The sequence below is a fragment of the uncultured Sphingomonas sp. genome (assembly GCF_964021865.1).
Taxonomy (GTDB): Bacteria; Pseudomonadota; Alphaproteobacteria; order Sphingomonadales; family Sphingomonadaceae; genus Sphingomonas.
In genome coordinates this window covers 57,672-105,805 of record NZ_CAXIAM010000002.1, presented here as the reverse complement: position 1 = coordinate 105,805, position 48,134 = coordinate 57,672, and the positions used below count along the sequence as shown (strand labels likewise).

Below are 48,134 nucleotides of genomic sequence, written 5' to 3'. Positions count from 1 at the left end.
AGGGGGTCCCTTTTGCACGCCGATAGGGGGTTCCTTTTGGACGCCGATTGACAGTATCGAGCGCCTTGCCGGCTATGCGCCCTCCACGCTTCCCGGATCGTTTTTGAGCCAATTGCTTCCCGGGGTCGACTTCGCCAGCATGCCCGAGCGGGAAGAGCGTGAGGCGCAACTCACCAGCGCGAACGGCGACACGATTCCAGTCCGCATTCTGCGTGCGCAAGTCGCGCTCGGGCACAAGCTTCACACGGTCATCGCCGTACGTGACCAGCGCGAGCGGCTGCGAACCGAGGCTCGCATGCGCACCTTGGCATTCAGCGATTCGCTGACCGGCGTTGCCAATCGCGGTCGCTTCTTCGACCTTCTCTCGATGCACGCCGCCTCGCGACGCGAACGCGATCAGTCCTTTGCGGTGCTCATGCTCGATCTCGACCGCTTCAAGCCGGTGAACGATACCCTTGGTCATGCCGCAGGTGACGCGATCCTTCAGATGGTGGCGGAGCGGCTTCAGGCAACCTTGCGGGACGGCGATGTGCTTGCCCGGCTCGGCGGCGACGAGTTTGCTGTTCTGCAGATCGCCGCAGACCATCTAGACTCGGTGGCCATCTTGGCGGAGCGTATCGTACAGACGATCGGCGGCCGCCCGTTCACCTATCAGGGACAGGCGCTTCACCTCGGTGCGAGCGTCGGCTTCGCGTGGGCGCCGCAAGACGGCGACGACCCGGCCGAACTGCTGCGGAACGCCGATCTTGCGCTCTACGCCGCGAAATCGGACGGGCGCGCGATCTGGCGCCGTTACGACCCGCGCTTCGATGAAGAGACACAGAAGCGGCGGCGCCTCGAGATCGGTCTTCGGCACGCGATCAGCCACGGAGAGCTGCAGTTGCATTACCAGCCGCTGGTAGATGCGAAAAGCGGCGCGATCACCTCCGCCGAAGCCCTGGTACGCTGGAACCATCCCGAGCGGGGGCTTGTCCCGCCAATGGACTTCATCGGATTGGCAGAGGAAACCGGACTGATCCTGCCGCTCGGCGACTGGGTGTTGCGGACAGCCTGCTCCGAAGCGGCAAGCTGGCCACCGCACATCGGCGTTGCTGTGAATCTTTCACCGGCGCAATTCCGAGATCCGACCCTGGGCGATGTTGTGCTGTCCGCGCTCCACGCGTCAGGACTGGAGCCAAGCCGACTCGAGTTGGAGATCACGGAGGGCGTGCTGCTCAATGACGAGAGAGGCACACTTGCCACACTGGCCGAACTTCAGGCGGCTGGAGTGCGCATCTCCATGGACGATTTCGGTACCGGCTATTCGTCGCTGAGCTACCTGCGGAAATTCCCTTTCGACAAGATAAAGATCGATCAGTCCTTCGTACGTCAAATCCCCGATGATCCGGAAAGCGCGGCGATCATTCGAGCAATCATCACGATGAGTGCTTGTCTCGGCATCAAGACGACCGTTGAAGGGGTCGAAACGAGCGAGCAACTCGCCTTCTCGGTCGCGGAAGGCTGCGACACCATCCAGGGCTATCACGTCAGCCGACCGCTCACTGCGGCCGCGTTCCACGACGTTCTCGATCTCACGCAGACGTGGCGAGCTGACCCCATTGTCGAGCGATCGCGGACGTCCGTGTCGGCCTCTCTGAAATGATCGTAGGCACTATCGGTCAGTAGGTGAGGTGTCGGGGTCGTCGTAGGGCCCCACAGGCGCGAACTCGTCTCCCCCGCCGCGCACTAAGTTCTCCAGCGGCCGTCGCGCCCGGCCGAGTGGCTACGGGGGCGAGCAATTGCTCGCCACCCTGTGCCCTAAGTTTCGTTGATTAGGATGGATCGTGAAAGTCCGGGCAACTAGGGCGACCTTGTAAAGTCGTTACGTCCTGTTGCGGAGCAGAACCAACAGCGCAGCACAGCATCCGAGCAGCGGCAGCAAGGTCGCGCTCAGCGGCAGCAGCGACCACGAGGCATTCCCGCTCGCGCTGCCCGATCCCAGCGCGACGACGCCGGCCCATAGCAGATTTCCGAGCGCCGCCGCGCTCTTCAGCACTCCGAGGAACAACCCCACCGGTGTGGCCTGCCCGTCGGCCCCATCGGTCAGCTCGCGATGTACTGTCTCGGTCAACAATGCCCAGATCGCGAGGTTCATCCCTGCCAGTCCGGCACCGAAGAGAATCATCATGATCGTGCCTGCCGTCCCGATCGATGCGATCGTCAGGCCGGCCATGCCGATGATCGCCAGCGCGTACGCCATGATGGCGATCGCGCGGGACGACCAGCGTCGCGCGACCGCCATCCAGCAAGGCAGCGCAAGCGATTGAGCGAGGGTGAGCGTCAACAGCGCAGGCCCCGCCCAGCCGGCATCGGCGCGTACCGCCTGCCCATAGAACGGCAAGGCGCGCTGGAAAATCGGCACGAAACTCGCCTGGATCGCGATCAGCAGCAGCAGGTAGCGGAACGGCGGGTTGCGCCAGAAGACCGAAAAGGGGCGGGGCGATCCACGCCGCGGCGGGGCGTCCACGCTCACCGAAAGGCGGCGCGTGGCGAACAGCGCCAGCAACAGCGTCGCGACGTAGAGAAGCCCTCCCGCCAGCGCACCCGCCGCCAACGACCGACGTTGCATCTCCAGCGCAGCGAGCGACAGGCTCGACCCCGACACCAACGCCAGTAGCGCCACGCCCGATGCGCTGAACAACAGGCGAAGCCCCGACACCCGCGCCGCGTCCCCAGGCGCACGCGCGACACGGAGCAACAGGGTGTTGTGACCCACGTCGCACAACGAATAGCCGATCCGGCAGACGATGATCGCTGCTGCGATCGCCCAAGGAGCATGTAGGATGAAGATCAGCCAAAAGCCGATGCCGCAGAGCGGTGCGCCGACGATGATGAGCCTTGCCAATTCTTGCGCGTTGCCACGCCGGTCGCTCCAGCGTGCGACGATCATGTCGAAGGCGGCATCCCACAACAATGTGGCGGCGAGGATCAGACCGGCTGTTACAGCGTCGAACCCGGCCATCGATACCAGGAAGAACAGCATGATGCTTTCGAAGCTGTTCCATACCACGCTCTTGCCGAGATTACCGGCGCTATAGGCGCATTGCACCGCCAGCGACGCGGAGCGAGGGACAGAGCCTGACGAGTGAAGGGAGATCATGGTCGGACGAGCTTAGCCAGGGTCACTTTCATTTATTTGACGCAGCGGAAATATATTGCGCCTTCATGTCGCGCACGCACCGGCCCCAAATCCTGTTGAACGAACCACAGCGGCGCCTGCTGATGCAGTTACGGATCGAAGGTGCGGCGTCGCGCACCCGGCTGGCCGAATTGCTGGGCATGAACGGGGCGACGATGACCCGACTGACCCAGTCGTTGCTTGCGCTCGACCTGATCGAAGAGCGAGATGCGAACGAGGCAGTGGCGCGCGGTCGGCCGACGGTGCCGCTGAGCGTATCAGGGCGCGGCGGTTGGGCGATCGGCGCGACGCCGCATCCCGGCTGGCTCGAACTGGTGATCGTCGATTTTGGCGGAACGCCGCTCGTCCATGATGCGACACCGTTCGACAGCGCCGATCCGCGCATTTTCGCGCAGGCTGTCGAACAGCGATTGCAGGTGCTGGCGGCGGCGCAGGGCTTCATGCAGGGCAAGTTCCTAGGCATGGGGGTCGCGGTGCCCGGTTATGCGCTGCCGGGCGACCGCAGCCGCCGCATCGTCGTCGACCGGATCGCAGGCTGGAACAGCGTGCCCTTGGCCGAGGTGATCGGCGACGTGCTCGGCATGCCGGTCTGGACCGAAAACGACGCCAGCGCCGCGGCGCTCGCAGAATATTATCAGGATGGGGTAATCGGTCGCTACCGCTCGGTGCTGACGTTGTTTCTGGGGCATGGCATCGGCGGCGGACTGATCGCGGAGCGCGACCTATTCTTGGGCGAGCACGGCAATTCGGGCGAGGTCGGGCGGCTTTTCCCCGCCCAGCGCGAGCGACCGTCTGGCATCGATCTGATCCGTGTTTTGAGGGAGGCTGGCGTCGCGATCGACTCGCTTGCCGAGATCGAGGCGCTGCTCGGCACGCAGCGGCCGCTGATCGCCACCTGGATCGCGCGGGTGGTCGAACAACTGCACCTAGCGGTGATGAGCGGCATCGCGTGGCTCGATCCGGGCGCGGTGATCATCTCGGGCGCGCTGCCGCTGCCGGTTATCCGGCAAATCGCCGGCGGGCTCAGCGATATACTGCAAGAGCGCAACGACGGGTATCGCTCGACGCTACCTGCAATTCGTGCCTCCGCCATCGGCAGTCGCGCAGTGGTGCTTGGCGCGGCCATGATTCCGATCCACGCGGTCACTTCACACGCATCAGCCATTTAATTTCATGTAAGAAAATAAAGCTGTCATCAATCGAGATCATGGGCCCCGTCATCGGATGACCAGGGGGCACATATGAACACCAAATTGTTGATGAGCGCGGCGATATGCAGCGTGCCGATGATCGCAGCGCCGGCGATGGCACAGACGCAGGCTGCACCGGCCGCAACGACGGCGGCACCCGACACCGTAGCAGAAGACGCCGTGCCCACCGACATTATCGTCACCGGATCGGCACGCCAGCAGCGTCGCTTCGACGTGTCCTATGCCGTCAATTCACTGTCGCAGGCCGACATTCAGAAGCTCGCACCCAAGAGCACGACCGACTTGATCGGCACGTTGCCGGGTATTCACGCCGAGGCGACCGGCGGCGAGGTGCAGAACATCACCCGGGTGCGCGGCATCCCAACCGACCGCGGCTTCCTCTATTATCAGCAGGACGGGCTGCCGCTGTTCCAGGAACTGGACGGCTGGTTCTTCAACCAGGGCGACGGCATGAACCGGCTCGACCTGATGACCGACCGGATCGAGGTGGTGCGTGGCGGCCCAGCGCCGATCTACGCCAGCACTGCCGCCGCGATCGCCAACGTAATCACCGTCACCGGCACCGCCACCACGCGCGGCAAGGTGCAGGCGACGATCGGCGATACCGGCTATTACCGGCTCGACGCCTATCAGGCGGGGCCGCTGAGCAAGGATACCTATTATGCGGTCGGCGGATTTCTTCGCTATCACGATGGTTATCGTGATAGCGGCTTTCCCAGCGACAAGGGCGGGCAAATCCGCGCCAATATCAAGCATGATTTCGACAACGGATGGGTTAAGCTGTCGGGGCAATATACCGACGACCACAACCTGTTCTATCTGTCGATCCCGACCAACGATCCGCGCGATCCATCGGTGAGCCTCAACCGCTACATCGACTATTTCACCGGGACGCTGAACACGCCGGCACTGCGATCGGTGAATATCAAATATCGTGATGGCGCGGGGGTGATCCAGAACCGGCAAGGCGATCTGGCCAACGGACGCCATATGCGCTTTGGCAACGTCGCACTCGATTACGAGGGCGATTTCGGCGAGTGGCACGTCGCGGCGAAGGGCGGCGTGACCGCCGGCAAGGTGGATTTCGACGCCTTCTATTCTACCTCCAACCCGGTCGACGCGACGACCTTTGCCAACAATTATCGTGCCGCCGCGGCCACCGCCTTCGGCAGCGGGGTGACGCGGCTCGGCTACAGCATCGCGGGCACCGGCGGGCAGACCGCCTATGATCCGGCCGCCGCTTCCGGGCTGGTGATGCAGGCGCAATATCGCTCGATCTCGACCGACTTCCACGCGGTTCAAGGCGACCTGTCGGTGACGCGCAAGTTCGAGGGCGCACTCGGTACACATGACGTGCGGGTCGGCGTCTATGGCTCGCTGTGGGGCCAGACGATGTTCACCGCCTATCAGAACTATCTGATCCAGGTGCGTTCGCGCCCGGCAGTGCTGGACCTTGCGGCTTATTCGTCGAGCGGTGCGGTGCTGGGGTACGTGACCGACAATGGCTCGCTCAACGATGCCGCCTCGCTCAATGCGGGCAGTGTCGACGGACAGGTGCTGTCGCTGTACGGCACCGATAGCTGGGACATTACCGATCGGCTGCGGCTCGACGGCGGATTTCGCCACGAATGGTACAGCTATAGCGGATATGGTCGGCCGACCGCGGCCTACAACCTTGGCGACCAGACGACATTGGCGGACAATGCGACGCGCGGCTTTACCGGCGCGACCAGCACGCTGAAGCTGAAGCAGACCGCGACCAACTGGACGATCGGCGCCAATTATGACGTCACCGGGCAAGCCGGCGTGTACCTGCGCGCGTCGCAGCTCGAGGTGCCCGCCAACACCACCATTGCCTTCTCCTATCCCACGCCTGCGGTGGTAGCGACCAAGGCCAAATTGTATGAGGCCGGCGCCAAGTTCGCCGCGGGCGGCTCGTACCTCTATATCACTGGTTTCTACACCAAGTTCGACCCGCTCAATGCCAGCTTCGCCGGCTTCAACCCGGTGACCGGCCGTGCCGACGTGACCACCAACTTCATCGGCACTGCCGAGACGAAGGGCATGGAGGCCGATGGCCGTCTGCGCCTGCCTGGGCCGTTCTCGGTGGCCGGCTCCGCGACGTTCCAGAAGCCGCGTTACCTGAACTTTAGCAGCAATACCGGGCTGGACGGCAGCCGTGCCAACGGCAAGCAGATCATCCGCGAGCCCAAGCTATTCCTCAATATCCGCCCCACCGCCGACTTCAACGTCGGAGCAGCGCAGGTCAGCATCTACGGCCGTTATGATTATGTCGGGCGGCGCTACACCGACTTCTTCAATTCCACCGCGCTGCCGGCATACGGGTCCTTCGGCCTAGGCGGGACGGTGACGACCGGCGCGTGGCAGTTCCAGGTGGTCGGCGACAACATCACCAACGCGCACGGCTTTACGGAAGGAAACACCGCCGGCGACCGGTTCGGGCAGGGGGTGCCGACCGCAATCTTCGGCCGCCCGCTGTTCGGACGCAACGTCCGCCTGATCGTCAGCCGCAAATGGTGAGCCGTCGCTGATCGCAGCGACGCATCGATGGCGGGACGGTTCGACGCGACTGTCCCGCCCCTTTTCCACGACAGTCGGACCTTGCCCATGAACCCCCGTATTCTTCTTGCCGCCACGGCATGCCTTGTTTGTAGCGCTGCGCAGGCCGCACCCGCCGACACGCTTCGCCGCATTCGGGACCCGCACGGCGGGCTGATCGTCATCGCGCATCGCGGCTGTCATGAGCGCGCGCCAGTGCGCGGGCTTGGCCCCACGCCCGAAAACTCCGCTGCCGCGCTGGCTCAGTGCGCGGTATTGGGCGCAGACGTCATGGAAACCGATGTGCGCCGCAGCCGCGACGGCCACCTCGTCATCATGCACGACGACAGCGTCGATCGGACCACCAACGGCACCGGTAAGGTCGCCGACCTGACGCTCGCGCAGCTAAAAGCGTTGCGGCTGCGTCAGGATGAGGGTGGGGCGGACGCGGTCCTGACCGATCAAGCCGTCCTGACGCTCGATGAACTTCTCGCGCTGGCAAAGGACCGGATCGTTCTCAATCTCGACGTTAAGGATGCGATCTATGGCGAGGTGGTCGACGCGGTCCGCCGTGCAGGTGCGCAGAATCGGGTGATCGTCAAGACCTTCGCCGGACGCGCATCGGTGCCGCTGGCCGCGATCGCCCCCTATGATCAGGTGCCGTTCGTCGCGATCCCGCTCGCCGCCATGCCGGAGGCGTCGGACGTGCCGATCATCATCGATCGGCAGTCCGTGGGCGCGATCAAGCCGCTGGCCATCGAACTTCCGGTCTTGCCGCTCTCGGAACTGCCGGCGGTGTTGGCGCGGGCGCAGGCGCAAGGCGTGCCGGTCTGGATCAACACGTTGTTCACGGGTTTCGTGACCGGCATGGGCGGTGATCCGGAGGCGCGCCGCGATCCCAAGGCGGTATGGGGGCGTCTGGCCGACATGGGGACGCGATTGTTCCAGACCGACGCCGTGGAAGCACTAGTACTTTACCGTAGCGAGCGAGGGCGGAGCGGCAAATAGGTAAGTAGGGCCTAGCAGCTTAGGCGCCTAGAGCGGGCAACCGCTCTGGCAGTGCTCCAGCTCGACCGGATCGTGCGTGCAGGTGACGGTAATCTCGTCGCGCCGTTCGACCGACAATTGCCGCAATCGTGCCTGATTGTTCAACCGACTGGTGGCATCGACCTCCATCAGACGTTGATAGGCGCGCAAACCCGGCGTGCAGCGACGACGCGCACCGCGCATTTCGCCGCGATAGAAATACGCGTCGCCCGCGTGGAGCAGCCAGCCACCTCCGCGCCGCACCGCTACGCCGGCGTGGCCCCATGTGTGTCCCGGTAACGGCAAAAGCAGGATGTCGGGCGGCAGCCCGTCGAGATCGCGCACCGCATCGAAGCCGAACCACGGTTCACCTAACGCGCCATAATGGCGCCATCGCATAACATCGTTTAGTTGGCGCGTGCGCCAGCGGTTGCGCGCAACGAACCCTTCGCGCGGCCCGGTTGCGTCATCATACTCGCGCTGCATGACGTGCACCGTGGCCTGCGGAAAATCCTCGAGCCCGCCCGCATGGTCGAAGTCGAGATGGGTCGCGACAATGTGCCGTACGTCGCTCGCCCTATAACCGAGGGCCTCTACCTGGCGGATCGCGGTATCGCGCTCATGCAGCCTGATGTTAAGCATCATCCGCCACGGCCGCGTTATGCGTGGCTGCGGATGCTCGTGCGGATGCGCGACATCGCGCAGCCCGTATCCGGTATCGACCAGTACCAGTCCGTGCGCGGGCGTCTCGATCAACAGGCAATGGCAAACGATGCGGCCGAGCGGCCCCAGGCTACGGCCATCGAACAAGGCTCCGCCGATCGGGCAGTCGGTGCCGCAATTCAAATGGTGGATCTTCACGATCCTTCCTCCTCTTTGAACGCCGAACGGCGGGATCGTCGCATGTACGGTCCCGCCGATTGCGCGTTCAGCCCATCTGCTTATCCTGCGCTGCACTATCCGGACGTGCCGGTCCGAGGATCGGCTCCTCGCCGAGCGGACGATTTGGGAAGATCGTAAATTCGCCACGACCGTCGATCGACGGACCGCTCGTCCACCGACCTTCCGGCACCGTGCCGTCCGCGGCGGTGGCGTAGAAATTGTAGTTGTTCTCCTGATCCTCCAAATGCTGCGGAAAGGAATTGGGGATCGGAAGGTTGGCCGAAGGCCCGCCGAGTTCTTCGAGCACGGCCAGCCACTGCTGCTGATGCATCGTGTCGCGTGCGATCATGTAGTGCAGCATCTTCTTCATGCCGTCGTCGTCGGTTGCATTGAACAATCGTACCGCCAACACACGGCCGGTGCTCTCCGCGGCGACATTGCAATACATATCCGCGGCCACATTGCCGCTGGCGTAAATGTGGCTCATGTTGAACGGCACGCCATCAGAATCCATCGGCATCGCCGCAAGGCCGCCCGACAGCAGGTTCTTGTGGATTAGTCCTTCGATTGAGGCTTTGGCGCTGCCGCCACCCATCACAGCGCCGACGATCGAGTCGGCTGCGCCCTCTTCTTGCGCCGATGACGGCGCGGTTTCGAGGTTTAGTGCAACGGCGGTTGCCAGCATTTCGATATGTCCGAGCTCCTCAGTCGCCGTATGCAGCAGCATGTCGCGGTATTTCGGCGTCGGCGCACGGTTGCCCCACGCCTGGAAGAAATATTGCATGCATACGCGAATTTCACCTTCCACGCCGCCGATCGCCTGCTGCAGCATCCGCGCGAACTTTGGATTGGGGGTGTCGACCACAACCGGATATTGCAGTCGCTTGTCATGATAATACATAGATCAACCTTCTGTTGGAGAGATGGATTGACCAACCTCGAACAGATGACGCGGCACGAAGTGTTCTTACTGATGGCTGAAAAATGTATGATCTGGCTCAATTCTGCCATGTTCGCGTGCTACATTCACTGCGTAATCTTATACTATATGGAGAGTTGTTGATGGATGTCGTTGATGTCTGATAGATACATCGATTGTTGGCTAGTCTGGTGATCCATCGATGTTGACGCGAGGCGGGTCGTTCATGCCGTCTCGCTCGTTGGCCAGCCATGTCGACCCAAGCGCACAAACCTATGGCTGATCGTTCTATCTGGCTGCCGCGGCGCCTTCTGGTGACGAGATCGGCGCTGACGTTCCCGCACGGGCGCGCGATCGTCGCACGGGCCGAAGCACTTGGCGTCGACACTGTTCAGCTCGCCGGTGACCGCCTGTCGCTCGATTTGCCCAGCGATCCGCGCCGGGCTTATGCCGATGCCAAGTCGACGCTTGCAGTCGTCGTCGCGCCGCCCTCAAAGCGCCGGCTTCAGCCCATCGCCCCCAGTGCCGACTGGCGCATCGATCTTGCGCAAGGCTGCCCGGCGCATTGCAGCTACTGTTATTTAGCCGGTTCGCTGAAGGGCCCGCCGATCACGCGCACCTACGCCAACCTTGACGAAATCCTCTCCGGCGTTCCAGCCTACGAAGGGCAGGGCACGGTCACCTCCCATAGCCGGCATCGCGCGCATGAAGGGACGACGTTCGAGGCGTCTTGTTACACCGATCCGCTTGCACTGGAGCCGATCACCGGTTCGCTGTCTGCGACGATCGAATGGTTTGGTCGCTGGGATGCGTCGGTGCAGCTTCGTTTCACTAGCAAGTTCGCGAATATCGCTCCGTTGCTCGACATCGATCATCAGCGGCGCACCCGAATGCGCGCGTCGATCAACCCGGCGATGTTCGCGCGCTTCGAGGGCGGTACCGCGCCAGTCGAAAAGCGGCTACTGGCGCTCCGTGAGATGGCACTTGCGGGCTATCCGGTGGGCCTGACGATTGCCCCCATTATCGCTGTCGAGGGATGGCAGGCCGCTTACGGGAGCCTGCTGGCACAGGCGGCGACTACGCTCGGCGATGTGAGCGACGATTTGACGGTCGAACTCATCACGCACCGCTTCAATCCGGGATCGAAGGCGGTTCTGCAGAGCTGGTATCCTGGCTCATCGCTGGACATGAGCCCCGTCAACCGCGTCACCAAGCGAACGAAGTTCGGCACCGAGAAGGAGGTCTATGACGTCGCAACGATGCGCGCGTTGCGCAACTTCTTCGAGGAGCGGATCGCCGCGCTGCTGCCAACCGCGCGCATCCTGTACTTCACCTGAGCGCCGGTGGCGTCATCGGTTGAGCGGGGAGTGTTCGAAATCGTGCAACAACGCGGCGACATCGTCGTAGATTGCGAGCGCCCCGGCGCCGCTCAGAGCGTCGTCGCCGAACTTGCCGGATCGGACCGCGACCGCGCCGATCCCGCATTTGACCGCCGCCTCGACGTCATACGGCGTGTCGCCGACCACAAGTACGTCGTTGGCGGTCAGCGGGGCCAGCCTGCGCAATGCGACCGAGAAGATGTCGGGCGCGGGCTTGGTCTTCTCGACGTCGTCGGAGGTCGTCGATAGCGCTACGAACGCGCGGATATTCAGCAAGTCGAGATAATGGTCGCGCTCGCTTGCCGATGCCGATGACGCGAGCACGACTTGCCGTCCGCTTTCAGCAACCTTCTCGATCAGTGCGCGCGCCTCTCGGAATGGCGTAATCCCTTCGAGATAGCGCGTCTTGAAAATTTCGCCGTGCAGCGTGCCCATTTTCTCGACCTGAGCGGGATCGGCATCGGGAAGAAGCGTCGGCACGAGCATGTCGGTGCCCTTGCCGATCTGATCGTGAAGCTGCTGGTCGGTAAAGTGTGCGCCGGCGTCCCGGAACACCGTTTGCCAAGCGGCGACATGTTCGTCGTTGCTGTCGACCAGCGTTCCGTCGATGTCGAACAAAACTGCCTTGATCTTCATTCACTATCGCTCCCGTTAAAACCGTCAACGCACCGGGTCGTGTAACGGGAGCGTGAGGATCGACGATCGTCGTGCGAGCTATCGCTCCAGGGGGCAAGGCAGGAAAGGTGGCGCGCGTGTCTGTGCCATGGGGCACCGATCATGCTATCAAATCAGGCATGTCGAAATCTCTTAGCACTGGCGGTACCGTCGACGTCGATGGCGCCACGTACGATTGGCGTCTCCAGCGTGAACCGCATCTGTCGGATGACGAGGGCTGGAAAGGCATGACGATTGCCCTGCTGCAACGCAATGCCAAGCGCGAGGTGATGCTCGAGTTTCCGCCGCCAAAGCGCCTGCTGAAGGGCTTACCGCGCGGGCGACTGCAGCTCGACGACGCTACGATCACGCGCTGCGTCCGCGCCGCGCTGTCGGCGGGGTGGGAGCCGACCTCGCGCGGGCGACCGGTGGTGATGACGGTGGACGCGGAAGGCAATTAGTCCGCGTCGCCGGACCGGCGTTGCAAGCGGATCGCGTGTTTTCATTCTGTTCCTGCGGTCGTATAGAGGCACCGATGACCCTGTCGACGCACGCGAGATATGGCCGATCTTCTGCAAGGCGGCGGGATGGTTGACCTGTTCGACGCACCCGTGCTGCCGGGGCTTGTCACCCGCGACGACCTGATCGATGCCGACGAAGAACGAATGCTGATCGACCGCATCGACGCGACCGGCCTGACGCCCTTTCGTTTTCAAGGTTGGACCGGCAAGCGTCTGACCACGTCCTTCGGCTGGGACTATGATTTCACCGTCGGGCGACCGGCCGAGGCGCCACCGCTGCCGGATTGGCTCCGCCCGTTTCGCGACCGGGCCGCGATCTTTGCGGGTCTCGATCCCGATGCTCTGATCCAGGTGCTGCTGATCCGCTACGACCCGGGGGCGGGTATCGGCTGGCACCGCGACCGACCCATCTACGGGCACGTCCTCGGCCTCTCGCTGGGCGAGCCAGCTGTGATGCGATTTCGCCGGCGGCGCACGGGCGGGTTCGATCGGGCATCGATCCCGCTCACGCCGCGCAGTGCCTATCACATGAGCGGGCCTGCGCGTCATGACTGGGAACATAGCATCGTCGAGATGGTGCGGCCGCGCTGGTCGATCACCTTTCGCAGCCTCGCGAACCAGGCGTGACGGTCGAGACCGCTGGCGTGCCGCTGCGTCCCGATTTCGTCGTCATCGACGTCGAAACCGCTTGTTCGCGCGTCAGCAGCATCTGTCAGGTCGGTATCGTCGGCTTCAAGGAAGGAGTCGAGATTTTCGAGTATGAGACGTTGGTCGATCCGCTCGACGACTTCTCGCCGTTCAACACCCGCGTTCACGGCCTGACGTGCGACCATGTGTTCGGCGCGCCTACGTTCGGCGATGTGCATGCCGCAGTCGACGGGCATTTGTCCGGCCGGATCACCGTCGCGCACTCCTTCTTCGACAAGGGTGCGTTGAGCGCGGCCTGCGCCACCCACGGGCGCGCGCCGATCGAGACGACTTGGCTCGATAGTGTCAGGGTCGCCAAGCGCGCGTGGCCCGAATTGCCCAGCCACCGGTTGAACGTGCTAACGAAGTTTCTGGGCGTCCGGCACAAGCATCATGACGCGCTCAGCGACGCGCGCGCCGCCGGGATGGTGATCGTCCGCGCGATCGAGCACACCGGGATCGGGCTCGGAGGATGGCTGGCATTTGCAAAGGGGCGTCAGGCGACCGGGCCGAAGCCTGCGGCAAGCGGGCCGCTGAAGGGCGAGCGCGTGGTGATCCTCGGCGCAGCGCGCGATGGCGAACTCGCACGGACCTTGGCGGCGGCCGGTGCGCGGATCATGGCGGCGGTCGGCACCACCACCACCAAGCTGGTCCTCAGCGATGCGCAGCCGTTCGGCCGCTTCGTCACGGCGCACGCTGAGTATCGCCGTGCCGAGGAATTGCGCAAAGGCGGTACTTCAATCGAGATCGTGACCGAGCACGAGCTTCGTCGCCGGCTCGATCTGACCGTTCGATGAAAGCAATGACGAAAAATCGAGGAATCACAAAGATCTGTGTTGCGATCGTCAGGGCCGGCTGCGACGATGCGCTTCTTTCAGTCAGGCAGGTTCACGATGCGGATGATCAACGTGAGAGAAGCGCTCGCAACGGCAGTCATGTTCGTCGCAGCGGCGGCGGTAACCCACGCCGCGGCACAAACCGCGCCGTCATTTGATCATCGCGACTTCGCCAGTGCGAAGGAGGTGCAGGCGCAGGTCGCCGCGATGCTTGCGGAGATGAAGCCGGGGCAGGGCTTCGCATGGCGCCCACTGGTCGAGGATCCGTCGCATACGGTCGCAGTCGAGATCTGGAAGAAGCCCGGTCGACCAGCGGTTCACCCCGCGGAGGCCGAGTATGCGGTGGTGCTCGAAGGTACCGGCACACTGGTGTCGGGTGGCACACTGATCGCGCCGGCGACGCGTCGCGGAGGATTGGTGGAAGGCGAGCGCATCGAGGGCGGAGCGACGCGGGCGCTGCGAAAGGGCGACGTGCTCCTCATTCCGGCCGGGGTGCCGCATTGGTTCGGCATTACCGGCGAACGGCTCGTCCTGCTCGGCACGAAGCTGCCTGTCCGCTGACCGGCTAGGCGGCCTTCTCCAATCGTCCGAGCAACCGCGCCAGCCCGGCGACCGGCACCGCTTCCGAAAACAGGAAGCCTTGCAGCTCGTTGCAGCCTGCATTTTCGAGGAAGGTGCGCTGCATGCCCGTCTCGACCCCCTCGGCGGTGACCAGCAACCCCATTGCATGACCCAACCGGACGACCGCGTGGATGATCGCCGCCGCATCCTCGGCTTCGCCCAGTCGTTGGATGAAGCTGCGATCGATCTTGATCTTGTCGACTTCGAACTTGCTCAGGTAGCTCAGGCTCGAATAGCCGGTGCCGAAGTCGTCGAGCGCGATCCGGAAGCCGGCGCGGCGCAGCGCCGTCAAGGTCGCGCGCACCACCTCGTCGTTGTCGAGCAGGACGCTTTCGGTCACTTCCAGCTCGATCTGCTGCGCGCGTGCGCCGGTTTCGCGAATGATGGCGATCAGCTCGGCCGCCAGTGTGCGCGAGCGGAACTGTACCGGTGAGATGTTCACCGCCACCGACAGCCCGGGCCATGTCATCGCTACACCGCACGCATCACGCAGCACACGGCGGGTCAGCGCGCCGATCAACCCGCTTTCCTCCGCCACGCTGACGAAGGCGGCGGGGGCAAGCCAGCCGCGGCGCGGATGCTGCCAGCGCAGCAACGCCTCCACCCCGATCACGTGCGTGCCGGTGCCGTCCATTTGTGGTTGATAATGGACGCACAACTCGCCCTCGCGGGTGATCGCCATCCGCAGGTCTTCCTCGATCTCGCGCCGCAGCTTGACGCTCTCGTCCATCGCGGCGGCAAAGAAGCGATAGCGATTCCGCCCCTCGGCCTTCGCGCGATACATGGCGATGTCGGCGGTGCGCAGCAACTCGGTACGATCGCCGTGCGCGTCGCGGAAACAGGTGATGCCGATGCTCGCACCGATATGGACGTTCGCGCCCAGCACCACGAACGGCTCGCGCAGCGCGCAAACCATCGCGTTCGCGACGGCTTCGATCGCGGCTTCGTCGGCGCGGTCCGTCAGCAGCACCGCGAACTCGTCGCCACCCAGCCGCGCGACCAGGTCGCCGGGCACGACCAGTGCGTCCAGCCGAACGGCCACCTGGCGGATCAGATGGTCGCCACCGAGATGGCCGAGTGTATCGTTGACCTGTTTGAAGCGATCAAGGTCGATGAGCAGCATCGCGTTCACACCGGCCGCACCCCCGCTGCCGAGCAGGTCATCCAGCGCGGTGATCAGCCGCGCGCGGTTGGCCAATCCGGTCAGCGTGTCGTGATAGGCTAGACGGTGCGCCTGCGCCTCCTTGGCCTGCAATTCGAGATGCGCGAGCTTAAGCTGGTCGAGCGAGACGGCATCCCGGCGCATCAGGCGCCCGACCCCGACGAGAAGCGCCGCGACCGTCGCCAGCAGACCGGCGAGAACCGCACCGGCTGTCGGCACCATCGCCTTCCACACCGCTTCGCCCGGCCGATCCGGTTGCCAGGCCAGCGTGCCGATCCGCTGGCCGTTACGGCTGGTCAGCGGCACGCTCGCTTCGCCTTCCCGCGGTACGCCGGTGGTGGCGCGTGCTCCGGCCAGCAGATGGACCGAAACGAGCCGTTGCACGAACGAACGATCGAGATAGCGGACGCTCAGCAGCAGCGGCGCTGGCCCCGGCGGAGCGGGCCCGTCACTGCCGTCCGAGACGATCCGCATGACGCTTAGAGCTGCGGGGCGGTTGCCGATCCGCATGACACTGGTCGCATGAACTGCCGCCGGCGAGGTGCGCACGCTCGCATCGTCGGCAAGCGGCTGACCTGGTAGACGATCGTGGCGGCCGGGTGCCGGACGCTTCCGCTCGCGAACCGCGTCGATCAATGGCGCAGCAACGCGTGTGTAGACGATCGCGTCCTGCGCGGGCGCAGCCACACGCACCCCGTCTCGCATCATGTAGACGGGTGCATCGCGAGGGGACAGAATGACGTCGGCATCATGCGCGAACACGAAGTTCAGCCATGTACCTGCATTGACGTCGACCCAGTCCCAGTTCGGTTGCGGCTTGTAGAGTTCGCGAAGCAAGGGGCTCCATACCGCAACGCCGTTCTGGCTTTGCGCAAGCTCGTCGACGACGTCATCCACCGCCAGCCGCGCTGCCTGGCCTTGCCGCACGAGCGACACCCGATCGGCCTGGTTCGCCGCGGCGTTCAGTGCGTAAAAGACAGTCGCCGTCAGGCCGAGCGCCAGCATGACCACAGGTGCGGCGACGGCGGCAACGAACCGCCTGCGCGCCTGCGCGCCCGTATGTTCCCCAACGCTGCGCACGACCTTGTATCCCCCCGCTTTTCTCATGGGGGAAAGTCGTCAACAAAGTGTTAACGACGTACGGGGCCAGAAAGGGCACGCGGGCAATCGAAGGCTAGACGGTGCAGGTCTTCACAGCCTGCGCCAACGCGGTCAGCGGATCGCCGACGGGGACGAATTCGTGCGCGAAGTAACCCTGGAAGTTGAGGTCGGCGACACTGCGCGCGACTGCTTGCCAGTTCACCTCTTGCGTATCGTCGAGGTTGTGCCGCCCCGGCACCCCGCCGGTATGGAGGTGACCGATCCACTGGATGTTCTTTCTGATCGTCGCGATCAGGTCGCCCTCCATGATCTGCATATGATAGATATCGTAGAGCAACTTGACATGCGGGGAGGCGACTTCCTGCGCGACCCGCACTCCCCAGGCGGTGTGGTCGGCCATATAGTCGGCGTGGTCGACCTTGCTGTTCAGCAGCTCGATGCAGATCGTGACATTGTTGTCCTCGGCGATCCGCTTGATGCGGTTCAGCCCGGCGACGGCGTTCGCGGCGCCTTCCTCGTCCGACATGCCACGGCGATTGCCGGAGAAAGCGATGACGTTCGGCACCCCGGCCTTCGCGGCCTGCGGAATGCCGACGCGAAACGCTTTTTCGATCGCGTCATGATTCTCGCGACGGTTGAGCCCGTTAGGAATCGTCATGATGTCCGCGGCATAGCCCATCGTGCAGCGCAGGCCATGCCGGCGCGGCGTCTCATATTCGCCGGGTTGCAACAGGTCGATGCCCTGCAACCCCATGCGTGCCGCCGCGGCGCACAGGTCGTCGAGGGGAATGTTCTGGTAGCACCAGCGGCTGACCGACTGCTTGAGGCGACCGGCCCGTGTGGGAGCAGCGCCCAGGCCCGCGGTAGCGGAAAGGGCGAGAGAAGAAGCGAGCACGTTGCGCCGGGTCATCATTCGCAACTGATACGTCAGAAGTCGGTCGCGGCAAAGTGGCGTCCGGTGCGCCAATCGCGAGAATGCTACAGCGCAGACCGATCGAGCGTCACCTGACCCGATTTCGCGGTCCCCAACGTCTTACCGGAGCCGAGCAGGTCCCAGACCTGCCTGGGCGTCGGCATCGCGGAGAAGGAGGGGAGCGCCGACACCGTGCCATCCACGTCAACCAACGTCACCGAATAGACGCCGGTCTTCTCGACCTGGCCCATCAGCGAGGGGGCGACGTTCATGACCCGTCCGGCATCGTGCAGCGCGAGCGAATAGCTCGATCGCTCATCGTCGGCGCGATACACGCCGTAGCCGGGCGTCCCAGCGCCGTCGCGGCACCACGCCACGCGCGGGCGCGGCGGCGAGTCCTTGTCGCTCTCCTTTGATCGCGCGACCGCACCGCCACGTCATGCTCGCTCTGCGTCGCGTCGGTAAGTTCGGTGCGCGGTAGCCCGGCGAGTTGCGGGGAGAGGATGATGCCGGTTTCGGCGTGCTTCCAGCCTTTATCTGCCGGTACTACAAGGTTTCTGGCGGACAGCGACGCCCCGCTGGTCAGTGCCAGCGCGCACAGCAACCACTTCATTCTTGCGTCCCCTTTCGGAGAAGCATGAGCGATCGCGGCGCCGAGGACAAGCTCGGCGCCAGATTGGTCAGTGCGGCACCACGCGGTTCACCATTCGACGCCGATTTTCCCGAAGTGCGAGGCTCCCATCTCATAGCGGAAGGCGTCGGGAAGAGCGTCAAGCGCGAACCGGCGATCGATGACGGGGCGCAGGCCGCCCTGTTCGATCGCGCGAACGAAATCCTGCTGCTCGGCGCGGCTGCCGACGATCAAACCCTGCAGCCGCGCCTGCTTGCTCATCAGCGCCGCGGTCGGCACCTCGCCGCTGGCGCCGGTCAGCACGCCGATCAGCGAGATGTGACCGCCGATCCGCACCGCCTCGATCGATTGCGCCAGCGTCCCCGGTCCGCCGACCTCGACGACATGATCGACGCCGCGATCATCGCTCCATGCGCGGATCGCTTTTCCCCATTCGGTTTGGCTGCGGTAGTTGAGGACGTGATCCGCACCCAGCGCGCGAGCCCGCTCCAGCTTCTCGTCCGACGAGGAGGTGATCGCGACGCGCGCACCCATCAGCTTGGCGATCTGCAACGCCCAGACCGAGACGCCGCCGGTGCCGAGCAGCAACACCGTATCGCCCGCCTTCAGCTTGCCATCGACTACCAGCGCGCGCCACGCGGTCAGCCCGGCGGTGGTGATCGTCGCCGCCTCGACATGGTCGAGCCCCTTGGGCGCGCGGGTGAAGGCGGTGGCGGGGCGCACGGCATATTCCTGCGCGAAGCCGTCGATGCCGTCGCCGGGCGTGCGCCGGAAATCGCCGATCGTGGGCGCGCCGTTCTGCCAGTCGGGGAAGAAGCACGATACGACGTGATCGCCCTCCGCGAACTCACTGACCTCCGCACCGACCGCCTCGACGATGCCGGCCCCGTCCGCCAGCGGCACCCGGCCATCGGCAGCACCCATCCGACCGGTAACGACGCCCAGATCGTGAAAGTTGAGCGAACTGCCATGCAGCTTCACGCGGATCTCGCCCGGACCCGGTGCACCCGGATCGGGCCGATCCTCCAGCCGCAGGGTCTCGAGCGCTGCCGGTGCGTGAACGACCATTGCCTTCATCAGAATGTCTCCGTCTTTGATCCGTCAACGCTGCGCCGTCGAAGACTATCCCGCCGCGCCTCGCATCGGCGGCGACGCTGCCTCCGCCGGGGTGAGCGGTCGGTGCGCGCGGAAAGACGAACCTACGCTAAACGGGTTATTGACAGTAACCGGTCGCGAGCGCCTAAATTCGGCAAACACAAGGTCGCTGTGCTGCATTCATCGAGGGGGGAATTCGATGATCACCAGTGATAAGATCGCATCATTGTATCCGCGCGCGCCTAAGGATCGCCTCGACAGCTTCGTCAACGACGGACCGAGCGTGCTCAAGCAGGCCGGCATTCTCGACACGCCCAATCGACTGTTTTTCTTTCTTGCGCAGCTTGGTCACGAGTCGAGCGGCCTGACGATCGTCGAGGAGAATCTGAACTATTCGGCGAAACGGCTGATGGAGGTGTTTCCAAGGCGTTTTCCGACCCCGAACGCAGCCGCCAGCTGTGCGGGCGATCCCGAGGCGTTCGGTTGTCAGGTCTATGGCGGGCGGCTGGGTAATGCGAAGCCGCCCAGCAAGGACGGCTATCTGTTTAGAGGGCGCGGTTACATCCAGCTGACCGGACGTGCCAATTACGCGACCGTCGGCGCCGAGGCCGGCATGGCAGACTTGCCCGAACATCCCGAACGCGCGGCGACGCCGCGTAACGCACTCGCGTTGGCCGCAGCATTCTGGAGCCTGAAGAAACTCAACGAAAACGCCGACGCCGACGACTTCGCCGGTTGCACGCGCCGGGTGAACGGCGGGCTGATCGGCATGGCGGAGCGACGGGCGTGGCTCGACAAGGTACGGCGGGTGTTCGCCGACCCGCCTGCGAAACAGCCCGACGCTGCCCTCGTGCTCGCGGTGCAAAAACGGTTGGTAAAGCTCGGCTATACCGAAGTGGGCGCGCCCGATGGTGACATCGGCCGCCACACGACCTCGGCGATCGCGCGCTTCCGGCAGAAGAACGGGCTTCCCCCGGGCATGATCGACAAGCCGCTGCTGACCGCACTGGGGCTCTCGTGATGCTGACCTTCGGCAGTGCGACGTCGGACCAGACCGAACGCGCGATGGCCGGGCAATTGCTGTTCGGCTTTCTGTGCCTTGTCCTTCTGGTGCTCTTCGCGGCCGGCGCGGCGACCTGGGGCCACTTCATCGGCTGGGTGGTGATGACGGTGTGCTGTTCAGCGCTGGTCGGAGCACTGCTCGGGTTGCTGTTCGGCTTGCCGATCCATCGTGTCGACGTCACCAACGCGATCAGCCGTGTGAAGGTGATCAGTGACACGGCCGCGGCGCCGGCGTCGTCCGTAGGAGAAACCACCGGCGACGAGTCCACGGCAAAGGGCGAAACTACCGCACCGAGCGAGCCGGTCGTCATTCCGTATGCCGAGAGCAGCAGCCTGGAGCAGGTGGCCGACTGGCTGACCAAGATCATCATCGGCGTAACGCTGACGCAATACGCAAGCTGGGAGCAGCGCTTCTTCGAGCTTGCGGTCGACGTTACCGCAAACCTGAACGGGTCGCAGGCGCAGCTTGGGGAATGTCTGACGAACCGGTATCGGTCCGGTTTGACGGCCGAGCAGGCCGAGGCCTTGCTCCCGGTATGCGCGCGTACCAGCGGGGGCGCGATACCCGGCGGGTTGCTGATGGTGACCTTCGCTACACTGGGCTTCCTGATCGCCTATCTTTGGATGCGACGGTATTTCATCATCGAGATGGTGGTTGCCCGCAACGGTGCGATCGAAACCATGCGTCGCGCGCAACGCGCCAAGGAGCAGCTCGAAATGACGCGGGTGATCTCCGCTGTGGAGCAGGTGCGCGCGGAGGCCGCCGCTGCGAAGTTGAAATCCGATGCGGAGCTGGAGCGTGCCCTGCAAGCCATCAAAGCGGAATTCGAACGCGAGCGCGCATCTTTACGAGACGACGACAAGCGCGAGCGCGCAAAGAGCCTCGGTACGCTACAGATAGGCGAAAGCGAGCATCCCGCCGACGATGTGCTCGCCTACGCAAAAGGTGTCCTGACGCGCGCGCAGCAACTTCTGCCCAATAGTGAGCGCGCTCAGGGAGATATCGGCGCGATGCTCACCCAATTGCCGACGCTGATCCGCTACCCGGACGATCCGTGGCGCGGCCTGTTTGGGGGCAGCATGGAATCTCTGGCGGACTCCGTGATGCTGCGCGCGTCGGTAAAGCCGTTGGCGCTCAATCCGAACGAGTTCGAGGTGACGCTGACGGTGGAACCGCTCGACCCCGATCGCGTGACGCTGTCGGGCCAGAAGGCATTGTTCTTCCTGCACCCGACCTTCGGTCGCGATCCGCGCGCGGTGTCGTTCGGGCCGGACGGGCGCGCGGTGCTGCCGTTGATCGCGTATGGCGCGTTCACGGTCGGCGTGCTGCTGGAAAGCGGCGAGAAGCTGGAGCTGAACCTCGCCGAAGTGGCGGACGCGCCGGCGATGTTCCGGGTGACCTGATCGATCGGCGTGCATCGAGGCCTGGCCCGATGCACGCCGCCGACACATCAGGTCAGAAGTTGAAGCTCGCGCCCGCGCTGAAGTTGCGGCCGACGAGCCCGGCGTAATGCCAGCTGCTCAGATAGTTCGGGTTGCTGGTATAGGCCGCCGATGCGAGCGGTGCGCGCGCATTGGTAAGGTTCTGGACGTTGAGGAAGAACCGGAAGTCATCGTTCACGCGCAGCGCGACGTTCAAATCGGTGTAGATGAACGGCCGGATGTAGCAGTGATTGCTGGGATCGCTCCCGGCGAAGATCGGCGCCAGCGTGTTCTTGCACGACAGATCAATCTCGCCGTTCACCGGCGTGATCCGGTCCGCGGCGACCTGCTTGATGCGACCGACGTAATAGGTGGTCGCGGTGAGCGAGAAGTTGCCCGCTTCCAGCGCGTTCTGCCAGTTGCCGCGGATGCGCGGCGTACCACCGCCCGACGACAGCTCGTACGGTCCTAGCGTCCCGGCATATTTCTGCACCACGCCCTCCGGCGTGACCAGATCGAGGCGCAATACGCGAGTCACGTCGATGCGGCTGATGAACCGGACGTCGTCGCGCAGCCGGACGTTGGCGGTCGCCTGCATGTCGATGCCCGAGCTGACCTGATAGTTGGCGTTGACGTAGGGTACGTCGAACACCAGCAGGCGCGGCAGCGCATTCGGGTTCGACGGATCGGGCGCGTCGACAACGTTGCACTTGTAGCCCGGGCCGACCGCCGCCAGTGCCGCGCAGCCATCGGTCGCGTTGCTCTTGCTGTAATAGGCGTCGATGGCCGCCGCGCGCAGAGGGCCGCTGACGATCAGCGCCGACTTCTTGATGTTGTAATAGTCGGCGGTGAGATGGAACCAGCGTGTCGGCTTCAGGATCGCGCCGGCGGTGAAGCTGCGCGACACTTCCGGCTTGATATCCGGATTGCCGGTCGCGCCGCTGCCGATGTTGTACGTGCTCGTATAGGCAGCATTGCCCGGGTGCGCGGCGATGAAGGCCGCGTTCGGGGTGAAGGACGAGAAGCCCGAGTAGCTGCTCACCGGGTTGTACTCGGCGAACGTCGGCGCGCGGAAACCCTGCGAATAGGTCGTGCGCAGCGACAGCGCCGGCGTCGGCGTGAACTTCACCCCGACCTTCGGTGAGAAGTGGCTGTAACCCTGCGAGTAATGATCGTACCGGCCCGACACGTTGAGGTCGAGCTGCTCCAGCACCGGCGCATCGATCTCAAAGAAGCCCGCGGTAACGGTCTGACGACCCTGCGCCGACGAGGTGTTCAGCGCGTAATAGCTGAGGTCCGCATTCTGGTTGCGGTTCATCAGCGTCTCGCGACGGATCTGGAAACCCGCCCCGACGTTCAGGTCGCCGCCGCGCAGCTCCATCAGCGACTTGATCAGCGAACCGCCGATCGTCGCGACGGTCGAGTAGGACGGGGTGGTCCGCTCGGGCGAGATCTGGTTGCGCACCGCCGCGCTGTTCTGGCTGGGATCGACGAAATTGTACGCGCCGGTGTTGATCGCGTTCAGCAGGCCCTGGATGTTGATGAAGCCGCGCTGCGTGACGCTGAAATTGTCGCGCGCATAGACGCCGTTCAGGCGGAACTTGAACCCGTTGCCGAGGTCGCCCGAAATCCCGGCGGTGGTGCGGAACACGTCGACGTAGCGGTCGCTGCCCGCCGGGATGTCACCGAACAGGTAGTAGATGCGTGCCGCGCCGTTCGCCGGCGTGTTCGCGTTGGCGGCGGCATACGGGTTGTTCGGGTTGAGGCGGCGATCCGCCGCGGTGGCGCAATTGACGCCCGCCGCGCAGATGTAGACCGGCAGCACAATGCCAGGGCTGCTCGATGCGAGCGCGGCCGATCCGCCGAACGGCTGCGTCTGGCGGATGCCCTGAGGCGCGCCGACGATGCTGACCTCGGAATGCGAATAGCTGCCGCTGGCGAACGCCTCCAGATTGTCGCTGAGCCGCACGGTCAGGCGACCGGTCGTCGAATACCGCTGCTGGCGCGGCTGGATGATGAAATATTCGGCGGGCAGGTTGTGCGAACAGCCCGTGCCCTGCGCCGCACCCGAGCTGACGGTGAACGTACCGTACGGGCACGAATTCGGATCCAGCAGCTGATAGCGGTTCGTTAGCGGCGCGCCGACCTGCCCGGCGAGCGGGTTGTTCAGGTCGGTCTGGCGCACCTGCGTCACCACCGCCTGCGGGTTCGGCGTCGTCAGCGAATCGTCGTTGCGGTTGCGGTCGGTCAGCCCGCTGGCGCGCAGGTCGAGGGTGTTGAACGGATAGCCGCGCGCATTGTTGGTGATATACCCGTCGTAGGTATACTCGCCGTTCAGGTAGAAGTTGAAGCCCTGCGACGGATAATCGCCGAAACCGGCGGTCAGGGTCGCGCGATAGTGCGCGCCATCGGCCTTCTCGGTGGTGCCGCCCTGGACCGAGCCCTGCACGCCCTGCACGTTCTTCTTGCTGATGAGGTTGACCACGCCGCCGATCGCGTCGGCGCCGTAGGTGGAGGAGGCACCGTCCTTCAGCACCTCGATCCGGTCGACCGTGCTGAACGGGATCGAATTCAGGTCGACATACGCATTGTGGCCGTCGTCGTTCAGCGGGAAATTGGCCGAACGCAGGCCATCGATCAGCACCACGGTCGACGACACGCCCAGACCGCGCAGCGATACCGCCGCGCCGCCGGCCGAGAAGCCGTTGCGAAATCCGGTCGAGATCGACCCGGCGCTGTCGGCTGAGACCGAGCGGATCGCGTCCTGCGCGGTGGTGATGTTGGCGCGCTCGAGCGTCGCCGAACTGAGCACCGTCACCGGTGAGATCGAGGTTGCGTTCGAATCGCGGAACAGCGTGCCGGTGACGACGACGGTCGCGCCCTGTGCGGGCTCGGCCGGCGCGGCGGCAGGTGCCTGCGCATCGGCAGCGGTGGCGGCAACCGGCGTCCCGGCCTGGGTAGCGGCATCGCTCACCGCCGCCGGCGTAGTTTCCTGCGCGTAAGCGGGCACGACGATCGCGCTGACCAGAGCCGCTGCCGAAATCCCGTCACGCAGCGTACAAAAAGCGGCATTCATCAGCTTCACCAAGATTTCCCCTTCTGAACGCAGCGGCGACCTGGGCCATCGATTCCGGGGCACCAGGGCCCGGCACTGCGGTGAGGGGCGCTTATCGTCGACGGCGTTACCGAGCCGTTAAGCGTGCAGATTTGCCATGTGAGAAATTGGCATCAGGCCAGCGCGTTAACGCAGCGCGCTAAGGCGTTCTGCACGGGAGAGGTGCTGATGTAAGGCGATGGCTGGTTCAGGCTGCGGAGCGCGGGGACGAACCTTGGCTATGATCCGTTGCGCGTTTCGAACCTTATTGCCAGATGCTCACCCGCTTTTCGGGTGGCAGATACATGGCGTCGCCCGGCTTCACGCCGAAAGCTTTGTACCAGGGCGCGAAATTGCGGACGATGCCGTTGACGCGATACTTGTCGGGCGAATGCGGATCGCTGAGCAATTGCTGCCGCTCCGCCTCCTCTCTACGCTTGCCCTGCCACGCCTGCGCATAGGCAAGGAAGAAGCGCTGGTCGCCCGTCATGCCGTCGAGCACCGGCGGCTCGCCATGCCGGGCGACATAGCGGCGATACGCGGCATAGGCGGTTTCCAATCCGCCAAGGTCGGCGAGGTTCTCGCCCAAAGTGAGGCGTCCCTTGATCCTGACGCCGGAGATCGGCTCATATTGATCGAACTGGTTCGCCAGTCGATCGGCCTGCACGTTGTACTTGGCGGCGGTGTCCTTACTCCACCAGTCGCGCAGACGGCCCTTCTCGTCGAATTGCCGCCCCTGATCGTCGAAGCCATGCCCCATTTCATGCCCGATCGTCGAAGCGCCGGTCTCGGCGTAATTGACCGCAGGATCGGCATTCGCATCGAAGAACGGCGGTTGAAGGATCGCCGCCGGCAGCGTGATCTGATTCATCGTTGGATCGTAATAGGCATTCACTGTCTGCGGCGTCATGTACCACAGCCCGCGATCAACTGGTTTCGGAAAACGCTGGAGTTGCAGCCGCCATTGAAAGTCTTGTGCGGCAAGGCTGTTCGCCAGCGGATCGGTGCGGCTGACCTTGAGCGACGTGTAATCGATCCACTTCTTGGGATGACCGACGCGCGGGTCGAACGTGGCGAGCTTGGCCAGCGCCGCGGTGCGGGTGGCCGCGTCCATCCATGTCGCCGCATCGATCTTTTCCTTGTAGGCGGCCTGCATGTCGGCGACGAGCTCGTCGGCCTTGGCCTGCGTCGCCGGGGACCAGTAACGCTGGACGTAGATCGCGCCGACCGCCTCGCCCAGCGCATCGTCGATCAGCCCCATGCCCCGCTTCCAGCGCGCGCGCTGTTCGGGCACGCCGCGCAGGGTTTTCGAATAGAAGTCGAAATTCGCCTGGTCGAAAGCACGGGGTAAGAAGGGCGCAGCGCTGGAGACGAATTGGGCGGTCATCCATTCCTTCCATGTCGAAAGCGGCACGTCGCCCAGCCGCTTCGACGCCGCCGCCACCGCGCTCGGCTCGGAAACGTTGACCTTGGTGGCCGCGGCAAGCCCCATAGAGGTCAGCGTCGGAGTCCAGTCCAGTTCCGGCGCGAGCCGCGTCAGTTCGGCGCGCGTCATCGGATTGTGGGTCTTCACGGGATCGCGGCGCTGTTCGGGAGTCCATTGATCCTGGCTCAGTCGCGTCTCCAGCGCGATGATCCGGTCGGCCTTGGCCGGCGCATCGGCGATGCCCGCCAAATCCTGGATCTTGATGAGATAGGCGCGATAGGCACGGCGGATCGCGTCGTATTTCTCGCCAGACAGCAGGTAATAATCGCGGGTCGGCAAGCCCAGGCGCGCCTGGCCGGCGTCGACCATGTAGCGGGTCGGATCGTCGGCATCGGTCGAGATGCCGATGTTCACCGGCGAGGCGAAACCCGGCCGCATCATCAGCCGGATCAGTTGCGGCCGCGATTGCACCGCGTCGATCTGCGTCAGCCACGGTGTAAGCGGTGCCAGCCCGCGTGCCTCTATCGCCTGCTCGTCCATCCACGCCGCATAGAAGTCGCCGACCTTGCGCGCGGTCGGAGTCGTCGGCGAGGCTGCGGCTTCCTCGACGATCCGGCGGACTTGCCCCTCGATCTCATCGGGCAGGTCGTAATTGTAGCCGGCACCGACCTTGTCCGCAGGGATCGGGTGATCGCGCAGCCACGTCCCCAGCGCATAGGCGTAGAAGTCGTCGCCCGGCTTCACCTGTTTGTCCATGTTCTGAAGCTCCAGCCCCCACGGCTGGTAGCGCGGCTTGCCGTCCTGCGCGGCGAGCAGCGTGGGGATGGAGACAAGCGCAACGGCGAGCAGGGCGGAACGGCGCATCGATAACTCCAGAGCAAGGCAGCGGCCAATAGCTTAGGCGCGTGCGCGAACCCTCGCCAGCCTAAGCTGCGCCGCATCGAATGGCAGTGTCGGCGCATGTCGTGCTGCATGTCGGCCGGGCAAGGAACAACTTCTTCCAACTGGTAGTGTTTTGAACACGGTTCTATCGACTCTGGGACGCCATTGTGTCAGCTTGACGCAAGGTGGAGAGAGATGTCGCGAACGACCGGTAGTCGTGCGACATCGGCATGCTGGGGGGCTGCACATGGATCGTCGTGATTTCGTCTTGTCGTTGACTGCGACCACCTTCCTGTCCTTTTCGTACAAAGCGCAGGCGCAAACAACCAAGCCGCCGGTCGCCAAGCAGGTCGAGGCGGTCGATACCCGGCTCGGCTATACGCTGCGCGATCCGTATCGCTGGATGGAAAACCCCAAGGATCCCGATTGGGAACCGTGGATGCGCGCACAGGGGGACTATGGCCGGCGCGCGCTCGATGCCCTGCCCGACCATGACGCGCTGCTGCGGCGGATCGGGGAGTTGACCGGCGATCTGCCGCTGGCCTCGCGGTTGCAGCGGACCGGCGATGCGATCTTCCTTGAGTTCCGCCCGAGCGGGGCGAGCGTCGCCAAGCTCTACGTCATCGATCGCCCCGGGGCCGAGAAGAAGCTGCTCGTCGATCCCGAAGCGGAGAAGGACGCCAGTGGCGCTCATATGAGCCTGGACTGGTGGCGCGCGTCGGATGACGGAAAGCTCGTCGCCTATGGCATGTCGCCGGCCGGTTCCGAAGAATCAGTCGCGCGCATTATGCGGGTCGCCGACGGCACGCACTTTCCCGAGACGATCGACCGCGCGCGCTTCGCGAGCCCGCAATGGCTGCCCGACGGGTCGGGCTTCTTCTACACGCGCGGCCGTGAAGGTGCGGTGCGCGGCGCCCCGGATTATCTGCTCAACACGGTGGCGTGGCTGCACCGGGTTGGCACCGATCCGAAGCAGGACGTGCGGATCGTGAGCGGTGGCGACACGGTCGATGGCTATACGTTGCTGCCGATCGACTTCCCGTTCGTGCTCATCACACCGGGATCGGACATCGCGCTGCTGCTGCCGTTCGGCGGTGTCCGGCGCGAAAACCCGCTGTTCGCCGCCCCGATGGCGGAGGTCATGACGGGCAGGCCGCGTTGGCGGACCGTGGCGCGGATGGAGGATCGCGCGACCAGCTTCGCGCTGCGCGGGCGCGACGTCTACGTCGTCTCGGAAAAGGATGCGCCGCTGGGACGCATATTGCGTACCCCCGCGACGGCACCCGATCTCGCCCGCGCGACGGTGGTCGTGCCCGAGGCGAAGACGCCGATCGAGACCTCCGACGCGGGGCTGGTCGCGACGCGTGACGGCGTCTATTTCGCGCGCCAGAACGGCGGCCCCATGACGCTGCATCGCATCGCACCGGGCGGGCAGGTGACCAATATCCCGATGCCGTTCGACGCCGGCATCTACGCCCTGTTCGGATCGACCGATCAGGACGGCGTCGATGTCCGCATGTCCGGCTGGGTGGCGCCGGCCGGAATCTATCATTACCGGCCTGGCGGGCGGCTGGTCGATACCGGGCTGAGCCCGCGCCCGACCTTCTCGACTGCCCCCTATGAGTCGGTACGCCTGATCGCGACTGCGCGCGACGGGACCAAGGTGCCGGTGTCGATCATCGCGAAGAAGGGGCTGAAGCGCGACGGCTCCGCGCCGGCCCTCGGGCAATGCTATTCGAGCTACGGCATTTCGGCCGCCCCGTATTTCTCACCGCGCTCGATCGCCTTCCTCGAGCGCGGTGGCGTGTTGTTCGAGGTCCATGCGCGCGGCGGCGGCGAGTTCGGCTCGCCGTGGTGGCGCGCCGGGCAGAAGGCGAACAAGCCCAATACGTGGCGCGACTTCATCGACGGCTGCGAGGCGGTGGTGAAGGCGGGCTGGACCTCGCCGAAGCGGCTGACGATCATGGGCACCTCGGCGGGCGGGATCGCGGTCGGCAATGCATTGGTCGAGCGGCCGGACCTGTTCGCAGGGGCGATCGATAATGTCGGCTGGACCAACACCTCGCGCGCCGGGGTGGAGCAGAACAGCGCGCCGAACTTTCCCGAATTCGGCGATCCGTCGAACGAAACGGAATATCGCGGGCTGGTGGCGATGGACGCCTATCAGAAGGTCAAGGACGGCACGCGCTATCCGGCGGTGCTGGCGATGACCGGGATGACCGACCCACGCGTCGCGCCTTGGCATCCCGCGAAGATGGCCGCCCGGTTGCAGCATGCGTCGACCGGCTGGCCGGTGCTGCTGCGGGTCGACTTCGACGCCGGACACGGCCTGGGTTCGACGCGGCAGCAAACCGATGCGCAATGGGCCGACGTCTTCGCCTTCGTGATGGCGCAGGGGCGGGCCTGAGCGTCACGCGGGTGGAGGCGCAGCCTGTTCCTTGCGCTTCCACTCGGCGGTCCGCAGCGTGACGTAATCGCGCAGCAACTGCACCCGGCGCGGGCGAAAACTGGTACCGCCCCGCGACAGGGTGATGATCCGCGGCACCTCGAACGTGCGATAGCTGTCTCGCAACTGGCACCAGGCGACCAACATCAGCGTCCGCGGGCTGTACGACATGCCGAGCGGCAGGATCTCGCGCTCGGTCGTCCGATCGCGCGCGTCGCGATAGGTGATGCCGACGCTGACCTCATCCCAACACGCCTCACGGAGAAGGTCCAGATCAATGGAGATCGCGGCGCGCGGTTCGGGCGGCCGCCACGACCGGATCGTCGCATGTGCCGCCTGGCGCGCCTGCCGATCGGGGAGCGTGGCGACGATCCGCGCCAGCGCGTTGCGACCCGCCACCGCCAGCGCTGCGTCACCAAAATCGCCGAGGCTCGCAACGCCAAGCATCAGCGCCTCGATCTCAAGCCGCGAAAAGCTCTGCGGCGGCAGGGTCGGATCCTCGGTCAGCGTATAGCCGTAACCTGCGGCACCATCGATCAGCGCGCCGCCGGCCCGCAGCGTCGCGATGTCGCGGTAGAGCTGGCGTAGGGAGATCTCGGTCTCGGCCGCTAGCCGCGCGGCGGTTACCGGTTTGGGTAGGCGGCGCAATGCCTCCAGCAAACGCATCAACCGGTCCGACCGCGCCATCGCTGCTGCCCGAAATTGTCAGGAGGTGCTGCGTAGATCGGCTGCGTCATTCAACGCAAGGAGCACAAGGATGCGCACCCTTTATTACTCGCCCAACTCCCGGTCCGACACGGTCGTCGCGCTGGTGCGGATGCTGTCCGCCGACATCGCGCTGCGCGAGGTGACGATCGCGCGACAGGACGGATCGGGTGTCCGCGATTCGGCAAACCCACATCCCGAAGGCAAGGTGCCGTACCTGACCGACGGCGACGATGCGGTGCGCGAACGTGGTGCGATCATCCTGTACCTGACCGATGCGTATCCCGAGGCCGGGTTGGGACCGGTCGTCGGGGAAGCGGGGCGGGGCGCCTATCTGTCGTGGCTGTTCTACTATCAGGGCATCATCGAACCGCTGCTGATCCTGAAGTGGGCGAACATCAGCCATCCCGCGATCACCGCAGGCTTGCGCGACTTCGACACGATGATCGAGCGACTGGCAGAACCGCTGCGTCGCGGTCCGTGGCTGCTCGGCGAGCGCTTCTCGGCGGCGGATATGCTGTGCAGCTCGCCCTTCCTGTGGTTCCCGGCGATGATGCCCGACGAGCCGGCGATCCGTGACTGGGTGGAACGCTGCAAGGAGCGAGTGATGACCGCTGCGGGATAATTTGATCGGATGCCCACGGCTATGTCGCCATCGGGAATTGTCTCGACCTTCGCGGCGGTCGCGCTCCGCCGCCTTTGTGATCGTGCCATTTGGCTCAGGCGCGCGCCGGTGATGGCATTTGCTTCTTACCGCGAAAGGCATTGAAGTTGCGGTCTTTCCTCCCCGAAAGCTCCGTCTCCTAGAACTTCGCGCCGGCGCGGATGCCGATCATTCGCGGCGAAATGGGGACGATGTACGGGCGCTGGTCGCACGCGCCGCATTGCTGGAAGCGTGAGATCTGGCCGCGTTCGTCCCACAGGTTTCGTACGAAGATCTCGAACGTATAGTTCGACAGCTCACCACCGATCGACAGGTTCGCGCTCGTATAGGGTTGCAGCCGGCCCAGCGCGTCGGCCTTTTCCACGCGCAGGTCCGAGGAGGCGGAACTCTGATGTGCGACAAGGCCTTGAATATAGGCGCGCACCGTGCCGATCGGCACCGAATAGCGCGCGGTGCCGCTGAGTTTAAAGCGCGGGGTGATCGGCAGGCGGGTGCCCGCCGGGGCCAGAATTGTCGCGCCTGCGGTACTGCAATCCACGGAATCGCACAGATCGGTGCGGGTCTTGGCATTGGTATAGGAGCCCGCCGCGGTCAGCGAGAGGCCGCCCAGGGACACGTTGGTGTCCATTTCGATGCCGCGGATGCGCGCGTCGGGGCCGTTCTGGATCACGGTGAAGCTGTTTTCACCAAGGAACGAGAACTGAAATTGATCCCAATTCTGCTGATATACCGCGCCATTGAAGCGGACGGTGCCGCCCGGTAGCGTTGTTTTCCAGCCGACCTCGTAATTGGTCAGGAAGTCGGCAGCGTAGTCGCCGACGTCACCGCGACGGTTGATCCCGCCGGGACGGAAGCCGCGCGAGGCGGTAGCGTAGAGCAGGACCTCGTCGGTCGGCTTCCACGTCGCGTTGAAGCGGTAGGTGACGCCCTGACCGTCGGCGCGCTTGGGCACCACGCGGTTGCCATCGGGTACGCCGAGATTGACGCACGGGATCGCACCGACATCCGGCGTGGTGAGGAAGCTGGTCGTGTCGCCGCCGTTCAGATAGGCGTCGCGCAACGTGCCACCGCCGGCCAGATAGCAACTCGCCACGCCGGTGCGCGAGCTGCCCGCGGCATTGAACGGACTGGCGCTGTAGGGGCGGCCATCGTCCGGATCAACACCCGGATTGCGGCCGAAGCCGAAGAAGCCGACCAGCGAATTGTCGTAGATGAACACGCGACCGCCCGCCGTCAGCGTCAGCTTCGGCGTCAGGTCGTAGCTCGCCTCGCCGAAGATCGCATAATCCTTGTCGACGCGGTGCTGGCGGGTCAGCCAAAGCGTGCCCGGATAGCCGTTGACGGAGACCTGCGATCCGAGATTAGGGATTTGGTAATCCTGAAAGATCAGGTTGCTTTGCCGCTGGTAGAAGGCGCCCGCAACCAGCCGGAACGGCTGGTCGACCGGCGAGGCGACACGAACCTCTTGGCTCAGCTTCTTGAAATGATCGCGACCGATCACGCGCTGGCGCGGGTCGATCGTGTCGCCATTGTTATCCTGATAGTAGAAATATCCGGCCAGCCCGCCGACCGCCGAGTACAGCGAGTCATAGGCTTCGGAATAATCGGTATAGTCGCTCGACTGCACCGCGCGGCGATCGAGCAGCGCACCGGCGTAGGTGACGTCCCAATTGCCGAGCTTGCCCTCGATCGTCAGTGCGGCCTGCGCGAAGCGGTCGCGGCGATATTCGGGGTAGAAGCGCTGCACCTGAAGGTCGCCGACCTTGGGATCATAGCCGTAGCTGCCGTGGCTGTTCTGTTCCTGATAGAGCAGCGTCGGCGTCGCGGTCCAAGTGTCGTCGAGGTCGATCTTCAGCGCGGCGCGTCCGCCATAGGTCTCGGTGTCGTTATAATCCTTCTCGACGAAGGCAGCATTGTCGACGCTGATCCCGCCGGGCTGCGGCAGGAAGCTGCGCGTGCCGGGCACGTTGTCGATGAAGCCGGCGTCCTTCTGGTAGAAACCGACCACGCGCAGGGCGACCCGTTCGCCGAAGGGGATGTTGAGCATCCCTTCGCTGACATAGCCGATGCCGCCCGAGTGCAGCATGTTCACCTCGCCATCGACGCGGCCGTAAAAGCCGGCGGTGTCAGGCTTGTTGGTGATGATGCGGATCGTGCCCGCCTCGCTCGACGCGCCGTACAGCGTACCCTGCGGCCCGGCGAGGCTTTCGATCCGCGCGATGTCGTAGATGTGGATGTCGAGCGTGCCGCCGATCGTGGTGACCGGTTGTTCGTCGAGGTACACGCCGACCGAGGGCAGGGAGCCCGAGTGATTGCCGTCGCCGCCCGATGCGACGCCGCGCATATAGACGGTGGTGACGCCGGGTTGCGACGACTGGAACGCGACCGAGGGCAGAAGCTGCGTATAATCGACGAAGTTCGAGACGTTCAGCTGGTCGAGCCGGCGGGTGCCGATCGCTTGGATGCTGATCGGTACGTTCTGGATGCTCTCATCGCGCTTCTGCGCGGTGACGATGATGTCGCCGTCCGTGGTGGTCGCGGTCGGCTGCTGCGAGGGTGTGTCGGCGGTCGTGGTCTGGCCGGAGCCGGTCTGCGCCCCGGCAGGAACGGCGAACGCCGCAGAAGCCAGCAACGGAACGAGCACGCGACGACGGAAACTGACGACCACAACAATCCCCTTTGTTGCGACTATGTGACGTCATGCTGCAGCGCGGCAGCGGCACGGTCAATCCGGTCAAGAAACAATTTAACGTAAAAGGGTTGGCGTGACGGAATTGTCACGCTGTCTGGACGAAGCTGGGCGCAAGAGGATAACGTTCGATCACGTCGCCGAGCGCTTGTTCCAGCGGCGCCAGATGCGCGGCGAACGGGCGCCAGGCGCGATCGCCACCGCGGAAGATCGGCTGGCGCACCTGCTCGGACGAGGCGGTACGCACTGCGCGCTCGGTGCGGTGTGAGGACAGGCAGGCCGCATCGAAGGGCAGGCCGCATGCGTCCAGCAGTGCGCGGATATGCGGTTCGGGCGCGTCGACCAGTTCCTCGTGGATCACGCGGTGCACGCGCCCGGACTGCACCGCGTCGATATGCGCCATCATCCGCACATAGTCGCGGTAGTAGCGCCCCATGTCGTCAAGCGCGTAGCTGAAGCCCTGGCCGCGCGCGAAATGTTGCTTGAAGTTCGAAAAGCAGCAGGCGCGCGGATCGCGTCGCGCATCGATGATCGTCGCGTTGGGCAGAATCAGCCGGATCAGCGCGACATGCGCCCAATTGTTCGGCAGCTTGTCGACGAAGAACGGACGGTCGGTGCGGCGCTGGACCGCGGCGCGGCGGAGATAATCTTCGCCCAGTTCGCGAGCGCGCTCGGCGGTGAGGGTGGCGAGGCCGGCGGGATAATCCGTGATGCGGCGGGCGAGCGCGGGCATGTCGGGCAATTCGGTGGTGCCCTCGACCAGCGGGTGGCTGGCGAGGATCTGTTCGATCAGCGTCGATCCCGCGCGCGGCATGCCGAGCACGAAGATCGGATCGGGGCCGGGGCAGCCCCAGCCGGCCCGGGCTGCGAAGAAGTTGCTGGTGGCGGTCGCGACGATCGTGTCGACGAAGCGTGTCGTCTCTCCGGCGTCATAGTCGATTTGCGTCCGGCGCAGCGCGTTGCCGGCGGCGTAATGCGCGAAGGCGCGATCGGCGTCGCCGCGTTCCTCCCACGCCTTGCCGAGCGCGAAATCAAGGTGGTAGCGATCCTCGATCACGACCGCCGGATCGGCAAGCGCGGCGGTCATCGCCGCGACATCGGCATCGTCGAAGCGCACCGTCTTGAGGTTCGCGAGGCTCCACCACGCCTCGCCGAGCCCCGGGCGCAACGCGATGGCGCGGCGATAGGCTGCGACGCCGTCCGCCTGTCGCCCGACCGTCTTGAGCATATGGCCGTAGCTCATCCACACCTTGGGCTGCGCGGGCGCGGCGGCAAGCACGCGTTCGTAGAGCGCGATCGCTTCCTCGAACCCGCCGAGCCGTCCGAGCGCCGCGGCCTTGAGATTGGCGTGCCCGATATGCTCGGGCTCGGCGGCGAGCAACGTATCGAGTTCGGCGAGGGCGTCGACCGCACGGTTCTGGCGGTAGAGCACGATCGCGAGATTGGCGCGTGCGGCGGTGAAGCCGGGCGCGAGTTCGAGCGCACGGCGCAACAGCGTCTCGGCATCGCGATTGCGGCCGATCCGCCCGGCCAGTTCGGCGAGCATCCGGATCGCGCGCGCGTCGAACGGGTCGCGTTTCAGATAGGTGCGCAGCAACGGCTCGGCGATGTCGAGCCGATTGTCGTGGAGCGCCAGCGCAGCGTCGACTAGCAGGGGAGGGAAACGGGCAGGGTTGGGCATGGACGAACGAGCAGACCACGGCGGGGCGACCGGATCAAGCGCCAGACCCTTGAAAGACAAAGGTGCGCTCGGCTTCTGGGGCGCGCTGGCGCTGGTGATGGGCAATCTGATCGGGTCGGGGATCTACCTGCTGCCTGCGACGCTGGCGCCGTTCGGGGCGAATGCGACGTTCGGCTGGGCGGTCACGATCGCTGGCGCGATGGCGCTGGCGTTCGTCTTCGCGCGGCTCGCGGCGGCGGTGCCGCAGGCGGGCGGGCCATATGCCTATGCCGATGCGGCGTTCGGGCCGGCGATCGGGTTCGCGACGGCGTGGAGTTACTGGACGTTGATCTGGGCGGGCAACGGTGCGGTGGCGGTCGCGGCGGTCAGTGCGTTGAGCGTCGCCATTCCCGCGCTCGCGCCCCATGCCGCGATTGCGGCGGTGGTGATGGTGTGGGTGTTCGTCGGCGTGAACGTCCGCGGCGTCGCGGCGGCGGCGCGGGTGCAGATGGTGACGATGGTGCTGAAGCTGCTGCCGCTCGCCGCGGTCGCGCTGCTCGCCGGCTGGCTGCTGCTGACCAGGGGCGGTGCGGCGGTGGTGCACGATGCGCCGGTGCCACTTGCCGCCGGCACGATCGCGGGCGCGGCCGCGTTGACCTTCTGGGGATTTCTGGGCGTCGAGTCCGCAACGGTGCCCGCCGACCGGATGCAGAACCCGGCGCGGACGGTGCCGCGCGCGACGTTGATCGGGACCGCGGCGGTCGGGGTGATCTATCTGGTCGTGTCGGGCGCGATCACCGCGCTGATGCCGCGCGCGGCGGTTGCCGCGTCGCCCGCGCCGATCGCCGACTTTCTGGGCAGCGCGATGGGCGGCGCGACCGCGCAGGTGGTGGCGCTGTTCGCGACGGTGAGCGCGCTGGGGACGCTCAACGGCTTCGTCCTGCTGCAAGGCGAGGTGCCGCGGGCGATGGCGCGCGGCGGCGTGTTCCCGCGCTGGTTCGGGCGCGAGAACAAGGCGGGGGTGCCGGTGCGTGCGCATGTTCTGGCGGGCATTCTGGTGACGGGGGTGACGCTGGCCAATTACACGCGCGGAATGGGCGACCTGTTCGCGTTCGTCGCCGCGGTGTCGCTGGCGGCGGGGATGCTCGCCTATTTCGTCAGCGCGCTCGCCGGCGTGGCATTGCTGCGCGGCGATGCGGCCGGGCGGGTCGCGGGCGTCGGCTCGGCCGCATTCGTCGCTTGGCTATCCTACGGGCTGGGGCTGGAGGCGAACCTGTGGGCATTGGTGCTGCTGCTCGCGGGCGTGCCCGTTTACTGGTGGGTCAGCCGCGCCGCCGCCAGCGCGCGATGAGGCGGCGGTCGGCAAGGATCGCCTGCGCGGCATTGTGGCCCGGCGCGCCGGTCACCCCGCCGCCGGGATGCGTGCCCGATCCGCACATGTAGAGGCCGTGGATCGGCGCGCGATAGTCGCCATGCCCCAGCACCGGGCGCGCCGACCATAATTGGTCGAGGCTCATGCGGCCGTGGAAGATATCACCGTCGATCAGCCCGAACTTGCGTTCCAGATCGAGCGGCGAGTGGATCTGGCGCGCGATCACCGATTTCTTGAAGTTGGGCGCGTGGCGGTCGACGGTGTCGATGATGAGATCGGCGACCTCTTCGCGCGCATCGTCCCAGCTCCGGCCATCGGGCAGCTGCGGGGCGAATTGCTGGCAGAACAGGCTGGCGATGTGCATTCCCGGCGGCGCAAGGCTGTCGTCGATCGTCGTGGGGAGCTTCATCTCGACGATCGGCTCCTTCGACCAGCCGTGGACCTTTGCGTCATCGAACGCGCGGTCCATGTAATCCAGGCCGGGCGCGATGATGATCCCGGCGGTGTGATGCTCGGCGCGTTCCTTGCCGGGCAACACGGTGAAGTCGGGCAGTTCGCTGAGCGCGACGTTCATGCGGAACGTGCCCGAGCCGGTCTTGAAACCGGCGACGCGGCGGCGGAAATCCTCCGGCATGTCGCCGGCATCGACCATCTGTCGGTACAGTAGCGCCGGGCCGACGTTGGCGGCGACGATCGGCGCGGCGATCTCCTCGCCGCTGTCCAGCAGCACGCCCGCCGCCTTGCCGCCGTCGACCAGCACGCGCGCGACGGGGGCGTCGAGGCTGATCTCGACTCCGGCATCGAGGCACGCCGCCTGCATCGCCTGCGTGATCGCGCCCATCCCGCCGACCGAATGGCCCCATGCGCCGAACTTGCCGTTCACCTCGCCGAAGACGTGGTGGAGCAGGACATAGGCCGAGCCGGGGGTCGACACGCCCGCGAAATTGCCGACCACCGCGTCGAACGCGAAGGCGGACTTGACGTGATCGTCCTCGAACCAGCCGTCGAGGAAGTCGCGCGCGGACTTGGTGAAGACGTCGAGCAGGTCGCGCTGTGCGGCGATGTCGAGTTTGGCGAGCGGCCAGCCCTGTCGCGCGGCGGCGACCACCTCCGCCAGACCGCCGCCGGCGTTGGGCGGGATCTTGAGCGCGAGGTCGCGCAGCACCTGGGCGACGCGTTCGAGTGCGGCATCGTAGCGCGGATATGCGTCGGCATCATGCTGACTGAAGCGCGCGAACTGCTCCTGCGTGCGCTTCGTTCCGCCGCCGAGTGTCAGATAGGTGTCCGGGAAGGGGAAGAAGTTGCTGATCGTCCGCTCGATGATGCGAAAGCCGCGGTCGTGCAGCCTCATGTCCGCGATCACCTTCGGGCGCAGCAGGCTGACGGTGTAGCTGGCGGTCGAGTTGCGGAAGCCGGGGTGGAATTCCTCGGTCACCGCCGCGCCGCCGACGACGTGACGGCGTTCGAGCACGCGGACCTTCAGCCCGGCGCGCGCAAGGTAGAAGGCGCAGACCAGCCCGTTATGGCCACCGCCGATGATGAGTGCGTCGTACTTTGCCGTCATCTTTCCCCCATCATTTTTGTCCGCACGCCGTTCCGAGACAGACGCGGCCCGGCTGTTTCCTAATTTCACGCGGCGGTGCGCGACCAGCCCGGCGGTGGCGCGCGGTGGAGGCGAGCCTCCGGGATGCGGGCGCGGATCTTTGCGGCAAAGCTGCGCAGGCACACCTCGCTCGCGCCGATCGGGCCGGCGGTGTAGCTGGAGGAGGCCATGCCCTGTTGCACGCGCTCGATCAGCCAGGTGTCCTCGGCGTTGACGGTGCGATTGATCCGCCAGTTGGCGTAGCGGACCAGCTTCATCTCGCGCCGAGGATCGGGCAGCGCGAAGGTCATTTCGCGCAGCACGCAGGTCGTCGGCGTCAGCGGCAGCCATTGCATGAAGTCGATCTGGTCGGCGTAGATATCGAACGCCATGTTCGGCCACAGCTTGTAATAGAGCCACAGGCGCTGGTTTGCCTCGGGCAGGTGATCGACGTGCGGCAGATGCGTCTGGTAAAAACGCTCCCACACGTCGTCGGACGGTCGGTCGACGAGCTGCCCCGACATCTTGTCGACCCAGCCCGCCGCCTCGATCGCGTAGCTCTTGCCGAACAGCCGCGTCAGCCCGTCGTGCGCGACGGGGATGTGAAGATTGTCGGAATAATTGTCGCCGACGTTCTTCCAGTTCACTGACCGCTCGCGATGGCGCACATCGCCGATCCGGCGCATGTCGGCGAAGCGATAGGGCGCGATCTCATGATCGTAGGGCGCCATCATCTCCGCGACGCGCGGGCCTCCGTCATCCTCGAGCCGGACGAACACGAAGCCGCGCCAGCGGTCGATGTCGACCGGGACCAGCCCCGTCGTCGCCATGTCGAGCGCGGGATAGTCACGGCGCATCGGCACGCCGCTTAGCCGCCCGTCCAGTTCATAGGCCCAGGCATGATAGGGGCACACCAGCTTGCGCGCGCATCCCGCGTCGCCCTCCACCAGCCGCATCGCGCGGTGACGGCACACGTTGTGAAAGGCGCGGATCTCGCCATCGGCGCCCCGCACCACGACGACATTCTCGCCCAGATACGACAGCGTCCGCCATGCGCCGGGCCGGTCGAGATCGCTTTCGTGGCACACGATCTGCCATGACGGGCGGATGATCCGCGCGCATTCGAGCGCGAAATATTCGGGATCGGTGTACAACCAACCGGGCAGGCTCCAGTCGGCATCGGGATCACGATCATGCAGCTCGGCCGGACGGAGCATAGGAGGTTCTCGCGTGCTTGTTACACAAACGTATAACAGGGTGAGCGGTTGAGCAAGCGGTCAAATCCCGAGGATCGTCGCCGCGACCTGATCGAGGCGACGGTGCGCGTGCTCGCGGCGCGCGGCGCGGCGGGGGCGTCGGTGCGGACGATCGCCGCAGCGGCAGGCGTGTCGCCCGGGTTGGTGACGCATCATTTCGGCGGGGTCGACCGGCTGGTGGCGGCTTCCTACGACCATGTCGCAGCGCAGGTCGCGGCGGCGCTCGAAATGGCGGTCGAGGCGGCGGGGAGCGCGCCGCGCGCGCGACTGGGCGCTTATGTCGCGGCCAATTTCACCGCGCCGATCGCCGATCCGGCGCTGCTCGCGACGTGGCTGGCGCTATGGAGCCTTGCGCGCGGTGATGCGGCGATGCTGGCGCGGCACGAGCAACATTACGCGGGATTTCGGGCGCGGCTGGAGGTCTTGCTCGCCGAATGCGGCGTGCCGCCGGCGCGGGTGCGGCTGGCCGCAATCGGGGTCACCGCACTGGTCGATGGGCTATGGCTGGAGCTTTGCCTGTCGCCGGACAGCTTCTCCGCCGATGAGGCGCGGCGGATCGCGGCTGCGTACCTGGCGGGATTGTAGGCTGGATCATGTTGCGCCCAGCGAGTCGTCATTGCGAACGTAGCGAAGCAATCCAGGGCGCCCTGGTCCGGCTCTGGATTGCTTCGCTTCGCTCGCAATGACGGACAAAGTTCACGGCTCTCGCGAAGCAGACAGGTTAAGCGAAGCGATTCCTACTTCGACAGATCGGTGAACAGCGACTCATAATAAGCGATGCCGGGCGCGATGTTGTCGATCGGCGTTCGCTCGTTCAGGCCGTGGCTGAAATCGTCCGATTCCTTGATGAAGGTCGGGCTCGCACCATAGCTGGGGACATGGTGATAGCGGAACCACATGCTGTCGCTCGCGCCCGCCGACATGCTGGGAAAGACAGGCACGCCGGGGCGCGTCTTCCCCATCGCCTTGGTCACCGCAGCGACGAAATCGGCGCGCATCGGCGAGGCGTCGTTGGGGACCGAGCCTTCGCTGACGTCGCGGATCGTCAGCTTGGGTTCGGCAGCGACCTGCTTGAGCGTCGCCATGACGTCGGCCGGCTTCACGCCGGGGAAGATGCGGCAATTGATGTTCGCGGTCGCGCGCTGGGGCAGCGCGTTGAGCGCATGGCCGCCGCTGACCATCGTCGACACGCAGGTGGTGCCGATCTGCCCGACATAGGCTGGGTCGGCGGCGAGCGTGGCGATCGCCTGCTCGTCCTTCGGATTGGCCGCGAACGCGCGCATTGCGGCGGCGAGGGCCCCGGTCTTCTGCTTGGCCGCTTCCTCGAAGAACTTCTTGGTAAGGGCCGACAACTGCGGCGTGAAGCGGTAGTTGCCGATCCGCACCAGCGCTGCCGATAGTTGGTTGATCGCGTTTTCGGGGCGCGGTGCGGAACTGTGCCCGCCAGGGTTGGTAACGGTCAGCTCGAAATCCGCATAGGTCTTTTCCGCGCCATTCCACGTAAAGAATTGCGCACGACCGTCCTCGCCCAGCCGCCCGCCGCCGCCATCGATGTTGATGACCAGCTCGGCGTTCTTCAATTGCTCGGCGATCAGCGCGCTGGTCTTCATGCGCGTCTCCTCGTCGCCCGAAAATTCGAGCACGATGTCGCGGCGTGGACGATAGCCGGCACGCTTCATCTGCAGCAGCGCGGCGATTGTCACCGCGGCGTCGAGTTTCATATCGGTCGCGCCGCGGCCGTAGAGATAGCCGTTCTCGATCACCGGGGTGAACGGATCGCGCTGCCAGTCCGACGGCTTGGCCTCGACCACGTCGATGTGGCCGGAGATCACCAGCGGCTTGGCGGCGCGATCGGTGCCTGGCCAGCGCGCGATCAGATAGGCGGTATCGTCGACCGGCGTGACGGTGACGTCGGTGATCCCGCCCTCGACCAGCACCGACTTCAGATAGGCCGCGAGCTGCGGGGTCTGGTTGCCGGGGCCGGCGACACTGCGGAACGCGATCGCGCGCTTGGCGATGTCGAGCGCCTGCGCTTCGCTGCGTGGCTCGGCATGGAGCGTCGAGAGCGGCGTGGCACATAGCAGGGCAGCGACGAGACCCGAACGAACCCTGTTGCGCTTCATCATGCCTTTCCCCTTCGCGACGGTTCGATGACGCTAGGCCGCTGGAAGGAAAAGGCAACTGCGCGCTACAGCATCACCTCAGCGCGGGACGCCGCACTGCGCTCGCCAGCGTCGAGCACTTCCATCACCGCGAGTGCCTCGTGCGGCGGCACCGGATTCGCGCCGGTGCCGCGAATGGCTGCGACCAGTGCGGACCAGAAGCGCCGGTAATCGCCGCGCAGCGTAGGCACGCGCTGCGCCATTCCCGAGGCGTCGGTGAGCAGGCCGTCGTCGGGGTCGAGCCCCCAATCGTCGCCGCCCGGCGCGCGCCCGCTGACGGTCGCCGCCTCCTGCGGGTCGATGCCGTGCTTGATCCAGCTACCGTGCGCTCCGTGAACCGCGAAGCGCAGGCGATGGTCGGCGACGACCTTGCTAGAATGAAGCAAGACCCGCTTGTCCGGATAGCGGAGCGTGGCGTGGAAATAATCCGCGGCCGGCGCGCCGGTTCGCAGCGTGGCGATGTCGGCGGTGATGCCGAGCGGCCGTCCGAACAGCACCAGCGCCTGATCGACCAGATGCGGGCCGAGATCGAACCACGATCCGCCGACGCGCGCCTCCTTCCACGTCGCGGCGGCGACCGGCCGCCAGCGATCGAAGTGGCTTTCGAAGGTCGCGATCGTACCCAGCCGGTCCTCGGCCAACAGCGCGCGCAGCGTCAGGAAGTCGGCATCCCAGCGCCGGTTGTGAAACACCGTCAGCAGCCGACCGGCTCGCTCACTGGCCGCGACCAGCCCGCGCGCATCGGCGAGCGAAGTCGCGAACGGCTTGTCCACGAGGACATGCTTGCCTGCCGCCAAGGCAGCAAGCGCATGGTCGGCATGAAGCGCGTCGGGGCTGGAGACGATCACCAGATCGACGCCGGGTGTGGCAAGCAGCGTTTGGACATCGGGAACGACCGTCGCCGCGGGCAAATCGGCGAGCACCTTCGCGGGATCGCGCGAAACGATCCCGCGCAACGCCAGACCGGGTGTCGCGACCACATAGGGCGCATGAAAGGCGCGCCCGCCGAGCCCGTAACCGATCAGGCCGACACCGACTTCGTCGCTCATTCGCCGTCCTCCGTTTTGACGCGCGTCCTGCGGCCTCGTGGAACCATTACCCGCCGCTAAGCGGTTGCGGCACTCAATCGATCATCACGCGAGATTTTTCATGAGCATTGCATCGGCACTGGGGCTGGGCGGACGCAAGGTCCGTTACGCGATCGTCGGGCTGGGCGACATCTCGCAAGAGGCGTTGATGCCGGGCGTCGCGCATACCGGCAATTCGGAGATGACGGCGCTGGTGTCGGGCGACCCCGAAAAGCTCGCGGCGCTCGGCAAGCGTTACGACATCGCCGATCACTATTCCTATGAGCAGTTCCCCGAATTGCTTAGGTCGGGCACGATCGACGCCATTTACCTCGCCACCCCCAATTGGCGTCACGCGGAATTCGCGATTCCGGCACTTGAGGCCGGCATCCATGTGCTTTGCGAAAAGCCCCTCGACGTCTCGGCGGAGAAGGCGCGCGCGATCATCGCGGCGGGCCAGCGCGGCAAGGCAAAGCTGATGACCGCCTATCGCCTCCATTTCGAGCCCGCCACGCTCGACGCGATCCGCCGCATCCGTGCGGGTGAGCTGGGCGAGTTGGTCGCCTTTACCGCCTGCTTCACGCAGATGGTCGACCCCGCCAATCACCGCGCCACCAACGGGATCGAGGCCGGGCCGCTATTCGATATGGGCGCCTATCCGATCAACGCGATCCGCTACCTCTTCGGGGATGAGCCGCTGGAGGTCGTCTCGGCGGTCGGCGTGCGTCATGCCGAGTCCGGCTTCGGCGACTTCGACGATACGATCGCGGTGACGCTGCGGCTGCCGGGCAACCGGATCGCGCAATTCACGGTCAGCTATTACGCCAACAACGTCGACAGCCTTATCATCGCGGGCACCAAGGGCTCGATCGAGATGAACCCGGCGTTCGGCTTCGGACAGGGGCTGGAGCATCATCGCCAGATCGGCGAGGAACAGTCGCACGAAACCTACAAGGCCACCGACCAGTTCGGCGGCGAGCTGCGCTATTTCTCCGACTGCATCCTCAACGATCGCGACCCGGAGCCGGACGGCGAGGAAGGGCTGGCCGACCTGCTGGTGATCGAGGCGATCGTTGCCGCGCTGAAATTCGGCGGCCCGGTGAGCATCGAGCCGCTCGCGCGGGCCCGCCGCATCGACCCGGATGCGCAGGAGCAGACGTTGCGTGCCGTATCGATCCCCGAGCCGGTCAACGCCGCGCCGCCGACCGGCGCCTGACCCTTCCACGATCCCGCAGGAGACAACGATGTCCAATCCCTCGCAGCCGCTTGCCAAGCATGTCGCGGTGGTGACCGGTGCCAGTTCCGGCATCGGGCTGGCGGTGGCCGAGGGGCTGGCGACGGCCGGCGCCGCGGTGGTCGTCAACTATCATTCCGACGCCGAAGGGGCGGAGGAACTGGTGGCGCGCGTGCGGGCGCATGGCGGACGCGCGATCGCCGTCGGCGCCAATGTTTCCGAGGAGGACGACGTCGTCCGGCTCTTCGACGAGGCGACGAGTGCTTTCGGCCGGGTCGATGTGCTGGTCGCCAACTCGGGCGTGCAGAAGGATGCGGCGATCGCCGACATGTCGCTTGCAGACTGGAACACCGTCATCGCGGTCAACCTGACCGGCCAATTCCTGTGCGCACGCGAGGCGGTGCGGCGCTTCCGTGCGCAACCGGCAGAAGGGCGACCCGCCCGCAGCGCCGGCGCGATCATCACGATGAGTTCGGTGCATGAGGTGATCCCTTGGGCCGGGCACGTCAATTATGCGGCATCGAAGGGGGGCAGCCGGATGCTCACCCGCTCGCTGGCGCAGGAAGTGGCGGTCGACGGCATCCGCGTGAACGCCATCGCCCCCGGCGCGATCCGCACCCCGATCAACAAGGAGGCGTGGGACAGCGAGGCGGCATTGGAGAAGCTGTTGCGACTGATCCCCTATGGCCGGATCGGCGAGCCCGACGATGTCGCGCGCGCCGCGGTGTGGCTGGCGTCCGATCAGGCCGACTACGTGACGGGGACGACATTGTTCGTCGACGGGGGCATGACCTTGTACCCCGAGTTCCGCGACAATGGTTGAACCGCTGCGCACGATCGGCGACCACGGGATCATCGGTGATTTGGAAACCGCGGCGCTGATCGCACGCGATGCGACGATCGATTATCTGTGCTGGCCGTCGCTCGACAGCCCGACGATCTTCGCCGATCTGCTCGACGCGGGGAAGGGCGGGGCGTTCACGCTTCAGCCGGACCTCGACCAGCCCGAGCGGCTGCAACTCTACGTCCCCGATACCAACGTGTTGCTGACGCGCTGGATGGCCGAGCAGGGCAGCGCGGAGGTGCGCGACCTGATGCCGCTCGCCGCCGCGCGCGTCCATCCTGATCGTGCCGCGCGCTGCCTGATCCGCCGCGTGACGGTGACGCGCGGGGCCGTACGGTTCACGATGCGCTGCGCACCACGCTTCGATTATGCGCGCGAGCAGCCTGTGGTCGAGGCCGTCGATGGCGGCATCCGGTTCGTGGGAGACGACCTTTCGCTGCGGCTGTTCGCCTCGGTCCCGCTCGCCGCAAGCCCGGACGCCGCCACCGCGCAGTTCACGCTGACGGCGGGGCAAAGCGCGTGGTTTGTGCTGGGCACCGACGATCTGCTTCGTCCCGACGATCGGACGATTGACGAGGACGTCGCGGCGACCACGGAGGCATGGCGACGCTGGGCGAACCGCTCTTCCTACAAAGGGCGCTGGCGCGAGGCGATGACGCGATCGGCGCTCGCGCTGAAGCTGCTCACGTCCGAGCGGCATGGTTCGATCGCCGCCGCCGCCACCTTCTCCTTGCCCGAGGCGACCGGCGCGGGGCGCAACTGGGACTATCGCGCGACGTGGATCCGCGACGCCTCGTTTACCGTCTACGCCTTCCTGCGACTCGGCTTCGTCGACGAGGCGGAGCATTTCAATCGTTGGGCAGCGAAGCGCGTGATGGCCGCCGATCCGGAGCATCCGATCCGCATCATGTACGCGATCGACGGCACCGAGGCAGCGGACGAGCAGGAATTGCCGCATCTCGCCGGCTATCACGACAGTCGCCCGGTACGGATCGGCAACGCCGCGCATGCGCAGACGCAGCTCGACATCTTCGGCGAGTTGCTCGACAGCGTATACCTGTCGAACAAATATGGCCACGCGATCAGCCACGAAGGCTGGCAGCATGTGCGCGGCATCGTCGACCATGTTATCGCGCACTGGCAGGAACCCGACGCGGGCATCTGGGAGATGCGCGGCGCGCCGCGGCATTTCCTCCACTCGCGGGTGATGTGCTGGGTGGCGCTGGACCGGGCGATCCGGCTGGCGCATCAGCGTTCGTTGCCTGCGCCGCTGGTGGAATGGGCCACCGCGCGCGATGCGATCGTCGAGGATGTCTGGGAGAATTTCCGCCACCCCGATGACGGCTATTTCGTCCAGGAGCGCGGCGGGCGCGAACTCGACGCCGCGGCATTGATGATGCCGCTGGTCCGCTTCGTCTCGTCGACCGATCCGGTGTGGCTCAAGACCCTCGACGCGATCGGTGCGCAGCTGCGCGACGACGGTCTGGTTTATCGCTACCGCAACGCCGACGGGCTGGAGGGCGGAGAGGGGGCGTTCACCACCTGCACCTTCTGGTACGCCGAGTGTCTCGCGCGCGCCGGGCGGCTGGACGAGGCGCAGATGATTCTCGCCAAGGGGATGGCCTATGCCAACTCGCTCGGCCTGTTCTCGGAAGAAGTCGATCGCCGCGGGCTGGCGCTCGGCAATTTTCCGCAGGCGCTGACGCACCTTGCCTTCATCAGCGCGGCCTATTTCATCGATCGACGGCTCGACCCAAGCTACCGTCCGAATTGGCAGCCGTAGGGCTGCCTCGTTTCTCCTAAGCACGACGATGCGCCAAAGGTCGGAATTGACGTGGCCGCGCAAAGTGCGTTGTCTGCGACGATGAACGGTTCTCGCTTCACCCGACCCGCATCGCCGCTTCGAGCCGCGCGCGCGTGATTCTGCTGTCGATCGTCGTGGCGTTGGCGGTGCTGATCGGGCTAGTCGCGCTGCGCGCGCCGCCGTTCCTCGCCTTCGTCGTGTCGGCGCTGGTCGCCGCGCTGCTGCTCGGCGTACCACTCGCGCGCCTGCCCACCGCGATCGAGAAAGGGATCGGCGATACGATCGGCCCGGTCGTCATCACGATCGTACTCGGCGCGTTCCTCGGCAAGCTGATCGCCGACAGCGGCGCGGCGCAGCGGATCGCCGACACGCTGATCGGCTGGTTCGGCCCGGCGCGGCTGCCGATCGCGATGGCGGCGACCGGCTTTCTGGTCGGCATCCCGCTGTTCTACAATGTCGGCTTCGTCCTGATGGTGCCGCTGATCTTCTCGATCGTGCTGCGCTCGGGGCTGCCTGCGGTCCATGTCGGCATCCCGTTGCTGGCCGGGCTGTCGATCGCGCACGGGTTCCTGCCGCCGCACCCGTCGCCGACCGCCGTGGTTGCGCAACTCGGTGCGGATTTGGGCGTCACGCTGATCTACGGGCTGATCGTCGGCATCCCGACGCTGGCGATCGCCGGACCGTTGTTCGCGACCACGCTGAAGGGGATCGTCAGCCCGCCGTCGCCGCTGTTCGAGGCCGCCGCCGCCTCGCGCGATCGGCGGCTGCCCGGCGCGTTCGCCAGCTTCGCCTGCGCCTTGCTGCCGGTCGCGCTGATCGCCGGCGCGACCGCGCTCCACTACGCACCGCTCTCGCCGCAGGCTGCGACGCTGGTGGCGTTCGTGGGCCACCCGACCAACGTGCTGTTGTTGTCGATCGCGGTCGGCATCGTCGCGCTCGGACGCAGCGTCGGCCTGTCGCGCGTCGAGATGATGGACGGCTTCACCGTCGCGATCCGCGACATCGCACCGATCCTGCTCATCATCGCTGGCGCCGGCGCGCTGAAGCAGGTGCTGGTCGAAAGCGGCGCGGACAAGATCATGGCCGCGCAGCTCGCCGGTCTGCCGTTGCCGCCGCTCGCGCTCGGCTGGCTGCTGGCCTGTGTGATCCGGATCGCGGTCGGCTCCGCGACTGTTGCTGGGCTGACCGCGGGCGGATTGATCCAGCCGGTGATCGTCGCAACCGGCGCGGACGCCAATCTGATGGTGCTGGCAATCGGCGCGGGCAGCCTGATGTGCAGCCACGTCAATGATTCCGGCTTCTGGATGTTCAAGGAATATTTCGGCCTGTCGCTGCGCGACACCTTTCGTTCCTGGTCGCTGATGGAGACGCTGGTCGGGGTGTTCGGC

The 48,134-nt window shown here is 65.5% G+C and carries 36 protein-coding genes (1 of these 36 only partly in view); 19 read left to right on the top strand and 17 right to left on the bottom strand.

Annotated elements, in window-relative coordinates; genetic code table 11:
* Nucleotides 1-1,642, top strand: a 1,642-nt coding sequence (locus AADI75_RS01200) for an EAL domain-containing protein (protein WP_341207234.1), incomplete at its 5' end; no start/stop codon positions are given.
* A 219-nt stretch (nt 1,643-1,861) separates the two neighbouring features.
* On the opposite strand, the gene AADI75_RS01195 is transcribed toward AADI75_RS01200, so the two are convergent.
* Complete coding sequence (locus AADI75_RS01195; protein WP_341207233.1) at nt 1,862-3,139, bottom strand: MFS transporter; 1,278 nt, start codon at nt 3,137-3,139, stop codon at nt 1,862-1,864.
* A gap of 122 nt (nt 3,140-3,261) precedes the next feature.
* Between AADI75_RS01195 and AADI75_RS01190 the strand changes: the two genes are divergently transcribed.
* The 3 genes from AADI75_RS01190 (at nt 3,262) to AADI75_RS01180 (ending at nt 7,956) form a co-directional block, all read left to right on the top strand.
* Entirely contained in the window at nt 3,262-4,347 is a 1,086-nt protein-coding gene (locus tag AADI75_RS01190; protein ID WP_341207232.1) for an ROK family protein, read from the top strand.
* Between the two features lie 72 nt (nt 4,348-4,419).
* Entirely contained in the window at nt 4,420-6,930 is a 2,511-nt protein-coding gene (locus AADI75_RS01185; protein ID WP_341207231.1) for a TonB-dependent receptor, read from the top strand.
* A 27-nt stretch (nt 6,931-6,957) separates the two neighbouring features.
* Entirely contained in the window at nt 6,958-7,956 is a 999-nt protein-coding gene (locus AADI75_RS01180; RefSeq protein ID WP_341207230.1) for a glycerophosphodiester phosphodiesterase family protein, read from the top strand.
* A gap of 27 nt (nt 7,957-7,983) precedes the next feature.
* Here the strand turns inward: AADI75_RS01180 and AADI75_RS01175 are convergent, their stop codons facing one another.
* Together AADI75_RS01175 and AADI75_RS01170 are read right to left on the bottom strand one after the other, a co-directional pair.
* Entirely contained in the window at nt 7,984-8,835 is an 852-nt protein-coding gene (locus AADI75_RS01175) for an MBL fold metallo-hydrolase (RefSeq protein WP_341207229.1), read from the bottom strand.
* 67 nt (nt 8,836-8,902) lie between these two features.
* The gene (locus tag AADI75_RS01170) at nt 8,903-9,757 is read right to left on the bottom strand and encodes a manganese catalase family protein (protein ID WP_341207228.1); all 855 of its coding nucleotides are present in this window, start codon (nt 9,755-9,757) and stop codon (nt 8,903-8,905) included.
* 293 nt (nt 9,758-10,050) lie between these two features.
* On the opposite strand from AADI75_RS01170, the gene AADI75_RS01165 reads away from it, so the two are divergent.
* A complete protein-coding gene (locus AADI75_RS01165) occupies nt 10,051-11,112 on the top strand; it encodes a spore photoproduct lyase family protein (protein WP_341207227.1) in 1,062 nt (353 codons plus the stop codon).
* Nucleotides 11,113-11,124: 12 nt separating this feature from the next.
* Here the strand turns inward: AADI75_RS01165 and AADI75_RS01160 are convergent, their stop codons facing one another.
* Nucleotides 11,125-11,790: an HAD family hydrolase gene (locus AADI75_RS01160; protein WP_341207226.1), complete on the bottom strand. Its 666-nt coding sequence runs from the start codon at nt 11,788-11,790 to the stop codon at nt 11,125-11,127.
* Between the two features lie 158 nt (nt 11,791-11,948).
* Here AADI75_RS01160 and AADI75_RS01155 point away from each other — a divergent pair, with 158 nt between their 5' ends.
* From AADI75_RS01155 to AADI75_RS01140, 4 genes are all read left to right on the top strand, one after another.
* Nucleotides 11,949-12,269: a hypothetical protein gene (locus tag AADI75_RS01155; protein WP_341207238.1), complete on the top strand. Its 321-nt coding sequence runs from the start codon at nt 11,949-11,951 to the stop codon at nt 12,267-12,269.
* A 99-nt stretch (nt 12,270-12,368) separates the two neighbouring features.
* Nucleotides 12,369-12,956 carry an alpha-ketoglutarate-dependent dioxygenase AlkB gene (locus AADI75_RS01150; RefSeq protein ID WP_341207225.1) on the top strand — a complete coding sequence of 196 codons (588 nt, stop codon included), beginning with the start codon at nt 12,369-12,371 and terminating at the stop codon, nt 12,954-12,956.
* The gene (locus AADI75_RS01145) at nt 12,953-13,813 is read left to right on the top strand and encodes a 3'-5' exonuclease (protein ID WP_341207224.1); all 861 of its coding nucleotides are present in this window, start codon (nt 12,953-12,955) and stop codon (nt 13,811-13,813) included. The genes AADI75_RS01150 and AADI75_RS01145 overlap by 4 nt, the downstream gene beginning before the upstream one ends.
* Before the next feature lie 96 nt (nt 13,814-13,909).
* On the top strand, nt 13,910-14,413 hold the full coding sequence (locus AADI75_RS01140; RefSeq protein WP_341207223.1) for a cupin domain-containing protein: 504 nt from the start codon (nt 13,910-13,912) through the stop codon (nt 14,411-14,413).
* Between the two features lie 4 nt (nt 14,414-14,417).
* Here the strand turns inward: AADI75_RS01140 and AADI75_RS01135 are convergent, their stop codons facing one another.
* The 4 genes from AADI75_RS01135 to AADI75_RS01120 all read right to left on the bottom strand — a co-directional run bounded on the left by AADI75_RS01135 (nt 14,418) and on the right by AADI75_RS01120 (nt 19,357).
* A complete protein-coding gene (locus tag AADI75_RS01135; RefSeq protein ID WP_341207222.1) occupies nt 14,418-16,715 on the bottom strand; it encodes an EAL domain-containing protein in 2,298 nt (765 codons plus the stop codon).
* Between the two features lie 94 nt (nt 16,716-16,809).
* Nucleotides 16,810-17,646, bottom strand: coding sequence for a TIM barrel protein (locus AADI75_RS01130; RefSeq protein WP_341207221.1), 837 nt, complete (start codon nt 17,644-17,646; stop codon nt 16,810-16,812).
* Between the two features lie 68 nt (nt 17,647-17,714).
* Entirely contained in the window at nt 17,715-18,026 is a 312-nt protein-coding gene (locus AADI75_RS01125) for a hypothetical protein (protein ID WP_341207220.1), read from the bottom strand.
* A 323-nt stretch (nt 18,027-18,349) separates the two neighbouring features.
* Nucleotides 18,350-19,357, bottom strand: a complete 1,008-nt coding sequence (locus tag AADI75_RS01120) for an NAD(P)-dependent alcohol dehydrogenase (protein ID WP_341207219.1) — start codon at nt 19,355-19,357, stop codon at nt 18,350-18,352.
* A gap of 16 nt (nt 19,358-19,373) precedes the next feature.
* On the opposite strand from AADI75_RS01120, the gene AADI75_RS01115 reads away from it, so the two are divergent.
* Nucleotides 19,374-20,396 carry a peptidoglycan-binding protein gene (locus tag AADI75_RS01115; protein ID WP_341207218.1) on the top strand — a complete coding sequence of 341 codons (1,023 nt, stop codon included), beginning with the start codon at nt 19,374-19,376 and terminating at the stop codon, nt 20,394-20,396.
* Nucleotides 20,396-21,841, top strand: a complete 1,446-nt coding sequence (locus tag AADI75_RS01110) for a pYEATS domain-containing protein (RefSeq protein ID WP_341207217.1) — start codon at nt 20,396-20,398, stop codon at nt 21,839-21,841. Before AADI75_RS01115 ends, AADI75_RS01110 begins: the two co-directional genes overlap by 1 nt.
* Nucleotides 21,842-21,893: 52 nt before the next feature.
* Here the strand turns inward: AADI75_RS01110 and AADI75_RS01105 are convergent, their stop codons facing one another.
* Together AADI75_RS01105 and AADI75_RS01100 are read right to left on the bottom strand one after the other, a co-directional pair.
* Nucleotides 21,894-24,935: a TonB-dependent receptor gene (locus AADI75_RS01105; protein ID WP_341207237.1), complete on the bottom strand. Its 3,042-nt coding sequence runs from the start codon at nt 24,933-24,935 to the stop codon at nt 21,894-21,896.
* 283 nt (nt 24,936-25,218) lie between these two features.
* Complete coding sequence (locus AADI75_RS01100; RefSeq protein ID WP_341207216.1) at nt 25,219-27,243, bottom strand: M13 family metallopeptidase; 2,025 nt, start codon at nt 27,241-27,243, stop codon at nt 25,219-25,221.
* Between the two features lie 265 nt (nt 27,244-27,508).
* Here AADI75_RS01100 and AADI75_RS01095 point away from each other — a divergent pair, with 265 nt between their 5' ends.
* Nucleotides 27,509-29,668 carry a prolyl oligopeptidase family serine peptidase gene (locus AADI75_RS01095; RefSeq protein ID WP_341207215.1) on the top strand — a complete coding sequence of 720 codons (2,160 nt, stop codon included), beginning with the start codon at nt 27,509-27,511 and terminating at the stop codon, nt 29,666-29,668.
* Between the two features lie 3 nt (nt 29,669-29,671).
* Here AADI75_RS01095 and AADI75_RS01090 read toward each other — a convergent pair whose 3' ends face one another.
* Nucleotides 29,672-30,394, bottom strand: a complete 723-nt coding sequence (locus AADI75_RS01090) for a YafY family protein (RefSeq protein ID WP_341207214.1) — start codon at nt 30,392-30,394, stop codon at nt 29,672-29,674.
* Between the two features lie 70 nt (nt 30,395-30,464).
* On the opposite strand from AADI75_RS01090, the gene AADI75_RS01085 reads away from it, so the two are divergent.
* Nucleotides 30,465-31,037, top strand: a complete 573-nt coding sequence (locus AADI75_RS01085; protein WP_341207213.1) for a glutathione S-transferase family protein — start codon at nt 30,465-30,467, stop codon at nt 31,035-31,037.
* A gap of 178 nt (nt 31,038-31,215) precedes the next feature.
* Here the strand turns inward: AADI75_RS01085 and AADI75_RS01080 are convergent, their stop codons facing one another.
* Together AADI75_RS01080 and AADI75_RS01075 are read right to left on the bottom strand one after the other, a co-directional pair.
* On the bottom strand, nt 31,216-33,744 hold the full coding sequence (locus AADI75_RS01080; protein ID WP_341207212.1) for a TonB-dependent receptor: 2,529 nt from the start codon (nt 33,742-33,744) through the stop codon (nt 31,216-31,218).
* Nucleotides 33,745-33,853: 109 nt separating this feature from the next.
* The gene (locus AADI75_RS01075; protein ID WP_341207211.1) at nt 33,854-35,446 is read right to left on the bottom strand and encodes a sulfotransferase; all 1,593 of its coding nucleotides are present in this window, start codon (nt 35,444-35,446) and stop codon (nt 33,854-33,856) included.
* A gap of 49 nt (nt 35,447-35,495) precedes the next feature.
* Between AADI75_RS01075 and AADI75_RS01070 the strand changes: the two genes are divergently transcribed.
* Nucleotides 35,496-36,776 carry an amino acid permease gene (locus AADI75_RS01070; RefSeq protein ID WP_341207210.1) on the top strand — a complete coding sequence of 427 codons (1,281 nt, stop codon included), beginning with the start codon at nt 35,496-35,498 and terminating at the stop codon, nt 36,774-36,776.
* On the opposite strand, the gene AADI75_RS01065 is transcribed toward AADI75_RS01070, so the two are convergent.
* Together AADI75_RS01065 and AADI75_RS01060 are read right to left on the bottom strand one after the other, a co-directional pair.
* Nucleotides 36,748-38,361 carry an NAD(P)/FAD-dependent oxidoreductase gene (locus tag AADI75_RS01065; RefSeq protein ID WP_341207209.1) on the bottom strand — a complete coding sequence of 538 codons (1,614 nt, stop codon included), beginning with the start codon at nt 38,359-38,361 and terminating at the stop codon, nt 36,748-36,750. The genes AADI75_RS01070 and AADI75_RS01065 overlap by 29 nt on opposite strands.
* A gap of 65 nt (nt 38,362-38,426) precedes the next feature.
* Nucleotides 38,427-39,596, bottom strand: a complete 1,170-nt coding sequence (locus AADI75_RS01060; RefSeq protein ID WP_341207208.1) for an aromatic ring-hydroxylating dioxygenase subunit alpha — start codon at nt 39,594-39,596, stop codon at nt 38,427-38,429.
* Between the two features lie 48 nt (nt 39,597-39,644).
* Here AADI75_RS01060 and betI point away from each other — a divergent pair, with 48 nt between their 5' ends.
* Nucleotides 39,645-40,220: a transcriptional regulator BetI gene (gene betI, locus AADI75_RS01055; protein ID WP_341207207.1), complete on the top strand. Its 576-nt coding sequence runs from the start codon at nt 39,645-39,647 to the stop codon at nt 40,218-40,220.
* Nucleotides 40,221-40,372: 152 nt separating this feature from the next.
* Here the strand turns inward: betI and AADI75_RS01050 are convergent, their stop codons facing one another.
* Together AADI75_RS01050 and AADI75_RS01045 are read right to left on the bottom strand one after the other, a co-directional pair.
* Nucleotides 40,373-41,761, bottom strand: a complete 1,389-nt coding sequence (locus AADI75_RS01050; RefSeq protein ID WP_341207206.1) for a M20/M25/M40 family metallo-hydrolase — start codon at nt 41,759-41,761, stop codon at nt 40,373-40,375.
* 62 nt (nt 41,762-41,823) lie between these two features.
* Nucleotides 41,824-42,846: an oxidoreductase gene (locus AADI75_RS01045; RefSeq protein WP_341207205.1), complete on the bottom strand. Its 1,023-nt coding sequence runs from the start codon at nt 42,844-42,846 to the stop codon at nt 41,824-41,826.
* Between the two features lie 100 nt (nt 42,847-42,946).
* Between AADI75_RS01045 and AADI75_RS01040 the strand changes: the two genes are divergently transcribed.
* The 4 genes from AADI75_RS01040 to AADI75_RS01025 all read left to right on the top strand — a co-directional run.
* Nucleotides 42,947-44,080, top strand: coding sequence for a Gfo/Idh/MocA family oxidoreductase (locus tag AADI75_RS01040; protein ID WP_341207204.1), 1,134 nt, complete (start codon nt 42,947-42,949; stop codon nt 44,078-44,080).
* A 28-nt stretch (nt 44,081-44,108) separates the two neighbouring features.
* The gene (locus AADI75_RS01035; RefSeq protein ID WP_341207203.1) at nt 44,109-44,921 is read left to right on the top strand and encodes an SDR family oxidoreductase; all 813 of its coding nucleotides are present in this window, start codon (nt 44,109-44,111) and stop codon (nt 44,919-44,921) included.
* Nucleotides 44,914-46,725, top strand: coding sequence for a glycoside hydrolase family 15 protein (locus tag AADI75_RS01030; RefSeq protein WP_341207202.1), 1,812 nt, complete (start codon nt 44,914-44,916; stop codon nt 46,723-46,725). Before AADI75_RS01035 ends, AADI75_RS01030 begins: the two co-directional genes overlap by 8 nt.
* A gap of 134 nt (nt 46,726-46,859) precedes the next feature.
* Nucleotides 46,860-48,134: the 5' portion of a gluconate:H+ symporter gene (locus AADI75_RS01025; RefSeq protein WP_341207201.1), read on the top strand. The gene runs 45 nt beyond the window's last position; the window shows 1,275 of its 1,320 coding nt (coding positions 1-1,275); it begins with the start codon at nt 46,860-46,862; its stop codon lies off the right edge, out of view.

Excerpts from the sequence above, each read along its gene's own strand:
- AADI75_RS01120 (WP_341207219.1), bottom strand. The coding sequence starts at position 19,357 with ATGAAGGCAATGGTCGTTCACGCACCGGCAGCGCTCGAGACCCTGCGG.
- AADI75_RS01100 (WP_341207216.1), bottom strand. The coding sequence starts at position 27,243 with ATGCGCCGTTCCGCCCTGCTCGCCGTTGCGCTTGTCTCCATCCCCACG.
- AADI75_RS01085 (WP_341207213.1), top strand. The coding sequence starts at position 30,465 with ATGCGCACCCTTTATTACTCGCCCAACTCCCGGTCCGACACGGTCGTC.
- AADI75_RS01190 (WP_341207232.1), top strand. The coding sequence starts at position 3,262 with ATGCAGTTACGGATCGAAGGTGCGGCGTCGCGCACCCGGCTGGCCGAA.
- AADI75_RS01195 (WP_341207233.1), bottom strand. The coding sequence starts at position 3,139 with ATGATCTCCCTTCACTCGTCAGGCTCTGTCCCTCGCTCCGCGTCGCTG.
- AADI75_RS01155 (WP_341207238.1), top strand. The coding sequence starts at position 11,949 with ATGTCGAAATCTCTTAGCACTGGCGGTACCGTCGACGTCGATGGCGCC.
- AADI75_RS01050 (WP_341207206.1), bottom strand. The coding sequence starts at position 41,761 with ATGATGAAGCGCAACAGGGTTCGTTCGGGTCTCGTCGCTGCCCTGCTA.
- AADI75_RS01180 (WP_341207230.1), top strand. The coding sequence starts at position 6,958 with ATGGCGGGACGGTTCGACGCGACTGTCCCGCCCCTTTTCCACGACAGT.
- AADI75_RS01040 (WP_341207204.1), top strand. The coding sequence starts at position 42,947 with ATGAGCATTGCATCGGCACTGGGGCTGGGCGGACGCAAGGTCCGTTAC.
- AADI75_RS01110 (WP_341207217.1), top strand. The coding sequence starts at position 20,396 with ATGCTGACCTTCGGCAGTGCGACGTCGGACCAGACCGAACGCGCGATG.
- AADI75_RS01035 (WP_341207203.1), top strand. The coding sequence starts at position 44,109 with ATGTCCAATCCCTCGCAGCCGCTTGCCAAGCATGTCGCGGTGGTGACC.
- AADI75_RS01165 (WP_341207227.1), top strand. The coding sequence starts at position 10,051 with ATGGCTGATCGTTCTATCTGGCTGCCGCGGCGCCTTCTGGTGACGAGA.
- AADI75_RS01060 (WP_341207208.1), bottom strand. The coding sequence starts at position 39,596 with ATGCTCCGTCCGGCCGAGCTGCATGATCGTGATCCCGATGCCGACTGG.
- AADI75_RS01105 (WP_341207237.1), bottom strand. The coding sequence starts at position 24,935 with ATGAATGCCGCTTTTTGTACGCTGCGTGACGGGATTTCGGCAGCGGCT.
- AADI75_RS01045 (WP_341207205.1), bottom strand. The coding sequence starts at position 42,846 with ATGAGCGACGAAGTCGGTGTCGGCCTGATCGGTTACGGGCTCGGCGGG.
- AADI75_RS01140 (WP_341207223.1), top strand. The coding sequence starts at position 13,910 with ATGCGGATGATCAACGTGAGAGAAGCGCTCGCAACGGCAGTCATGTTC.
- AADI75_RS01095 (WP_341207215.1), top strand. The coding sequence starts at position 27,509 with ATGGATCGTCGTGATTTCGTCTTGTCGTTGACTGCGACCACCTTCCTG.
- AADI75_RS01130 (WP_341207221.1), bottom strand. The coding sequence starts at position 17,646 with ATGACCCGGCGCAACGTGCTCGCTTCTTCTCTCGCCCTTTCCGCTACC.
- AADI75_RS01090 (WP_341207214.1), bottom strand. The coding sequence starts at position 30,394 with ATGGCGCGGTCGGACCGGTTGATGCGTTTGCTGGAGGCATTGCGCCGC.
- AADI75_RS01030 (WP_341207202.1), top strand. The coding sequence starts at position 44,914 with ATGGTTGAACCGCTGCGCACGATCGGCGACCACGGGATCATCGGTGAT.
- AADI75_RS01170 (WP_341207228.1), bottom strand. The coding sequence starts at position 9,757 with ATGTATTATCATGACAAGCGACTGCAATATCCGGTTGTGGTCGACACC.
- AADI75_RS01065 (WP_341207209.1), bottom strand. The coding sequence starts at position 38,361 with ATGACGGCAAAGTACGACGCACTCATCATCGGCGGTGGCCATAACGGG.
- AADI75_RS01075 (WP_341207211.1), bottom strand. The coding sequence starts at position 35,446 with ATGCCCAACCCTGCCCGTTTCCCTCCCCTGCTAGTCGACGCTGCGCTG.
- AADI75_RS01185 (WP_341207231.1), top strand. The coding sequence starts at position 4,420 with ATGAACACCAAATTGTTGATGAGCGCGGCGATATGCAGCGTGCCGATG.
- AADI75_RS01160 (WP_341207226.1), bottom strand. The coding sequence starts at position 11,790 with ATGAAGATCAAGGCAGTTTTGTTCGACATCGACGGAACGCTGGTCGAC.
- AADI75_RS01150 (WP_341207225.1), top strand. The coding sequence starts at position 12,369 with ATGGCCGATCTTCTGCAAGGCGGCGGGATGGTTGACCTGTTCGACGCA.